Below are 57259 nucleotides of genomic sequence, written 5' to 3' on the forward strand. Positions count from 1 at the left end.
CCAGCAATATCATTCAGAAGATATCCGAGGGAAGCAGTGTGCTCGGCTTGATGGTTCTCGGCTGTTTGGTATCTAGTTGGGTTGATTTCAAGATTACGAAGGTATTGAATTTTCAGGGTATGAGTCCAATTGATATACAAAAGCTGTTGGATGGAATTATCCCAGGACTGCTGCCGCTAGGATTGACTCTGCTGCTGGTATTCTTCTTTCGTAAGAAATGGACATCAGGAAAATTGGTGTTTGTGATTTTCGCACTGGCTTTGGTTTTCACCTTAACAGGACTTTGCGGATAATGAATCGATTTATTCTGGCGGCGCACGGCCGATTGGGAGAAGCCTTTCTGGAATCCGCGGAAATGATTGCCGGAAAGCAGGACAGGGAGACGGTGTTTGCCGTCCCTTTCCTGCCGGATGATAGCTTAGACTGTTTAACCTGCCGTTTGCGTGCGATCATTGAAAAATATCCGCAAGATCAATTTTATATATTATGTGATTTAAAAGGGGGAAGTCCGTTTAATGCTTCCTTTCTGCTTTCCCGTAAGTTCAGCCGCGTCCATGTCATAGCAGGCTTGAATTTGGCAATGCTGCTGGAAGTGCTGCTTCAAAGAGAGACAATTCAAGGTATTGAGGATATCACCAAAATTGTTGAAAACAGTAAAACGCTGATGTATGTGATATAAAAAGGAGAGATGGATATGTCAATTGTTTACAGTCGTGTCGACGGAAGAATGATTCATGGTCAGGTAGCTTCTATTTTTGCTAAAGTGTATCAGGTCGATGAAATACTTGTTGTGAATGATAAGGCGGCGATGGATGATGATCAAATTATGCTTCTTGAATTAGCAGTGCCGTTTGGCTGTGATTTCCGGGTTCTTACCTGTAAAGAAGCAGCAGAATGCTTTTTAGATGAGGATTTTGACGGCAATCGTACGATGGTTGTATATCGTGATGTTCAGGATGCTCTGAAAACAATGGAGGAAGGTTATCCGATCTCTACCCTCCATATTGGAGGCATGTATAACGAAGCAGGTAAGAAAGAAATCGATGTTGCACTGTTTGTTGATGATGATGATCGAAAAGTATTTCGACAGTTGGAAGAGAAAGGTGTAGAATTGATTTATCAGGTATCCAACATGAATAAGGAAGTAAAACTTTCAAAAGTGCTGGACTATTAAAGGAGAACAGCTAATGAAGGCATGGGAAAATTATTTTAAAACGATGCAGGACGTTGTATCAACAGTTTTAGAAACACAAGGCGAAGCAATCATGAAGGCCGCTGAGATTTTGGCTGATACAACGGAAAAGGGCGGTATTATTTATGGCTTTGGGACCGGTCATTCGCATTTGGTGACCGATGATGCATTTTGGCGGGCGGCGACACCTGCCAATTACTGCGCTCTGTTGGAACAGAGTGCTACGGGCAGTTTTGAGATCACAAAAAGCTATTATGTTGAAAATACATATGGTATCGGTAAACTGATCGTGGATTATCACCGCATCACTTCCGATGATTGTATGATTATTATTTCAAACTCGGGAAATAATATTGCGCCGGTGGATGCTGCTATCCGGGCGAAAGAAAAAGGGATTCCGGTGATAGCGATCACGGCTGTAACATACAGCGATTTCCTGAAAACCAAACATAAGGACGGCGTAAAGCTGAAAGATGTCGCTGATGTTGTACTTGATAATTGTTCTTTGATTGGTGATGCAGCAGTGGATATCGAGGGCTTTCCGATGAAGGTTGGTTCAACAAGCACGATACCCAATGTGTTTTTGCAGAATGCTGTACTGACGCAGATGGTGGAGCTGCTGGTACAGCGAGGCTTTGAGCCGGATGTATATTACAATGGGCATATGGCATTTATGGATGAAAATTGTGCAGATCATAATGATAAAATCGTGGATAAGTATTTCCATCGCATCCGCAATTTATAGGTGCGGAGATGAGCTATAAGCAAAATTATATTGCGCACATTCATGAACTGCTCGATCAGATTCTGGATACTCAGGAAGCTGTGATCAATAGCTGTGCGGAAAGCATCTCAAAAGTGATTCAAGAGCAGCATGCGGTTTTTGTATTTGGTGCGTCACATGCAGGGATACTTGCCCAGGAAATGTTTTATCGAACCGGCGGACTTGCGGTATTGAACCCAATCTTGCCATCCGAAGTTATGCTGAATACTCGTCCGGTGACGCAGACCTCGGCGATGGAGCGAATTGAAGGATATGGTGAGGTGATTCTGAATCATACACAGATTCAAGCTGGAGATATTTTAATTATCCATTCTGTTTCCGGCCGTAATACCATCGCAATCGAAATGGCCTTGGCGGCAAAACAAAAAGGGATACAGGTAATAGCCATCACCAATCTGACTTACAGCAAGCAGGTAACTTCACGCCATCGAAGCGGCAAACGACTATACGAATGCGCAGATTATGTAATAGATAACTGTGGTGATTTTGAAGACTCATGCATGCTGCTGGAGGGAATGGATCAAAAGATTGCCCCGACTTCCACAGTTTGCGGAGCAGCGATTGTAAATATGCTGCTGATCGAAGTAGTGGAATATTTACTGAAACAGGGAATAGAACCGCCGATTTTTCATAGTGCTAATGTAGATGGCGGCGATGCGTTTAATCAAGCCCTGCTTGAAAAATACAAAGACCAAATTTACTACATGTAAAATTTTTACAAATACAGACTGTCGATATAGGAAATCTGACAGTCTTTTCTTATACGTGAGAAATCTATATAAGGAATACCTTCCTTTACGTGGCTTGATTACGTTTTCCTATATAATTTGTTTATTTTTAGGTGATGTTTTAAAAAAGATGATATTTTTCTGATTATATTATCAATATCTTAGTTATCCTCATATATGGATTGAGCAAAGTATTTTATTATTGTGCATTTAACTTTTTTGAAAAGGTGATTGACAAAATGATTTTGCCAGTTATGATGAAAAGTAAGTGAGGAGAAAAGGAGGGCAATATGTACCATACCATTTTTGAAGTAGGAAAAAAAGTAGTTGATGCCATTGAAACAACTCAGCAGGAACCGATTGAAAGAGCTGCAGAGCTGATTGGAGAAGCGTTTGTGAAGGGACATAAATTCTTTGTAACTGGCAGCGGTCATTCCCATACAGTTGCGGAGGAGTTTTATGGAAGAGCTGGAGGCTTGGCTTGTGTTACGCCGATTTTAACTCCGGAATTAACGTTGACAGATCATCCGACAAAGAGTTCACAGTTAGAACGTTTAGATGGTTACGCTACCATCTTAGTTAATTTATATGATATCAAAGCTGGTGATGTAGTTTTGATTGCCAGCAATTCAGGCCGTAATGCATATCCGGTAGAAATGGCTCTCGAAGCGAAGAAACGCGGGGCATCGGTTATCGCTATTACCAGTCGCAAGCATTCAGAAGCTTGTACATCCCGAGCGAAAAGCGGAAAAAAGCTGATGGAGGTAGCAGATGTTGTGATTGATAACTGTGGTATGCTGGGAGATTCCAGTCTGACGGTAGAGGGTATTGCCGCTCCATTACTGCCTACATCCAGCATTGCCAATGCATTTATTGCCCAGGCAATTACCGTATTAGCCGCAGTCTATATTCGTGATGCCGGTTTAGAACCGCCGGTTTTTATTTCTTTAAACGTAATGGGTGAAGATAATAAAAATGATGAATATTTCAAAAAATACGCCCGTATGTATTAATACAACAATATAGCATGTGTATCCTATCTGGACTTTCTGATGCTGATAAGTGAAATATAAGCATTGAATGTGGAGAGGATGGGACACATGCTTTTTTTGTCTTTTTTAGGATTTTTTCATAAGGTGTAAACAAATATGCATCACTTTTTTTTACATTGCTCCATATAAGGATTACGAATTGGCGTTATGAAGAGATTCAAGCAATACAATTATGTGACTGTTTGGTGTCTTGATCTGCCGACTCGACAATGCTTTCATCGTTTTGTAATCAATAAAAAGTTATATCCTTTTGTATAACTCTGTATTTTTTAAGATAACTGCTTAGTATGCAGCATCTTGCCGCAGCAATCCTTCTTTTCTTCATAAAATCATGTGCATTGCTGCTTTTATCTTGCATTTTTTACACAGGATGAATATAATAGTAAAAATTAGTTATTCAATGAAAGAAGGCGGCTTGATGAAACAAAAGAAGTATATCGTATGGGATTGGAACGGGACACTGTTTGATGATATTGATGTATGCATGAAATCCTTGAATGAGCTGTTGGAACGCTACCACCTGCCGCTTGTAGATAAGACATCCTATCGCAATGTGTTTCGCTTTCCGGTGAAAGACTATTACCGGGATGTTGGATTTGATTTTGACCGCACTTCCTTTGATATCTTGGCAAATCAATATATGAAGCGTTATATACCGCTATCAATGAATTGTTCACTTTTTCAGGATGTTCAGGAAACGCTGGCTCATTTTAAGCAGTTTGGTCTGAAGCAGTATATCATCTCTGCTTCCCGTATGGATCATTTGCAAAGTCAGTTAGCCCAATATGATATTCTTCCTTATTTTGAAGATATTCTGGGCTTGGATAATATCTGTGCATACAGCAAAGTGGATGTGGCTGTTAACTGGATCCAGAATCAGCATATTCATACAGATGAAGTACTGTTCATTGGAGACAGCGTTCATGACAGTGAGGTTGCCAAGGCGTGCGGCTGCGAATGTATATTGATCAGCCGCGGTCATCAAAGCAGAGAAAAGCTGGAAAAAACCGGCTGTATCGTCAAGGACTCTATCAGCCAGTTATGGAAAGAAGAATTTGGGTTGAAATTAATGAAACAGGATATCTTTGGCAAGGCCAAAGAATTCCCGGATATGAAAATTGAATGAAGTAGGATAATGGGCGGGACTTGGATAGCGATAAGCATCAAGACCTGCTTTTTTTGCGATATACATCGCTCGCATCATATGGAAGTTATTTGTAATAACTAATACTTTTGCGTTCTCAGAAAACAGTTTTTTACTGAATTGAAAGTTTTCAAAGGTGTTAGAGGAGTTGTCTTCTTTTATAATTAAGCTTGCTGGCACTCCGTGCCGGAGCAGATAATCTGCCATTGCTTTTGCTTCGGTGATAGCTTCTCTTGACCCTTGACCGCCGCTGACGATGATCGGAATACCGGGCTGCTCATGATGGGCTTTCAGTGCAGCATCAAGACGATATTTTAGGGTGCTGGATATTTCTCTGCCATTTAAGCCGGCTCCTAAAACTAGAATCACATCAGTTTTTTCATGAGAACGTGTATGTCCATAATAGAGAATCAAACCTTCCGTAACGGCAAATATAAGCAGGCATACGATTAGGATCACAGAAATTACAATTTGCCAGAAACGGTGAAGCTGTGCGTAGATAAATATTTGATAATGCTTTTGCAGAAAGCCAAACAACAGCAGCAAAATTCCTGCTGCGCCTAAATACATAGAAAAAGCGACATACTGATAAAATATTTTAAGCAGTAAATAATATAGGATCAGAGCAGCACCGAGTATGATGCTGATGATACAGATTACATTTTGCATAGGGGTCATATGTTTTCCCATAGGAAGTCCTTTCTCTGTACTCTATGTACTCAGCGGTTATTTATTCCAAAAGGAATCCAGCGCTGCTTTTAAATCCTGCTCCTGATGAATGATCGTATAATGATCCCAATGCGGGGGCAGAAGCTGGCGGTATTGAGCAGTGGTATAGCGATCATCAATCAATAAAATGAAGCCGCGGTCTGTTTCGGTACGAATTACTCGTCCCGCCGCCTGCAGAACTTTATTCATGCCGGGGAATACATAGGCATATTCATAGCCCATTTGATTCTGTTCCTCGAAATAATCACGAAATATATTCTGTTCCTCATTGATCTGCGGCAGCCCTACGCCGATGATGATAGTTCCAATCAGAGCATCTCCGCGAAGATCAATGCCTTCTCCGTACATTCCTCCAAGGACACAAAATCCAATCATTGTCTGATCGGCTTCTTCATCAAATGCCTGAAGAAAGGAAACCCGTTCTTCATCTGACATATCACTGTGCTGGACACGGACAGTAACCTCAGGATACGCATTTTGAAACGCTTGTGCAATCTGATGCAAGTATTGATAGCTTGGAGCATAAACAATATAATTTCCGCAGCGCAGAGCTGTGGCAGTATGAATCAGCTTTACAATCGGCTGAATGCTGCTTGCTCGCTGCCGGTAACGGGTTGAGATACCGTCGTGAATAAACACGCTTAGGTTTTCTTTTGGAAAGGGACTATACAGCATCAGCCGTTTGGTATCCTCATCTCCTCCAAGCAAGGACAGAAAATAGGGCAGCGGCGTCATCGTTGCTGAAAATAGACAAGCAGCCGTTCCTTTTTTCAGTGTACCCTTCACCAACAAGCTCGGATCAATACAGAACTGCGTTACCGTGATATCAGAAGATGTTCGATTGATCGTCATTACATAATGTTCATCGTACAGCTCGCTGATACGAAGATAAGCATTACTGTCAAAATACAGCTGACGAAGATCTTCTTCATAAGCACTTTTGGCATTTTCCGCGAGAACCGGCTCACATATTTTCTGAAATTGCTGAAGCAATTTGTTTAGTCCAAGAAACGGCTCCTTTACAATTAGAAAGCTTCGTGCTTCATCTGCTTCAATGAGCGTATCCATGCCCTTCATCACCTTCTGCAAAGCCTGCCGCAGCTTCTTTTGACTGGTTGGAAGCTGTTTCCGGACTTTTTTAAAACTCGATTTTGAAAGGGAAGCACTAAACATAGAACGAGCCCGATCAACCAGATTATGAGCTTCATCGATCAAAAACATGTGTTTACCGCCCGGTTCCATGAAATAACGCTTTAAAAAAACCTGCGGATCAAAAACATAATTGTAGTCACAAACAATGACATCACAATATAAGGAAAGGTCGAGTGATAATTCGAAGGGACAGACCTGATAGCTTCTTCCATACTCTTTTAAAATATCCTCACCGATCATATCATGCTGAATCAGCACTTGATACATGACTTCCTTTACGCGATCATAATATCCTTTTGCGTAAGGACAGATTTCGGGATCACAATTGCGTTCTTTTAAAAAACACATTTTGTCTTTTGCGGTTAAGGTTATACTGTGCAGATATACCTGTTTTTGTTTCATCAATGCAAGCGCCTGCCAAGCAACGCTGCGGGTGATCGACTTCGCTGTCAGATAGAAAACCCGTTCTACCTTGGCTTCACCGATTGCCTTGATCGAAGGAAAAAGGGTGGACATCGTCTTGCCGATGCCTGTCGGTGCCTGTACAAATAAAACATCCTTATCCAAAATCGTCTTATAAACGGCTACCGCTAGTCTGCGCTGTCCATCTCGATAAGATGGAAACGGAAAAACTAATTTCTGGATAGATTCATTTCTGCGTTCTTCATGTTCTTTTTGAAGCTCGCCCCATTTACTGTAATCGTGCAGTAATTTTTCATAGAAAGCAGTCAAATCCGCTCGGGTCAATTCCTTTTGAAACTGCTTGATGGTTTCTTCGTCAACCTGAAAATACGTCAGCTGAACAAGGATGCTGTTAAGCTCATTCTGTTCCAATAGATAAAAATAGGCATAGCACATTGCTTGAGCCCAATGAACATCTCGATAATCAATTTCAATTTCTGATAACGGCACATGAACGGTTTTGATTTCATCAATGATGATACGGCCGTTCTTTTTGATAATGCCGTCTGCCCTTCCTTCAATCTCAAAACAGATATCATGATAAATCTGCTGATGTTTAAAGTATACCTCGGCTTCATACGGATCCGGCGATGTGCGCTGCAAAAGGCGATGGATGCGAGAGCCTTCCTGCGCTCGTTCAACGCTTAAAAACCGATGATCAATATCACCGGACTGATAAACAAATTCAACCAGGCTGCGTACAGACATCCGCAAAGTAAACATAGCGGGCTCCTTTCATGCGATGCAAAAAGAATGCTTCTGCTCTTATTTTATCATGCTTTTTATAAGGTTTATACAATATTTCCTATCTGTCTATTTTTTAGAGCTTCTGAGGTGCTTTGTTTTGGTATATGCTGTAAATGGTGCTATACTGATGAAAAAGGTGGATGAAGTATGCGGGAACTAACAGTAAACGAGAATGATGCCGGTCAGCGGGTTGATAAATTTATAAAAAAGACCCTGAAGCAGCTGCCGCAAAATCTCATGTATAAATATATTCGAAGTAAAAAGATCAAGGTGAATCGAAAGCGCTGCACGATAGATCAAAAATTAAAAGCGGGAGATGTGCTGCAATGTTACATCCCAGAAGAATTTTTTGATCAGCCGATCGATTATCGGTTTTTAAAAGCATCGCGGGATTTGAAAGTTGTTTATGAGGATGAGCATGTATTGATTGTTGATAAACCGGCCGGATTGCTTGTACACAGTGATCAGCCTGATGACCACGATACCCTGATCGATCGGATTCAAGCCTATCTGTATGATCAGCAGATCTATCAGCCGGCGCAGGAGCATAGCTTTGCCCCGGCACTTGTAAATCGTATCGACCGTAATACCAGCGGTCTGGTGCTGGCGGCGAAGGATGCGGCTTCCTTGCGGGAACTGAATCAGCTGATGAAGGATCGCAACATTGACAAACGCTATTTGTGTATTGTTGAAGGGGTGCTTTCTAAGGAGCAGGACGCATTATGCATGTATCATCAGAAGCAGGACGATAACCATGCGGAAATATCGATGACGCCCAAGGACGGATATAAAGAGGTCCGGATGGACTATCGAATACTGGATACAGCAGATGCATACAGCTTGGTAGAGGTACAGCTTCATACCGGAAAAAGTCATCAGATTCGAGCCTGTTTTTCCGCCTTGAACCATCCGCTGATGGGTGATGTGAAATACGGCGCGAAACCGACTGCCTGGAAATATCAGGCGCTGTGTGCTTATTCACTTACCTTCCATCCCGATGAATCGCTGAAACAGCTTACAGGATTAGGTGAAAAAACCGTTTGTTTAAAAGCGAATCCGATATCTTCTTATTTTTATCAAAGGGTGAAAAAATAGACGTTATAAATCGTCTGGTAAAGTGTCACAAAATGCCGTATTTTACCATAGAATAAATTTGTTGACATCAAGGAATAAAGGTTTATACTAAGAGGTGGTTTTCCTGACCTAAGGTCATATATATAGATATATAGAAAGGAAAATATTACAGAAAGGAGGGATTGCTTTGGATACAATCATCCGTGATGTAATTGAATCAGATCGGCAGGCTCGTGAACGCATCGACAAGGCCAATCATGATAAGTTCAACATTCAGAAATCGATCAATGAAGAACGTGATTCAGTTACGAAGCGGTATATGGATGCTTCCAAGGATGAGGTGGAGCAGTACCGCAAGGAACTGGAACATCAGATCGTTCTGGAGAAGCAGGAACAGGAGCAAGCCTATCAAAAGGCATTGACGCAGCTGAGCGACCTCTATGACCGTAAAAAAGATCAATGGGTAGACGAGCTGGTTGCGCGTTGTCTGGATGTTTAAGAAAGAGGTGATCCTATGTCATTTGCTACCAATGCCGTTGTTTCAAAGGCCAAGAGCATGTACGGAGGCCGTCTTTCGAAAGAAGATTACGATGAATTGCTGCGGCGCAAGAGCGTTGCCGATATCACGTTTTATCTGAAGCATCAGACAGCTTACAGCGAAGTGCTCAGTGATGTTCATGAAGCGACTATTCATCGCGGACAGCTGGAGAACCTGCTGCACCGCCATGTGTTTGACAAGGGAATGCGTCTTGTGCATTTTGCCGGAAATGAAAATCGTAATTTCTACCGCTGTGATGTAATCACAAAAGAAATCGATTTCATTTTGGAACGGGTGCGAATGCTGAATTCAGAGCTGTATGAAGGATTTCTGTCCGATGTTCCGATGTATTTGAATCAATATACATCGTTTGAGCTTGCGGATCTGGAAAAGGTTCATACCTTTGGGGAGCTGCTGCAGCTGTTGAGAAAGACTCCTTACTACAATCTGCTGGCACCGTTTCAGCCGCAGAAGGGTGAGGCGATTGACTACACATCATGCGAGCATGTGCTGCAGTCGTATTACTTTGATCATCTGCGGGAGGTAATCAATCAGTCGTTTAAGAGCAAAACTCGTAAACAGCTGCTTACGATTGTCGATACGCAGATCGAATTGATGAATATCACGAAGATTTACCGTTACCGGAAGTTTTTTCAGGAGGATCTGGATGTGATCCGCGGTTCATTGATGAAGTGTTCCCGCATGTCCGAACAGTTCCTGGAACAGCTGATGGCAGCACCGACGATGGATGCGTTCAAGCGTCTGCTGGCGGATGGACCGTTCCATTTATATATGGACGACAGCGATTTCGCATTTATTGAGTATTATGCAGATACGATTCGTTACAATGCGTGCCGCCGATATATGCGTTTTTCCAATGAAGCGCCGCTTGTGTATTACACATTTATCGCTCTGCTTCAATTTGAAGTAGAAAACCTAATCAATATTATTGAAGGTATCCGTTATGGAGTGCCACCTGAAAATATTGAAAAAATGCTGATTTATTAGAAAGGAGGCTATCGGTATGGCAATCGAAAAGATGAGACTGGTGAATATCCTGTCTGATCAAGTTCACTTGAGTGATGTCTTGCTGCGGTTTATCGAATTGGATAACTTTCACCCGGTACCCGCATCGCGCATTGCCGATAAAGTCGGTGGACTGACAACTTTAAATGAAGAAAATCCATACACGGAGCTGCTCACTCAGTTTCAGGAAATAAGTCATGATATGGAACTGGAGCTTCCAGAAGTGAGAATGCGTGAGCAGGATTACAATCTGATGGAGACCCGAGAATATATCGGTCGCGTTTATGATCAGTATAAAAAGATCGCAACAGTAAAAGAGGACCTGATAAAGGTCATCCAGGAAAACAAGGATGCCTTGTTTCAATTGAATAACATCGAGACCTTGGATGTTAGTTTCGATGACTTGTTTTCCTGTAAGTTTATTAAGATTCGTTTCGGACGACTGCCGTTAGACAGCGTTGATAAGTTGAAGTATTATAACAACCGTCCATTTATCTTCAAGTCATTCTCTCAGGACAAAGCTTACAGCTGGTGTGTGTATATCACTACCAACAAATATGAGGGGGAAGTGGATAATATCTTCTCCTCGCTGTACTTTGAACGTATTCGTATCCCGGATTTCGTACATGGAACTCCTGATTCAGCTAAAGAGATGATACAGGAGGAGATCGATACGGATTATAAGCAGCTTTCCCATCTTGATGAAGAGATGCTGAAACTGAAAGAATCCTGCAAGGATCGTTTCGCTCAGATTAAGGGTGAATTGGAATTCCTGAATCGTACGTATGAGGCAAGACAGTTTGTATTGTGCCTCGGTGAACGCTTCAGTATTACCGGCTTTGTTGCTAAACGAGACGTCGCAGATGTCGTGAAGACATTTGAAGATTTGGAAGGAGTTGAAATCGAGGACCGCCCAGCCAGCAGTGATATGCGACTGACGCCGCCTACGAAACTACGAAATGGGTGGTTTGCCAGGCCATTCGTAATGTTTGTAGAAATGTACGGTACGCCTGGCTATCGCGATTTTGACCCGACACCGTTTGTGGCTTTTACCTATACGCTGCTGTTTGGCATCATGTTCGGTGATGTTGGGCAGGGGCTGGTATTGTCCCTAGTCGGTTATATTGCTTATAAATGGAAGCATATGCAGCTTGGTGAAGTCGGTGTGCGCATCGGCTTGTCCTCGGCATTCTTCGGGCTGGTTTATGGATCAGTGTTTGGAAATGAAGAGATCCTGACCCCGCTTTATACAAAAGTCTTCGGTCTGGCAGGGAAGCCGATCGAAGTGCTGGACGGTAATTTTACAATGCCGTTATTGATTTGTACGGTTGTGATCGGTGCTGTGTTGATCGTAACCTGTATCTGTATGAATATATTTTTGAATGCCAAGCGCCGTGATTATGGTGAAATGCTATTCTCACAGAATGGTATTTCCGGCTTGGTATTTTATACCGCGGTATTGGTTGGAGCAGCGCTGCAGATGGGCTTTGGGATAGCTGTCTTCAGTTTGCCTTATGTGCTGCTGTTAATCATCCTGCCGTTGTTTCTGATATTCATGAAAGAGCCGCTGATTCGGAAGTTGGATAAGCAGGATATGTTTCCGGACGGCTTCGGCGGTTTCTTCACGGAAAGCTTCTTTGAATTATTTGAAGTATGTTTGAGTTTCGTAGCGAATACGATGTCTTTCCTTCGTATCGGCGGATTTGTACTGTCTCATGCCGGCATGATGCTGGTTGTGTCAACGCTGTCCCATATGGTCGGCGGCGGTTCCTTAGCGGTTATGATCTTCGGTAATATCTTTGTCATGGCGATGGAAGGTATGATCGTCGGTATTCAGGTACTGCGTCTTGAATTCTACGAAATGTTCTCACGTTATTTTGAAGGAAACGGATACGCTTTCCAATCATTAAAAAACTCGGATTAATCCATGGAGGGTATAAAATATGTTAACAATGATTGAATTTCTTTTACCATTAATGATCGTTTTATTAATTTCACTGCCTTTGATTTCAGTATTCAGGGGTAAGTCAAGCAAACACAGTGCCAAGCTTCGCCTGGCAACCCACGTTAGTTTATTCTTTGCGTTAGTTGCGGGATGTATTTTATTTGAAGCAAACGGCATGCATGTATTTGCCGCATCTACGGTTGATTCTGTCAATCAGATGACAGGCTCGATCGCTCAGGGTTTAGGCTTCCTGGCCGCTGCACTTGTAACTGGTATGTCTGCACTAGGCGCCGGTATTGCCGTAGCTGCTGCTGCTCCTGCCGCAATCGGCGCATTCTCCGAAAACTCTAAGAACTTCGGTAAATCACTGATCTTCGTAGCGTTGGGTGAAGGTGTTGCCATTTATGGTCTGCTGATTTCCATTCTGATCATGAATAAATTATAGGATACCAACAGAAAGGTCGATTACTATGAAGTTTTTCTTGCTTAGTGATAACATTGATACCCTGATGGGCATGCGCTTAGTCGGGATTGAAGGAATGGTTATTCACGAGCGTCAGGAAGTGTTGGAACAGCTTGAGAAACGCATGCATGATCCGGAAATCGGCATCATTTTGATGACGACAAAATTGGTTCAGCTGTGTCCCGATGTTGTTTCTGAGATAAAATTAAAACGTAAACAGCCGCTGATCGTAGAAATTCCAGACCGTCACGGTTCTGCCAAAATTGGTGAAACCATTGATGGCTATGTGAGTGAAGCGATCGGTGTGAAGTTATGAGGTGAGACCGATGGAATACGAAAACAAGCTTGAGCTTGAGCAGTACTTCAAGGATGAAATCAACCGCTGTGCAAAAGCGGAGGAAGAAGCAATTCTGGAAGAAGTAAAGGAAATCCGTGCAAAAGCTCTGGAAGAAATTGAGAAGGAAGCTCAGCGTAATGCGCAGTTGGTTCTCGATCAGGAGAAAAGTGAAATCGCGAGTGATATGGCAATTGAAAAAAGCCGGGTCAGTGTTGATACGACCCGCCGCTTGATCGCTAAGCGGGAAGCGTATGCGCAAGCGGTATTCAAAGCGGTGAAGGCCAAATTGATTGCCTTTACCGAAGGAAATGAATATGCGGATTATTTACAGAAAAAAGCAGCTCAGCTGGCTTCGAAAATGCGTACAGAAGACGGTATTTTCTATGTGCGTGAAGTAGATTTGAAGTTAGGTGATGCACTGAAAAAGGGATATGGTCTGAAGTGTGCTGTGAAAGCATCCGATGATATTGAAATCGGAGGTTTTCGGTTTGCCCAGACTGCCAAGGGCATTGAGGTTGATGAGACATTCGACAGTGCTCTGAATGATCAGCGTGAATGGTTCTTCGATCATTCTGGTATGATTATTTCTTAAAAGGGCTTCTTGAAACAAGAAGCAGATGAAGAGGTGATAATGGTGAGTGAAAATGTAATCTACTCCATCAACGGACCTGTCGTTACGGTAAAAGATGCGGTAGACTTTTCCATGCTGGAAATGGTCTATGTCGGCAATAAACGTCTGATGGGTGAAGTCATCTCCATCAAAAAGAGTGCCACAACGATTCAGGTATATGAATCGACAACCGGATTAAAGCCGGGAGAACCGGTATATCCGACCGGATCTCCGATCAGTGTAACCCTTGGTCCGGGTATTTTGAGGAATATTTTTGATGGAATTGAACGGCCGTTGAAAGAGATAGCCAAAGAATCAGGCGCTTTCATTGTAACCGGTAGTGATGTGCCTCCTCTGGATGAGGATGTGTTATGGAAAACTTCGGTTTGTGTGAAGGTCGGCGATGAGCTGAAAGGCGGACAGATTTATGCCCGCGTGCCTGAAACAGATTTGATTGAACACCGGCTGATGGTACCACCAAAGCTGAGCGGTACGGTTGTTGCGGTAGAGCCGGATGGTGAATATAAGCTGCATGACTGCATAGTAAAGCTGCAGGATGCCAAGGGTGAGGTTCATGAACTGACGTTGTGTCAGAAATGGCCGATCAAGCAGGCTCGTCCGGTCAAGGAACGGCTGCCGATCAGTGTTCCGCTAATTACCGGTCAACGGGTTATCGATACATTGTTCCCAATCGCAAAGGGCGGCACAGCTGCAGTTCCGGGAGGATTTGGAACCGGCAAGACCATGACCCAGCATCAGCTGGCAAAATGGTGTGATGCTGATATCATCGTATATGTCGGCTGCGGTGAGCGCGGCAATGAAATGACCCAGGTACTGGAAGAATTCTCAGAGCTGATCGATCCAAAGAGCAACAAACCGCTGACGGAACGTACGGTTCTGATTGCCAATACTTCCAACATGCCGGTAGCGGCACGTGAAGCGAGTATTTATACCGGCATAACCCTGGCAGAGTATTATCGCGATATGGGCTACCATGTTGCAATTATGGCTGATTCTACTTCTCGTTGGGCAGAAGCGCTGCGCGAAATCAGTGGTCGTCTGGAAGAAATGCCTGCCGAAGAAGGTTTTCCGGCTTATTTACCTTCCCGTATATCGCAATTCTATGAGCGTGCAGGCTATATGGAAACACTGAGTGACGGGATTGGTTCGGTCACGATTATCGGTGCGGTATCGCCGCAGGGCGGTGATTTTTCAGAGCCGGTTACGCAGAATACAAAACGTTTTGTCCGCTGCTTCTGGGCGCTGGATAAGGCATTGGCTTATGCACGCCACTATTTTGCTATTAACTGGAATCAAAGCTATAGTGAATATGTAACCGATTTGGAAAAATGGTACAACAAAAACATTGACGTACGATTTTTGCGCGATCGTCAGCAGTTAACCGCTTTGCTTGCGGAAGAAACAAAGCTGATGGAAATTGTGAAACTGATCGGGTCTGACGTTCTGCCGGATGATCAGAAGCTGGTAATTGAAATTTCTAAAGTGATCCGTGTGGGTTATTTGCAGCAGAATGCATTTCATAAGGATGATACGTATGTGCCGCTGATCAAGCAGCTGAAGATGATGGATGTAATCCTACACCTGTATAAACGGGCTAAGGAAGTCGTTGTTTCCGGCAAGGCGTTGTCTTCGGTTTTGGAATTAGGGTTATTTGAAAAAGTCACAAAGATGAAATATGATGTTCCGAATGATCATTTGGAAATTCTGGATTCATATTTTTCCATGATCGATGAAGCCATCGATCAGGTACAGTAAGAGAGGAGGCATCTGTTTATGAGTGTACAGTATGTAGGTTTACATGAAATCAACGGATCGCTGATTTTCTTGGACGATGTTGACAATGTCGGTTTTGAAGAAACCGTAGAGATTCGTGTGGATGACGGTACTACACGTCTGGGCCGGGTGGTTCAGATTGAGGGTAAAAAAGCTGTTATTCAGGTATTTGAAGGTACCAACGGCATATCTTTGAAGAACACCCGTACAAAATTGACGGGTAAACCGATGGAGATGCCGCTGTCAAAGGAAATTTTGGGTAGAGTATTCAACGGAGCCGGGAAGCCGATTGACGGTTTGGGTGATATTTATACGGATAAGCGTTCCGATATCAACGGGCAGCCGTTAAATCCGGTATCCCGTGTGTATCCCCGTAACTATATCAATACTGGTATTTCCTCGATTGATGCTTTAATGACGCTGATTCGCGGTCAGAAGCTGCCAATTTTCTCAGGTTCTGGTATGCCGCATAATGAATTAGCGGTACAAATCGTAAAACAGGCTCGTTTATCCGGTGCTGAAGATTCTAAATTCGGTATTGTGTTTGCGGCCATGGGTGTAAAAAATGATATTGCGGATTATTTCCGTCGTTCTTTTGAGGAAGCAGGCGTTATGGAACGCGTTGTAATGTTTTTAAACCTTTCCAATGACCCAATCATTGAACGTACGCTGACACCTCGCTGTGCGTTAACCGCGGCGGAGTATTTGGCTTATGAGCACGACATGCATATTTTGGTTATTTTGACGGATATTACCTCTTATTGTGAGGCTCTGCGTGAGTTCTCCAGCAGTAAGGGTGAAATTCCGGGACGTAAAGGATATCCGGGGTATCTGTATTCTGATTTAGCTTCGCTGTACGAGAGAGCCGGCATCATTCATGGCGCAAAGGGAAGCGTTACCCAGATTCCAATTCTGACGATGCCAAATGATGATATTACACATCCGATTCCTGACCTTACCGGATATATCACTGAGGGTCAGATCGTATTGGATCGCAATCTGAATCAAATGGGCGTGTATCCGCCGGTCGGGGTACTGCCGTCGCTGTCACGTTTGATGAAGGACGGTATTGGTGAAGGTTATACCCGCAAGGATCATTCCGATGTCAGCAATCAGCTGTTTGCCTGCTATGCTAAGGTGCAGGATGCACGTTCCTTAGCAAGTGTCATCGGTGAAGATGAACTGAGCGACGTAGATAAAGAATATATGGAATTCGGTAAATTGTTTGAAGAGCACTTCTTGTCACAGGGATTCAATACCAACCGAACGATCGAGGAGACCCTGGATCTGGGTTGGGATCTGCTGTCCGTAATGCCGCGCAAGGAATTGGATCGTGTGGATGATGAGGTTCTTGATAAATTCTATGACCATGACCGTGCAGTGGAACGTTTCGAGCTAAAGGAAGCGACCATTATTCCAGAACTTGCTTCCAAGGGTAAATAGTTATGAGTACACAGGTTTTTCCGACCAAGGGTAATCTGATTGCGACAAAAAAATCCAAAGATCTGGCGGAAATGGGCTATGATTTGATGGATCGCAAGCGGAATATCCTGATTCGGGAAATGATGATGCTGCTGGACGATGTAAAATTGCTGCGTGATGAAATAACTACCACGTACGATACCGCCTATAAGGCCCTTCAGGAAGCGAATATGTCTTTGGGTGTTATTATCGATTTGGTGGACGCTGTACCGGTCGACACTGGCATTACCGTCACATACCGAAGTGTTATGGGAGTCGACATACCTAAAGTTCATTACGAAAAGCGTCCGATGCAGCTTACCTATGGACTGGAACGGGCTAATTCTAAGCTTGATTATGCTTATGTCTGTTTCTATAAGGTAAAGGAATTGACCGTAATTTTGGCGGAGATCGATAACAGTGTATATCGTCTTGCCAATGCGATCCGAAAAGCGCAGAAACGTGCGAATGCGTTAAAGAACATTGTGCTTCCGGATTTTCAGGATACGATCAAATTCATTTCTGAGGCATTGGAAGAAAAAGAGCGTGAAGAATTTTCCCGCCAGAAAGTAATCAAGGCAAATAAGGAAAAAGCCGCTGCAATTGGAGAATCATAAAGGTGAAGCTGAAACGATTGTTTCAGCTTTTTCTTTTTAAAAATGATGAATAGAAATGAATTTTAAAAGGATATTTTTTATATATTACGGAGAATCAAAGAAAGCAAAAAAAATACAAAAAAAGTGTTGCATTAATGGGGAGAGTTTGGTATTATAAGTAGGCACTGATAAAGTAAACATGCGCCCATAGCTCAACTGGATAGAGCGTTTGACTACGGATCAAAAGGTTGCGGGTTCGATTCCTACTGGGCGCGCCATTACTTATCAGTTATAGCTCACGGGATGTAGCACAGCTTGGTAGTGCACTTGATTTGGGATCAAGGGGTCACAGGTTCAAATCCTGCCATCCCGACCATTATTTTAATTGGCTGGGTAGCTTAGCTGGCTAGAGCATTCGGTTCATACCCGGAAGGTCGTGGGTTCGACTCCCACCCCCGCCACCATTTAAAATAGTAGCTGGACCCTTAGCTCAGTTGGTTAGAGCATCCGGCTCATAACCGGTGGGTCGTAGGTTCGAGTCCTACAGGGTCCACCATTTATAAAGCGTATCAGCGCCTTAGACAACCCATCTGGAGGAATACCCAAGTGGTTGAAGGGTCCGGTCTTGAAAACCGGTAGGTCGAGAAATCGGCGCCTGGGTTCGAATCCCAGTTCCTCCGCCATTTTGAAAGCTTTGAAAATTGAATATGTGTCATATACATCGCGGGGTAGAGCAGTCTGGTAGCTCGTCGGGCTCATAACCCGGAGGCCGTTGGTTCAAATCCTTCCCCCGCAACCAAATGGTTCCTTAGCTCAGTTGGTAGAGCAAAGGACTGAAAATCCTTGTGTCCGCAGTTCAATTCTGCGAGGAACCACCATTGATAAATAAGCGTTTTAGCCCATTAATAATGGTTGAAACGCTTTTTTATTGTTTTTTTAAATGTCCGAAAATATACCAAAATATACTAAAATAAGTGTCGTCAAAATGTCGTCAAAATGCCATTTTTGATATTAAGTGTCGTCAAAGTATAATAAATATGAAAAAGTGCTTTTTTATGATAATCTAATTGTCTGGGTAGCATTGATCCTGATAGGTGGTATATTCTTTCACTGGAATTTTACACAGGATATCCCAATGCTTTGAAACTATTCTGCAATGTATGAGTAATAGATCCTATTATCAAAATGAAAACCAGTTTTTAATAGTTTTACATGAATGATCTAAAATAAAGAATGAATTTTTGCGATTGCGGATTTATTAGTGATAAGAATATGCTTCTCTTACTATACATTACATTTTTTTACTGATGATTAAGGTGTAAATAAAAAATACACGTATATGGGAGTGAAAGGGGGAGCCAAAATGTCATGGTTTGCATGGCTTGCGGCAGCTGCAGGGGCAGCGGCAGTCTTTAAAATTCTCACCAGTGGCCGCGGCCGCTTTAATTTCGGAGGCCTGTCACTTCGCTGGGGGTGATTTTTAGGCATAACATTTTTGTTTCGGCATAGTCTTTATTGAGGTGTATACATATGAATAATAAGAAACTGATCTACGCGTTCGCATGTGGACTGTCAATTTTATTTGCGGGCATCTATTATGCGGTCTTTGTAAATCTGGGTCAGGATGAATCCAAGTCCACCGCCAGCGAAGTTACCTTATATATGAACCAGGTTGGCTTGTATAAGCAGCAGGACAGTATCGATAAGATGAAGGCTCAGCTGGAAACCTATGGACTGGTTGGTTATCAGCGCGATATGGGTGATGTGACCGCGGTCGTCTGCGGCGTTAGCACATCAAAGAAAGAAACTGTGAAGGCACAGGAATCACTTACTAAGAACAACGTAACATTTCTTTTGAAAAGTGTGAAAACCAAGGATGCGTCCGTTATTCAAAAAATTCATGATAAAGATTATGCCGGCGCATTGGAGATGATGAAGGAATCAAAGTAAAAGAATTGTGTGAACCGGAGCGGCCAAGGGAAAAGGCTTATCAAAATGGAATTGAAAGTCTGTCAAATCGTGATTTAATTGCTATTCTGCTTCGTTGCGGCACCAAGGGAATGTCAGTTTTACAGCTATCTGATGAATTGCTGAAGAATTGTCGCACGATCAGTGATCTTTTAGATCTGGGTCTGAATGATCTGCTGAAGCAGAAGGGCATAAAGAAAGCGAAAGCATTACAGCTGCTGGCGAGTTTTGAACTGTCACGGCGCATTGCTCTGGATCAGACACAAAAGCAAAAAGTGCGAATTGAGGAACCGCAGACGCTGGCGAGCTGGTTGAATATGCAGATTGGTTTTTGCAGTCAGGAACATTTCCTGGTGATCTTTCTGAACACGAAAAATGAAATTCTTTCTTATCGGACGCTTTTTATCGGTTCATTAAATGCCAGTATTGTCCATCCTCGCGAAATCTTTAAGGAAGCGATTCAAAGCGGCTGTGCTAAGATAATCTGCGCTCATAATCACCCTACGGGGGATACACAGCCCAGCGATCAGGATATTGCAGTGACTCGCTGTATTAAGGAAACCGGAGAAATTATCGGCATTCCACTGCTGGACCATATCATTGTCGGGCGAAATCATTATCTAAGCCTACGCGAAAGACAGCTGCTATAAGCTGTCTTTTATATTTGCCGGATTGATTGTAATTATTCGTTGAAACGTAAGCCGTTAACCCTTATAATAAGGAAGAATAGAAATTAGGTGAAGATATGCCAAGATTTACACGTATACAAAAAATTATCATCGCAGTGATAGCGGTGTTTATGGTGTTCGGCTTCATTACCAGAAGTATGCAGAACGGAAACATGATATCTAAATTTGGATATGATGCCTTTACGATGCTGCGATACAGCCTGATTGAAAATCCCGTGGAGACCGTTAAAAACTGGGGCAGTGATTTCTCCGACCTCTGGGAAGCAAAGCTGGAAAATGATGAGCTGAAGCATGAAATGTCTAAGCAGAAGCTGTATAATGTTGAGCTTCAGGAACAGAAGCGTCAGAATGCAGAATTGAAAAAGCTGCTGAAGATGAATCATTCAATTACCGATTATGGAAAAATCGGGGCAAGTGTTGTACGACGTGATGCGGATATGTGGAATAATCTGTTAACGATCAATGCTGGTTCTAAAGACGGAGTGAAGCAGAATATGGCGGTTGTTTCTTCCAAGGGAGTGATTGGTACAGTCAAGGATGTATTCAAGCATACCAGTACAGTAAAGCTGCTGACGACAGAATCACCCGGAGAGAATATGAGCGTAAAAGTATCGGTTGATGATAAAACCAGTGTCGAGGGAATTTTGGAATATTACGATGCAGAAAGTGAACGTTTCATTGTAACCGTATTAAGCAACAGTAAGGAAATCAAAAAGAATATGAATGTGATCACATCCGGTCTTGGCGGTAAATATCCGGGCGGATTGTATATCGGCAAAGTGACCAAGGTCGAGGAAATGGACAATAAGATTGGCAAAAAGCTGTATGTGAAGCCGGGTGCTGATTTTAAAAACTTTGAATATGTCAGTGTTATCGATTACAGTGAGGATGCATCATGAAGGCGCATGTATTCTATGTTTTTCTATGCTTCTTAATTGATGGTATTCTAGCTGTGCTTTTTCCGAATTCGTATCTGCTCGATCAAATGATGTTCATACCTTGTCTTGGGTTTTCTGCCATGGTGCTCACCATCCGAGAAATGGATTTGGTAAATGCCTGTCTGTTTGCCTGCTGCTTTGGAATTTTCTATGATTTCTTCTATGCGCAGACATTTGCTGTAAATGCTGTTATTTTTACGATTATTGCCTTGATTGTCCATACTTGGTCACGCCATATGACGGAGACGATCGTCGAACTTCTGGTTTTATGTATTTCGACAATTTTTGTCAAGGAGCTTATGGTATATATTGTGATGAGCCTGCAGTCAGTTACGGACATGTCCTTGACGACATGGTTTATCAATCGGGAATTTCTTACCCTGATATTCAATGTCGGTCTTGCCCTTATCGTTGTCTTCCTTCTTCGCATCAAAGACGACTATCTGGAAATCAGAGACCGCAGGATACGCAGGGAGGAGCATATCCAATGGACGAAGTTATCATCAAAGCGATGAATCAGCAGTATGTAGTAAAATGCCACATTCAGGATTTTTCACAATTTCAAATGCTATTAAAACAAAAGCTTCAATCTTGCGCTGCGCTGAAGCAGGGCCATTTTGATGCTTTTTTTGATGTCAGCCGCAAGCTGGATGATCATGAGCTGTATACAATCTTTCAAATCTGCAGGGAATCTCAAACAACGATTTTGGGATTTACAACCGTAAAGAAAGCTGCTGGTTTACAAATTTGCAGACAAAAGCTGCACAGCGGACAGAAATACTTTTTTGATGCACCGACACTTGTAATCGGAAATATTCCCCGCGATACATATGTCAGCTGCTACGATTCACTCTTCGTATTGGGGGAGGCTTCCGGTAATATCGATTTGTATGATCGTAGTGCATTGGTAGGCGCCTCAATATTCTCCCGCTGTTTTATCCGAATTTGCGATACCAGTTTCCAAAATGTGACAAATTATGCACCCTCTCAAGTTTACTATAATGAACAGACACTGATATGCAGAGAACTGAAGGAGGAGATCGTATGGGACAATCAATTGCTGTAACATCGGGAAAAGGGGGAGTCGGTAAAAGCAGCGTCTGTGTCAATCTGGGAATGGTGCTTGCTGAGATGGGGAAAAAAGTATGCTTGATCGATGTTGATCTGGGGCTGAAAAATTTAGATGTTATGCTGGGACTGGAAAATCGGGTGCTGTATGATCTGCGGGATGCCATGGAAGGAAGATGTCCATTAAATAAGGCAATCCTTCGTGATAAACGTCAACCGAATCTATTTCTGCTCCCTGCTTGTAAGTCAGTCAATTTGCAATATTTCCAGGGAAGTGATTTAAAGCTGGTCGTACAGGAATTAGAAAAAACCTTTGATTATGTACTACTGGATACTCCGGCGGGTATTGAATCCGGCTTTGTGCATTCTATCGCCTGCGTAAGCAAGGTGCTGCTGGTAACCAATTTGGATATTACCTCGGTTCAGGATGCGGATCGGGTGATCGGAATTTTGATGAAGGACGATATCACGGATATTCAACTCATTGTAAACCGCATGAATCCAAAATACATAGAAAAAGGCATCACGATACCCCTTGAGGATGCCTTGAACTGGTTATCGGTTGATCTGCTGGGATATGTATTCGATGATGAGAATGTCATTCGGGCTAATAACCGAGGCATTCCCTTGACCTTGGATCGCCATTCCCAGGTATATGAATGCTTTAAAGCATTAGCGCTGCGTTTAACCGGTCAGCCGTGTGCACTGCCCAAATATAAAGAAAAGAAACTGCTGCAGAAACTGTTCGGGTGAGCGGCAGTTTTCTTTCGGTGGTATTTTTCTTGGATTGATGATAAAATGGTTACCAGGGAGGCAGGATAATGTTGAAACGAAGTCTACATAAATTAAATGAAAAATTATCATTGCCGCTTTTGCTGAAAGTGATTTGTGTGCTGCTGATTCTTTGGCTGCTGAAAATGACCAATACGGTCTGGTCGAGCTGGCTTCAGACACTGATATCGATCTTTCAGCCATTTTTAATCGGATTTATATTAGCTTATATCATTTCACCGCTGGTGGATTTTCTGCAGCGGAAAGGAATTCCAAAAAATATTGCGATTCTGGTCTTTTGGATTGTGTTGATTGTTGCCATCGTAGCGCTGTTTATCGTACTGATGCCAATCCTTTATGAAAAGATCGTGGACTTCATCAATTCTTTGGTTAAGGGTGTGTACTGGATCAATTTAAAGGTAAGTGAACTCACCAATGGACAGGAAATTGCCTTATTAGAAAATGTTATTGATACCTTGGTGAAGTCGCTGCAGTCCTATGATACATGGCTGCCTAATGTGGTATCGACAATTCCAGGATTTATGAATACGTTTTTGAATATTTTAACAACGACTTTATTTTCGATTATTATTTCAATTTATATGCTGTTTGATTTTACTAAGATCAAGACGAGAATCAAAAAACTGTTTGATCATTTCAGTCCGGAGTCGTCGGTGTATTTAACCGCGGTGAACGGCGAAGTATCGGTATATATTCGATCACTGCTCGTCATCATGCTGATCAAGTTTGCGGAGTATGGTTTATTTTATTATCTGGTCGGACATCAGGACTGGATGATCATTGCTGCGCTTACCTCTATAGGTGTATTCATCCCCTACTTAGGCGGTACGATCGCTAATGCAATCGGTATTTTAACGGCACTTTCTCTAAGCCCGTTTCGCATTGCTTGCCTGCTGATTGGAATCGTTGTGTTGTCCAATGTGGATGCTTATGTCATTTCTCCAATGGTTCATAAAAAACGCAGTGCACTGGGACCGCTGGTAACACTGTTTGCAATTTTTGCGGGAGGGGTTGTTGCCGGGGCAATCGGAATTATGATTTCCGTACCGCTGGCTATCGCGATTCGTACCTGGTATCTGATTTACATGGAGAAAAAAGGCAGTAAGGAAACTTTGTCAAAAGAAAGTATCGACTCTGTATGATCGATGCTTTTTTTATGTCTAATCCCTTTTTCAAACGCATATAGTTTGGTAGGAGGGATACATATGAGAAATATCAGAAGTGTACGCAGACGTATCCGCAGCCGGCAGTATGATCATTTATACCCTAAAGAACATAATCGGCTGTTTACCGTTATTTATCGGACGGTCATTGTGGTGATGTGTGTCACAGTACTTGGTCTTGGCCTTTTGATCAATAATAAACTAGGGCTTGTGGAGCTTCCAAAACAGCTTTCCAGCATTCATCTTGGGATGATCAGTGAGTGGCTGCCGTTTGAAGACTGGTTTAAGCTGAAGGATGATAAGACAGTAGCTGCAGCACCGGCTTATCATTTGCTAAAGGATGATCTGTATGCGAATGGAAGCAATCAGGCGACCTCGATCTTGAATGGGGTTGTCATGCATGTACAGCATACGACGACGGATAAATACAGTGTTACCATCCGCCATGATAATGGAGTCATCGCTACCTACAGCAATCTTGACAGCAGCGATCTGAAACAGGATGAACGCGTGCTGAAAGACGCGGTGATCGGTTCCTATCAGAATTCCCTGTCTATTGTCTTTATGAAGGATGAAAAGAAAATTGATCTGAGCACGGCTTTAAAGGCTTCATGAAAATACACTTTTCCTGGCTTTGGATACCCTTTAGCGCATTATATTTGTTTTATCATATGCAGAAAGTAATGCTGTGTATTTTTGCTATACTTGCTGTTCATGAATGTGCACATCTGCTGACAGCCCGCATTTTTCACTATGAAATTGGCCCGGTTATCATCTATCCGTTTGGATTAGGTGCCCGCATTTATCATATCGGGCATGGAAATGTATGGAAAGAGCTGCTGATCATTGCGGCCGGGCCGGCAACCCATCTGTTCTTTCCTTTCGTGTTTGAGTGGTTGGAGCTCTCAGGGCTCATTTCGCAGTCATATCACAGTTATCTGATCCAGATCAATTCATCAATTCTTTTGTTTAACACTCTGCTGGTATGGCCCTTAGATGGCGGCCGTATACTACAGAGCATCTTTCACTTGTGTCTGCCATACGATGTTGCTCAGCTGCTGACCTTTGGCTGCTCGCTTTTTAATCTGCTGCTGATCTGTACCGGTCATTTGGTGCTCAATGCTTCTTCCATCCTCGTCGTGATTTTTTTGTTTCTGCAAATACTCATCGCTTGGCGGCAGCTTGCGATCGATCAGTTTCAGTTTTATATGTACCGATATCAGCATCCTTTCAATGGGCATTTGAAAGCACATGAGCATAACGATCTGTATCGGCAGCGAGAAAATCTTCTGCGCATGGGAAAGGGTTGGATAAGTGAACGTGATTGGCTGAAGCGTCATCTTACCCAACCTAAAGATATGGATGCGGAACACTCTTCATTTATGATCTGAGGAGTGTTTTTTGTATTCTAGAATATACGGGTTGGTTGTGATATAATGCTAAGCAGGAGGGCGTATATGAAGAAGAAACTATTATTGGCTGCTTTACTTTGTTTCAGCACGCTCACAGCCTGCAGTCCCGGCAAACCTAAATTATGTGCAACTGTCTATCCGGTGCAGTATTTAATTAAGAGCATCGGCGGTGAATATGTGGAAAGCTGTAATATTACAGAAAATAAGGTGATACAGCGAGCTTCTATCAAAACAAATTTCAGTAAACTTTTGAAGGATGCTGATGCGCTGTTTTATATCGGTGGGTTGGAACCGTATATGGATATTTATCAAGAAGATATCAGTTCCTCCAATACCGATTTGATTGATTTATCCGCTCGTTCGGCTATCTATAAATTCCAGCGTTACTTTACGACCTATGCGTCTGATCAGACAGCGGTTGTAGAAGGCTCTTACTATGATGGCGATATCTTTAAATCAATCGATCAATATGCGAATGATCCGATGATCTGGATGGATCCGATTGCGATGACTTCGATGGGCTCTTCGATTCGTGACTATTTGGTAAAAGAATATCCTGAATATAAAAAAGTATTCAATGAAAATTTTGAATCCCTGCAGATATCGCTGGCCCGGCTGGACAGTGAATATCAGGACTTAAAAGCAGTGCATAGTGATATCAAGATCGTAACGATGACCCCAAGCTTCGGTTACTGGCAAAAATCCTATGGCATTAATGTGTATCCGGTCATTTTATCACGGTACGGCGCGCTGCCTTCTAATGCGCAGCTGGCGATTATTAAGCAGCGGATCATTGATGACGGAGTTCGCTACATTGTTTATGAAGACAATATGACCAATGATATGAAGAAGCTGTATAATACTTTAAAAAATGAATTGGGACTTATTACCATTGATTTATCAAATATTTCATCACTGTCAGCGGAAGATAAAAAAGCAAATAAAAACTATCTCAGTATCATGTATGAAAATTTGAAAGTATTGGAAGCTCTGGAATAAAAAAGCGCAGTGATCAGCGCTTTTCTTTTTTGCAGAGGACTTTTCTAGGTAACTTTTCTGGAATGTGGTAAAATATAAATACTGTTATCAGGATCATGATCGGAGGTAATTAACATATGAAAAAAATGTTATTGATAGATGGTAATTCCATGCTGTTTCGGGCTTATTACGCAACATTGTACGGAAGCCGTATGAGCACCTCAAACGGGGTGCCGACCAATGCCGTATTCGGCTTTGTCCATATGATTCAAAAAGCCTTAACACTGGTTGAACCGGATGTGGTGTTAGTAGCATGGGATAGTGGGAAGCCCACCTTCCGCCATATCGAGTACCAAGCATACAAAGGTACCCGTAAGGAGCTGGATCAGGAGCTGATCGTTCAGTTTCCGATTGCGAGAGAATATTTGGATGCGGCCAATCTGCATCGCTATGAACAGGATGGGGTCGAAGCGGATGATATCATCGGTACAATGGCCAGAAGTTATCCTGATTATCAGATTCATATTCTTTCCAGCGATCGTGATTTGCTGCAGCTGATCGATCCTACCACCGATGTATATCTGATGAAAAAGGGAATTACCGAAATTGAAGTGATGGATGAAGCTAAGCTGAAAGAAACAATGAATATTGAGCCTTTGCAGATCATTGATCTAAAAGGATTAATGGGTGATAGCGCGGATAATATTCCCGGGGTAAAGGGCATCGGCGAGAAAACAGCATTAAAGCTTTTAGATCAGTATCATAGTGTCGAGGGTGTGTATGAACACTTGGATGATATCAAGGGCAAGCTGAAAGAGAAGCTGGAGACCGGAAGGGAAGCCGCCTTTTTATCAAAGCATTTGGCAACGATCATCACCGATGTGGAAATACCGTTCACAACTGATGATTTGACCTATGAAGTCGATGATGAAAAGCTTCAGTCCTTTTTCAGAAAATATGAAATGAGCAGTTTTCTGAAACAGCTGGATCGTCCTCAAGCAAAAAAAACAACTGTGGAAATGCAAATAGTCGAGCATCTGGATACGGCTTTTCTAAAGGATGATGTCATGATCTGGGCCGATATGGACAATGAAAGCTACTATGAAGCTTCGGTGTATGGATTTGGGCTGTATGATGGGATTCACATGCAGTACCTATCCTTAGCGGATGCTCGTGACGATACTAATTTTTTGGGACTGCTGAAAGGCAATTACCGTAAGATCGGGTATGATGTAAAAAATATATATCATGCCTTGAGCCGACTGGATATACCTTTTACGAAATTTTCATTTGACTTGATGATTGCGGCTTTTTTGTGCGATGGAACGTTAAGCGACTTCAGTAAGCTGGCACAAAAATACGGATTTTCTTACATAAACAATGATGAAATCTACGGAAAAAAAGGAAAGCCGAAATTGGCTGATGAAACGCAGCGTATTGCTTATGTGCAGGCGCAGCTGTCTGATTTTTATGCCTTGGTGAAACCATTGCAGGACGAATTGGAAGCAAAAGAAATGACGTCACTGTTTCAGGAAATTGAAATGCCGTTGACGTATATCCTCTACGAAATGGAAAAAAATGGGGTTCATACCAGCCTGACGATGTTGGAAGAGATTGCGAAAACGACTGAAGCTAGAATCAATGAGCTGTTGGATCAGATCTATGTGATCGCCGGTCATGAATTTAACGTGAATTCACCAAAGCAGCTGGCGGTAGTTCTGTTTGATGAGATGGGTTTGAAGGGCGGCGGAAAAAAGCGCAGCACGGCCATTGATGTGCTGGAAAAATTGATTCATGTACATCCGATCATACCATTGTTGATCGAACAGCGTAAGTATCAAAAAATCTATTCTACCTATGCGACTGGACTGGGAAGACATGTCCTGAAGGACGGAAAGATTCATACCATTTTTAATCAATGTCAGACGCAAACCGGACGGTTGTCATCGAGTGAGCCGAATTTACAGAATATCAGTGTTCGTGATGAGGAAGCAAAGGAAATCCGTAAGGCCTTTGTAGCCAGTGAGGGCTGTGTGCTGTTATCTGCTGACTATTCCCAGATCGAACTGCGTATGCTGGCTCACATGGCAAAGGAAGAAGAAATGATCCAAGCGTTCCAAAACAATATTGATATTCATACAAAGACCGCAATGCAGATCTTTGGGGTAACGCAGGAGGAAGTAACGTCCAATATGCGAAGAAGTGCAAAGACCGTTAATTTCGGAATCGTGTATGGACAGTCTGATTTTGGATTAAGTGAACAGCTTGGGATCAGCCGCAGGGAAGCAAAGCTGTTTATTGATAAATATTTTGAGTCCTATCCGCGGATCAAGACGTTTATGGATGAAACGATTGCGTTCTGTGAGGCGAACGGCTATGTGACAACCTTATTTAACCGCCGCCGTTATATTAAGGAAATCAGTGATAAAAATTATATGATGCGGGAATTCGGTAAACGGGCTGCGATGAATGCCCCGATTCAGGGAAGTGCTGCGGATTTGATTAAAAAAGCGATGATTGATGTATATACGAGAATGCAGGAAGAAAAAATGGAATCAAAAATGATCCTGCAGATTCACGATGAATTGATTTTTGATGTGAAACTGGAGGAGCAGGAAAAGATGATCCAGCTGGTTGAGGACTGCATGCAGCATGCGATGGAGCTTTCAGTACCGTTGATCGCTGAAGCCAAAATCGGATCGTCGTGGTTTGAAGCAAAGTAGGTGAGGAAGTATGCCGGAACTACCGGAAGTGGAAACAGTTGTCAGAACTTTGGAAAAAAAGCTTGGACATTGTACGATTGAATCAGTTGAAGTACGCTGGCCTAAGATTATCGATACACCGGATATCAAAACCTTTTGTGATCGTTTAAAGGGGCAGACGATCCAAAGCTATGGCCGTATCGGGAAATATTTGATGTTTGATCTGGGTGATCAGATGTTGATTGCGCATATGCGCATGGAAGGTAAATTTTACGTACAGAAGGCTGAAGAGCCGTATGATCATAAGCATGTTCATTTACTCATCAGAATGCGTGACGGGTTTGAACTGCGCTATCACGATACTCGAAAATTCGGCCGTTTTGCGTTATATGATAAACGGGAAGATCCCTATGCATATCCAGCCCTGAAGCATGTTGGATTGGATGCGTTTGATGAACGGCTGACCCCGACCTATCTGTATCAGCAGATGCATAAGCGGCGGATCACTTTAAAACAGGCGCTTCTCGATCAGCAGATCATGGCGGGAGTTGGCAATATCTATGCGGATGAAATCTGTTTTGCCCTACGCATGCATCCAGCCACCAAAATATGGCATCTGCGTAAAAAAGATTACGAAACGATGCTTACGGAAACGCGAAGAATATTAAGCGGTGCAGCCAGAGCCGGCGGTACGACGATTCGGTCATATACATCTTCTTTGGGGGTGGATGGACGGTTTCAGCTGGAATTGAATGTACATGCACGGGAGGGGGAACCGTGTCCGATCTGTCAGGGAATGGTTAAAAAGATTACTCTGGCGACTCGCGGTACTTATTATTGCCCTGCCTGTCAGAGGAAGCGATAATGAAAAGAATTGGATTAACAGGAATCATGGGAGCGGGGAAATCGACGGTCATTGCCTGTTTAAAGGATATGGGAATTACTGTTCTTGACTGTGATACAATCAATCATGCTTTGATGGAAAAAGGAGAGCCTGGATATGCTTGCTTGATGGAAGCGTTTGGCCCATCAATCTTGAATGAACAGGGGGCGATCGATCGCCGTCTGCTTTCTGATCAGGTCTTTCATGATGATCAGAAACGGCAGCAGCTGGAATCTATCATGCATCCGCTGATTCAGCAGCGGATGGAAGACGAATTGAAAAATCATAAGCAGGAAACGATGGTCGTTGTAGAAGTGCCGCTGCTGTTTGAAATTCATTGGGAGCACCATTTCGATGAGGTATGGGTCGTCAGCGGTGATGAGGAAGTACTGCTTCAGCGGTTGGAAAAGCTGCGTAAAATCGATGCTGAGGAAACTAGAAGAAGATGGAAACATCAGCTTTCACAGGCAGAAAAATGCCGGCGAGCTGATGTGGTAATTGATAACAGCGGTACACGAGAAGAGCTTCAAAAACAAATGAAAACTTTGATACAGGGAAAGGGATAGCGTATGTTGAAGGTTGAAGATAAACTGACGATCGAGGGTATCATTACACTAAACGGGCGGCAGCTCGCTGCTTTGAATATGCTCTATCAGCCGTTGATGCAGGGTGATGCATATATCCTGTATCAGACGCTATATGCGCTAAGCACGGTGCCGACGAAAATCAACAATCATTTATTACTGAAGAATCTGACGGGGCTCAGTATGGAACGTATGGAGAAATGCCGTCATATTCTTGAACAATATCTCTTGTTGAAAACATATTACAGCGGGGCAAAAAACCGCTATATCTATGAGCTTTTCGCGCCGCTGAACGGGGATCAGTTTTTGCGTCACGAGGTTTTCGGCCGTGTCTATATGAAGCAGATGGGGAAGCAGGTTTATGAGTTTGCGAAACGCTCCTTTGCCCTGCCTCATGAAAATAAAGATGAGTATCAGGATATCAGTCTGCCGTTTGAGAATATCATCCAGAAGGGCTGGGAAGAAAAAGAGGAAGCAAGCTTCTTAGCGCTGAAGCCGGATCACAGCCCGTTAGATTCCAATACTATTCCAGTTCACTTCAATTATGAAGCTTTTTTGTCCAGCTGCTCGCAAGTGTTGTTTCCGGAAGCACAGCGCAGTGCTGAAAATCTTCGTTTGATCGGTGAACTGGCAACCATTCATGGAATTGATGAACAAACAATGCGGATGTTCGTGGGAAAAAGCATCAATCTGAAAACTAAGCAGCTGAATGTGGACAAATTGAAAAAGCTGGTGCGTCATGCGCATGTCGACAATCCGGACGCACCGAGTGAAAATCCTTATCTGATGGCTCCGGTACGTTTTCTGCAGTTAAAGCAGGGGGGGATTGAGGTTACCTCCAGCGACCGCTTTTTGATCGAAAATCTGATCCGGGAATACCGCATGCAGCCGGAGGTTGTGAATGTCTTGATTGAATATGTTTTGGAAAAGACTGGTCAGAAGCTGTCAAAAGCTTATGTGGAACGAGTTGCCGGCACTTGGATCCGGCTTCGTATCGATACCTGGGAAAAAGCCAAGGAACAGATTGCTCTGGAACAGGAACCGCAAAAGACCAAGCGTCAATATGGGAAAAAAGAAAAGCAGCTGCCGGATTGGTATGAGCAAAGCAATAACGAAGATGATACTTCCGTAGTCGATGAAGCAGAACTGCAGGAACTGATGCGCAGTTTAGGAGGGGAATAAGATGGAGAAAATGCAATTTACCTTTACCTTGAGTGAAGAACAGCAAAAACTGAAGGAATATCATTTTCAGCATCTTGTGAAAGATCCGCAAATTCAGAAATGGCTGAAACAGTATCAGCAGCCGGAGCGTTTCATTTATGAACACACTGGAAAATTTATGGATTTTATGCGTCGTAAAGAATTTTGTAATCAATGCAAGGGCTTGAAATTCTGTGTTCAGCCGCAACCCGGATATTGCTTAAGTCTATATATGGATGATATCCTCATGGAGCGATTGGAGCCCTGTGCTTATCAGCTGGCGCAGGTGAATGACTTTGCTCACAAAAAACAGTATCGCATATGTGACTGTTCCGATGCGATGCTGCGGGTGGATCTTAGCAAGCTGGATGTTTCAAAGGAAAGCAATGAATATAAGAGCATGCTCATGGAAATTATAATGGAAATTCGGAAGGAAAAGCTGAATAAAGGCATTTATTTTTATGGTCGTCCCGGAGTGGGGAAATCATTTCTTGCCGCAGGCATTACCAATTACTTTGCCAAGCAGGGAAAAACTTGTGCATTTATTCACATACCGACGCTGATCGGTGATCTGAAGCTTTTGTTCCAGGATAAAAGCGCCTTGGATCATAAGCTGAATCTGATTAAAAATGTCGATGTGGCAGTGTTTGATGACATTGGCGGGGAAACCGTCAGTGCTTGGAGCCGTGATGAAATACTCCTTTCGTTACTGAATGAACGTATGGAGCAGCGCCGATATACATTGTTTACCAGCAACTATTCTCAAAGTGAACTGCAGGAGCATTTTGCAATCAGTGCACAGGGCTTTAAGGAACCGGTAAGTGCAGATCGGATCATGGAAAGAATTAAAGCGCTTTCTTGTGAAAAATTTATTAAAGGTACGAGCAGAAGGGTATAAAAAGCTAGTAAATCTTGTCAGAAAATGTTATTATGTTAGTCGTGAATGGAGGTATTCCATATGATAAAACGCATAGGTGTATTAACCTCCGGTGGTGACGCCCCGGGTATGAATGCTGCAATTCGCGCTGTTACTCGTGTAGCTATCAACAGCGGTATCGAAGTTTTTGGTATTTATGACGGATATCGTGGCATGGTAGAAGGTAGGATCGAACCTTTAACCAGGCAGAGTGTCGGTGATATCATCGACCGTGGTGGTACCCTGCTTGGATCGGCCAGACTGCCTGAATTCAAAGATAGTACCGTTCGTGAAAAAGCGATCGAGCAGCTGCATAAGCGAGGAATCGAAGCCGTCGTTGTAATCGGTGGCGATGGTTCTTATCGCGGGGCGCTCGCACTGACGGAAATGGGAATCAATTGTATCGGTCTGCCCGGTACGATTGACAACGATATTTCCAGTACAGATTTTACGATCGGTTTTGATACAGCGCTTCATACGGTAGTTGATGCGGTCGATAAGCTGCGCGATACATCCAGTTCACATCATCGCTGCTCAGTGGTGGAAGTGATGGGAAACCGCTGCGGCGATCTCGCGCTTTGGGCAGGACTTGCCTGCGGTGCGGAAATAGTCGTTACTGCACAGACCGGTTTTGAAGAAACGGAAGTGCTGGAGCGGCTGCGGGATTTTGATCTGGTTCGCAAGAAACGTCATGCGATCGTGATCATCTCGGAAAAGATTACTGATGTTCATATGTTTGCCAAAAAGATTTCACAGACAACCGGCTTTTCCGGACGTGCGACAGTATTGGGTCATGTACAAAGAGGCGGCTCGCCTACGCCGACTGATCGTGTCATGGCTTCCCGCATGGGAGAAAAAGCGGTCGATTTACTGATGCAGGGAATCGGCGGTCAGTGTGTCAGTATACGTGATAATGCGATTGTTGGAGTTCCGATTGAAGAAGCGCTGAATATTCCGCGTGCTTCAAGAAGACAGCTTCAAAATCTGTTTGACCGTCTGGTTTAGGATTGTTGGAAAGGAAATGAATGAAAAATATGGAAAGAAGAACGAAAATCATATGTACGATCGGACCGGCTTCTGAAAGCCCGGAAATGTTGGAGAAACTGGTATCGGCCGGAATGAATATCACCCGTCTGAATTTCTCTCACGGAGATTATGAAGAGCATGGAAAACGAATTGAAACCATTCGTCAAATCGCCAAGAAAACCGGTCAGAGTATTGCAATTTTATTGGATACCAAAGGACCGGAGGTACGTTTGGGTGATTTCAAGAACGGTGCTGAAGAATATAAAACCGGCGATATCGTAACGCTGGTAAAAGAAAAGATAGAAGGAACTCATGAACGTTTTCATGTACAGTGTCCGGAAATCTTTGAAGATGTTGATGTTGATGGAACTATTTTAATTGATGACGGTAAGGTACGGCTGACAATTTTGGAAAAGAAGCCGGGTGAGTTGGTATGCCGGATTGAAAATCCTGGTGTTTTGAAAAGCCGAAAAGGCTGTAACCTTCCGGGCGTAAAACTGAGTATGCCGTTTATCTCTGAGAAGGATGAAGCCGACATTCGTTTTGGTGCGAAAATGGGCGTAGATTACATCGCGGCATCTTTTACTCGCAGAAAAGAAGATGTATTGGCCATTCGTAAGATTTTAAAAGAGGAAGGCCGAGAAGATATTCAGATTATTCCGAAGATCGAAAACCAGGAAGGCTTTGATAATTTGGAAGAAATCATCGAAGCTGCGGACGGGGTCATGGTTGCCCGCGGAGATTTGGGAGTCGATGTATCTTTGGAACTGGTTCCTTTGTATCAAAAGAGTATTATCCGGGTAGCCAATGCAATGGGCAAGCCGGTCATTACCGCAACACATATGCTGGAAAGCATGATGGGCAATCCGCGTCCTACTCGTGCTGAAGCAAGTGACGTAGCGAATGCGGTCTTGGATGGAACGGACGGCATCATGCTGAGTGGTGAATCGGCAGTCGGCGCTTATCCAATCGAAGCGGTACGCACGATGGATAAGATCGCAAAGGCAGTCGAGGAAACCATTCCTTATCGTGAACGCTTGAAGAATGCGATCAAAACCAGCCAGCATACCAAGAATGATGCGATTGGTATTGCGGTGGCAGATTCTGTACTGACCTTGGATGTAAAAGCGATCATTGCGTTTACTCAGAGTGGTACAACTGCGCGTCGTATTTCAAAATTCCGTCCGAAAGCAGAAGTAATCGCAGTTACTTTTGATGAAACGGTACAGCGTTCATTGGCAGCTAACTGGGGTGTCCACACAGTCATCAGCGAAGTAGCCAACAATCCGAGCAATGAAGTAGAGCTGGCTCGTAAGATTGCGAAAGAATGCGGCTATCAGGTAGGAGATATGATCATCGTAACCGCTGGATATCCGGTTGGCTGCGGTGCTACCAACGCGATGAAAATAATCGAAGTAAAATAACGAGCATGGGGATGATGAAAATCATCCTTTTTTATGTTTAGAAAGACATTCTGTGATAGAATAAAACAAGGACAAGGGGGAAACCTTAATGAAGAAATATATCGGAATCGATTTGGGCGGTACAAATGTAAGGGTGGCACGTGTGGATGAAAGCGGACATATCGAAGCGATGGTCAAATCACCGACGGAAATTATTAACGGCTATGATTTCGTGATGGGAAATATTCTTGCTATGATCAATCAAGTCGACGAAAAAAAAGAATGTTTGGGAATTGGCATGGGGGTGCCCGGTCCGGTTGATACGGTCGCACAGGTCATGACAATGTCCAGCAATTTGCCGGGATTTGCTCATCAGCCGATTGCTGAGCAGATTGAAGCAGCAACCGGTTTGCCGACATTCCTCAACAATGACGGAAACGTAGCAGGTCTTGGGGAAGCCATATTGGGTGCGGGACGGGGTTGTGATACAGTTTATTATGTAACCCTTTCTACCGGAATTGGCGGTGCGTTGGTCATCAATCAGCGGGTACATGCCGGGAAACACGGTTATGCCGGAGAGATCGGTAACCTGATGATCGATCGGGGCCGTGAAAAAATCAATCACTTGAATGCGAATGCGGTTGAATGTGAAGCCAGTGGAATGGCGTTGACCCGTAAGGGCAAAGAACTGTTCGGAGCTGATATTGAGCATGCGGGACACGTCTTTGACCTGGCTCGTAAGCATAATTCCGCAGCGCTCCGGCTGGTGGATGAAATGGCATATGATCTGGCTTATATGTTTTCCTTGATCGCACATATCTGTGATCCCGATGTATTTGTATTAGGCGGCGGCGTCATGCAGGGAAAGGACCTGTTCTTACAGCCAATGGAAGCTTATTTTCGAACGATGATCCATGACGGTATGCAGCCGATCCGTTTTGAAGAAGCACAGCTGGAAGAACCTGGCATCATCGGAGCAGCAATGCTTCCGATGTCATTAATCGAACCATCAAATGAATAGAAAGTGAGGAAATGAGATGGAAATCAATGAGAAAATTTTAGAAAAATACGCCAAGGTAGCGGTAACAATGGGCGTTAACGTACAGAAGGGTCAGACCTTGATTCTAAACACATCGATCGATGCGGTACCCTTGACCAGAGCGGTGGTAAAGGCCGCTTATGAAGCAGGGGCAAAGCAGGTTCAGGTGAATTACGGGGATGATATTGTCAGCCAATATCACTATACCTATCAGGATCTGGAAACTTTAAAAACAGTACCGCAATGGCTGATTGACAGTAAACTCGATTATATGAAGGACGGCACTGCTTGTATGCTGCGCATCTGCAGTGATGTTCCCGGTATTTTAAAAGATGTGGATGGAGAAAAGCTGGGAAAGGCAATGCAGGCGAGAGCAGCAGCGATGAAGGAGCTGAATGCTTATACAATGGCAAATAAAATTCAATGGTCGATCGTAGCCGCACCCAATGCGGAGTGGGCAAAGCAAGTATTTCCAAAGGACGATGAAGAAACTGCGGTTTCAAAATTATGGGATGCCATTTTACATGCAATGCGTATAGATGAGGAGAATGATCCGATTGCCGCATGGGATGAGCATAACCGTACCTTGGCTGAGCGGGAGCAGAAGCTGAATGATATGAAGCTGAAAAAACTGCACTTTACCAATGGCAGGGGTACTGATTTAACGATCGAGATTCCGGATGACGGCATCTGGGCGGGGGGTAATGAAAAAACGACTTCCGGTATCGTATTCAATCCCAATATGCCAACTGAAGAAATTTTTACGATGCCTTATAAGTACGGGGTTAACGGAACTGTGTACGCCAGTAAGCCACTGGACTATAACGGCAAGCTGATCGACGATTTCTGGTTTACATTTAAAGACGGCAAAGTGGTTGACTACGGGGCAAAGCAGGAACCGGAAGCATTGAAATCTCTGGTTGAGTTTGATGAAGGCAGCTGTTACCTTGGTGAAGTCGCGTTAGTACCATATGAATCACCAATCTCATTAAGTAATATCTTATTTTTGAATACACTGTTTGATGAAAATGCTTCCTGTCATTTGGCGTTGGGTAAAGCATATCCGATGAATATTGTCGGCGGCACGGAAATGAGTGATGAAGAACTGGCAGCGCACGGCGTGAATTTATCTGATACCCATGTTGATTTCATGTTTGGAACAGCGGATATGAAGATTACGGGAATTGATCAGAACGGCAAAGAAATACCTATCTTCCACAGCGGAAACTTTGTTTTTTAAGAAGGTCTTTTGATATAAGCGATATCCGTTATAAAAGCAGTTTTAATAATATAAAGAAGGAGCTATAATCAGCTCCTTTTGATTTGATGTTCTTTTACTTTTTTATAAAAGGTCGAATACTTCAAACCGGATAAGGTAATAGCATCTTTACTGCAGAGCTCACCTTTCCGCCATGCTTCTACGATCAATGGAAAATCATCCGGCAGTGCGATCTGCGGTCGTCCAAACTGAACCCCTCGCAGCTTTGCGGCTCGAATTCCTTCCATCTGCCGCTGACGGATATTGGTACGCTCATTCTCAGCAACAAAGGACAATAGCTGTAACACAATATCTCCGATTAAGGTGCCAATCAGATCTTTTTTTTGATCGGTATCTAAAAGCGGCATATCCAGTATTTTGATATCGACCTTTTTCTCTTTGGTGATAGTTTTCCATTCCTGAAGAATTTCATTATAGTTACGTCCCAGTCGATCAATACTCTTAATTACCAGCAGATCCCCCTCCCTGAGTTTCTTTCTTACCAATCGCTGATAGGCAGGACGGTTAAAGTCCTTTCCGCTCAGCTTGTCCATGTAGATGAATTTTTTTTCGATTCCGAACTCCTGCATCTCTAAAATCTGCCGTGCTTCATTTTGATCTTTGGTGGAAACACGGACATACCCATATGTTTTCCTCATAACACACCTCTTTTACCAAAATAACATATAAGAAAATTATACTAAACAATCGCTTATATCTGTAATCTTTTTGCTTGGGAATTTATGGAAGATGAGAGCATTCAAAGCAGTTGACAAAGCGTGAGCTTTGGTGTATAAATAGCGTAGTAAAACATCGAAAAGGATACGGCAGTCAAATCCTTGATGCAGAGAGAAAGTCGGCTGGTGAAAGGCTTTTGAAAAGCTTGGCTGTCACTACCTTGGAGTTGTCCCCGAAAGGGTGTACCGTAAATCGGCGTTAACGATGCAGAGGGCATATGAGATTTCATATGAACAAAGGTGGTACCGCGTAAGACCGACGTCCTTTGGGATTCGGTCTTTTTTATATGCAAAAGAAAGGATAATGAGTATGATTGACATTAAGCAAGATGAGTATTTAAGCAAACTGAATCACTCCTGTGCACATATGATGGCACAGGCCGTCAAACGCCTGTATCCACAGGCTCAATTTTGGGTAGGACCGGTCATTTCCGATGGATTTTATTACGATATTGATCTTGGGGATGAAGTAATCCGTGATGAGGATCTGGCAAAGATCGAAAAGGAAATGAAGAAAATTGCCAAGGACGGCAAACGGATCATCCGTGAAGAAATTTCCAAGGCGGATGCTATGGAGATGTTTAAGGATGACAAATATAAGATTGAATTGATCAATGATCTGGAGGATGGAAGCATCACGATTTACCGTCAGGGAGAATTCGCTGATTTGTGTCGCGGACCGCATGTGGAAAGTGTAAAGGAGCTGAAGAACTTCAAGCTGCTGAAGCATTCCGGCGCATACTGGAAGGGCGATGCCAACAATAAAATGCTGCAGCGTATTTATGGAATCTGTTTTGCGACAAAAGAAGATCTGGAAGCACATTTGCAGATGTTGGAAGAGGCGAAGAAGCGCGATCATAAGAAACTGGGACGTGAACTGGGTATTTTTATGATGAGCGAATACGCGCCCGGTATGCCGTTTATGCTTCCCAACGGCATGATCATTCGCAATTTGCTGGAACAGATGTGGTACGAAGAACATACAAAAGCTGGCTATCAGTTTATTAAATCACCGATCATGATGAGCCGTGAATTGTGGGAATACAGCGGTCATTGGGATAACTATAAGGAAAATATGTATGTATCTGAGGTGGATGACCGTCAATTCGCAATCAAGCCGATGAATTGTCCGGGCTCTATGCTTGCTTATAAGAACGGACTGCATTCCTACAAGGATATGCCGCTTCGTATCGGTGAATTAGGCCAAGTACACCGCCATGAAGCCAGCGGAGCGCTGAATGGATTATTCCGAGTCCGTACCTTTACTCAGGATGATGCTCATATCTATATGCGTCCGGATCAGATCGAAAGTGAAGTGAAAAATGTCATCGACATGATTGATCATTTCTATTCCATTTTCGGTTTAACATACCGTATTGAGCTGAGTACGCGTCCTGAAGAGAAGTATATCGGTGATATTGAAACTTGGAACAAGAGTGAAGCGGCTTTGGCGCAAGCATGTGAGCATGCCGGTAAAACCTATAAAGTAAATCCGGGAGACGGAGCCTTCTATGGTCCTAAGCTGGATTTCCATATTCGTGATTCACTGGGAAGAGAGTGGCAGTGCGGTACGATTCAGTTGGATATGAATTTGCCGGAACGCTTTGATCTGACGTATGTGGAACAGGATGGAAGCAAAGTACGTCCGATCATGCTGCATCGAGTTGTATTTGGATCTGTTGAACGTTTCATCGGTATTTTGATTGAGCACTTTGCCGGAAAATTCCCATTATGGCTGGCACCTCAGCAGATTGTCGTTGTTCCTGTGCATCATGAACGGCACGCAGACTATGCTCAAAAGGTTCAGGAACAGCTGACAGCGGCAGGGTTTCGAAGCAAAGTGGATGCCCGCAATGAAAAATTGGGTTATCGAATCCGGGAAGCACAGCTTCATAAAATTCCGGTTCAGTTGGTTGTCGGCGATGGAGAAAAGGATGAAAATACAGCTACTTTGAGAAGATTGGGAAGTAATGATTCAGAAACATTAAATATTTGTGATATAATAGCAGTGTTGCAAAAGGAAGTTGAGGAGAAACGATGAAAAAAAGTAAAGCTTTTGCTGCCATTGCTGCTGCGGCGTTGCTGCTGACAGGATGTGCGACAACGGGAAATTCAGATACGCCAAGCGATAAAGTTGATGTGTTGGTGCCAAAGGGGGCAACGGCATTATCCTTACTGAATGTGTATCAAGATAAACATGTAAAAGTAAATATTGTAGAAGGTACGGATATTCTGACGTCAGAAATGGCAAAAGAGGATTCGAAATTTGATATTATCATCGCGCCGATTAATCTGGGAGCGAAAATGATTGAAAAAGGCAATGATGCCTATATGCTTCACTCTGTCCTTACATGGGGTAATCTATATGTAGTAGGCAGTGACGGCGCACTTTCTCAGGATGGAGAAATGGCCGCATTCGGTGAAAATGCCGTTCCTCAGAAGGTTTTTGAAAATGCTTTGGATGTAAATTCCATTACACCGAAAATCACGTATTTCAATGCGGTTGGCGATGCTCAGGCAGAAATGCTGAGCGGTAAAGCGAATGTCGCACTGTTGGCTGAGCCTGCCGCTACCGCAACGATTGCCAAGGGCAAAGAATCCGGCAAGGATTTTAAAGTGCTGGCTGATTTACAGAAAGAATATGCAGCCAAGAATAAAACCGAGCACAACGGTTATCCGCAGGCAGCGATCTTTGTGAAAAAAGGCCGGGTTAAGAGTGCCGAATATGTGATTAAAAAAGTAGAAAAGTTCACATCAAAAACCGTAAAGAAAAATCCTGATGAAATTGCGAAGCAGGTGAAAAAAGTCGGAGCGAAAAAGCTGGGTGTTCCTAATGAAAAAATGGCACAGAACACTTGGAGTAAGCTGAATATACATGTTGTCAAGGCGAAGGATGCAAAAAATGATGTAAAAGCATTCCTGAAACTGTTTAATATTAAATTCTCAGATGAGATGTTAAGTAAATAAGCTGTCTTCGGACAGCTTTATTTGTATCTTAATTTCTATTGAAACAGAAGAATGTTATAATAAAGCACAGGAGATGGTGTCATGAAGCGAAGCAGCCGTTACGGTTCAATAATCCTTTTGCTGATCGTATGGTATGTAATTGCGATTCAGCTGAATAATGAATTTCGTTTACCGAATCCCGCTGATGTGGGGATGCGGATGATGCAGCAGTTGACATCACCGGAGTTTTTCAATGCGGTATCGATTACGCTGATTCGTTCGCTAGTTGGACTTGCTGTCGCCTTTGTGCTGGCGATGCTGTTAGCATTGCTTTCCAGCTATCATCCGCTCGCACGGGAAATGCTTTCACCGATTATATTGGTGACCAAGAGCATTCCGAATATTTCATATATCATCCTAGTATTGATTTGGTTTGGTCGGGAGATCAGCGCGATTATCATAACCTTTTTGATTCTCTTTCCCGCTTTTTATTCTGCCTTTTTAGAAGGACTGCTGTCCATGGATGATAAGCTGAAACGGGTTATGCGTCTTTATAAAGAAAAAACGTTACGAGAAATACGAATGGTAAGACTGCCGATGCTTCGTCCTTTTATTCGGGGATCGCTGTTGAGCGGGATTGGACTAGCCTTTAAGGTAGGGGTGATGGCAGAAATTCTCGGTCAGGTTTCTTATGGAATTGGTCGGGAGCTTCAGTATTGCCGCACTGATTTGGATATGGTAGGCATTTTTGCTTGGACTGGATGGATTATCTTTATCTTGATTATTTTGGATTGGGTAATCGGTAAATTTTTTGATGCAACAGAGGTATAAGTATCGCACACTAGCGATACTTTTTTATTAAGGGTATAAGAATCGTTTCGATCATGTTCATGCATTGTTTTTTTCCAAGAATTGAATGTACGTTTGATCATGTCCTACTCCCGCTTTATTCATTTATTTATCACTCATTAATATAGGATTTTTATATCAAAAAACGATGAACTACAGGAGATTATAAAATTATCTGTTTTTAGTATTGACTTTCATTAAATGATTGTCTATATTATAAGCATAAGATTATTAGTATAAACATATGATTATTGAGAGGAGTTCGTTATGACAGACAGAGAACGGCAGATACTTGCCTGGATCGAAGAGAATCCAATGATTTCTCAGCAGGAACTCGCTTCCCTGGCCGGTATCACAAGGTCGTCGGTCGCTGTGCATATTTCACGGCTTATGAAGCAGGGATTGATACAGGGCAAAGGTTATATTATTCAAAAAGATCCGTATATGGTCGTTGTTGGCGGGGCAAACATGGATATCTCAGGTCGGCCGTATAAGAAATTGATTTATCAGGATTCCAATCCTGGCTGTACCCATTTATCGCACGGTGGAGTTGGACGCAATATCGCTCATAACCTGGCGCTGCTCGGTGAGGATGTCAAACTGCTGACAGCATTTGGTGAAGACGATTACGCTTCTATGATTTCTGAGGGCTGCCGCAATGCGGGAATTGATATCTCCTATGCGGTAACGATTCCTCAGGCAAAAACCTCAACGTATCTCTTTATCGCTGATGAGCAAGGGGATATGGTGCTTGCGGTATCCGATATGGATATTTATCAGCACATTACACCGGAATTAATCGCTGGAAAACAGCGGTTGATTGACGGAGCCAGCGTTTTGATAGCCGATACGAATATTTCTCGTGAATCATTACATTATTTGGCGGAAAACTGTCCGTGCCCGCTGTTTATTGATCCGGTATCAACGACAAAGGCGAGAAAACTGGAGGGGATGCTTTCTCATATTCATACCCTGAAACCAAATCGGATCGAAGCCGAGCTACTCAGCGGCATTCCCATTAAATGTGAGGCGGATCTGAAAAAAGCAGCAGATAAGCTTTTGGAGGAGGGAATTCAGCAAGTATTCATCTCATTGGGTGCAGATGGTGTCTACTGTGCTGATCGTAAGGAGCATATCCATTTGAAAGCGCCGAAACAGGAAATTGTGAATACGACCGGCGCCGGCGACAGCTTCATGGCAGCCTTGGCATGGGGATGGAAACAGGGCTACTCGCTGTTGGATCAAGCACGTGCCGGTATGAGCGCTGCATCAATCTGCATTCAGGATGAAGCGACGATCTCATCAAAATTAAATCAGGAATCAATCTTAGAAACCATGAAGGTTCATAAATAAAGGAGCGAATAACATGAAGAATTTAGAACAGTATTTAGAAGTATCGGCAGAAGTAAAACAGGCATTGGCTGAAGGGAAACCAGTCGTAGCGCTGGAATCCACAATTATTTCACACGGCATGCCTTATCCTCAAAATGTCGAAACCGCATTGAATGTGGAAAAAGTCGTACGTGAAAACGGTGCGGTGCCGGCGACGATTGCGATCATCCAGGGTAAACTGAAAGTCGGCATTTCAAAGGATGAAATTGATTACATCGGTAAAAAGGGTTTGCAGGTGATCAAGGCCAGCCGCCGTGATTTGCCGGTGCTGTGTGCTCGTAAGGAAGACGGAGCGACTACAGTAGCGGCTACAATGATTCTTGCCCACATGGCCGGCATTTCTGTCTTTGCAACCGGTGGTGTTGGCGGGGTTCACCGCGGGGCTGAAACAACAATGGATATCTCCGCTGATTTGGAGGAGTTATCAGAAACTCCGGTCATGGTAGTATGTGCCGGCGCCAAATCGATTCTGGACTTAGGTTTAACGATGGAATACCTGGAAACAAAGGGTGTTGCCGTATTCGGATATCAAACTGATGAGCTGCCTGCTTTCTATACGCGTAAGAGCGGCTTTAAAGTTGATTATCGTATGGATACCCCGGAAGAACTGGCTCGAGTATTCCACGTCAAGGAACAGTTAGGGATGCGCGGCGGTATGCTGGTAACCAATCCGATTCCAGAAGAATATGCAATGGATCATGATTACATTAGCAAATCGATTGAAGAAGCAGTAGAAGAAGCGAATCGTCTTGGTATCAAAGGAAAAGAAACAACGCCGTTCTTGCTGGATAAGATTCAGAAGATTACCGGCGGAACTTCGCTGGAAGCGAATATCCAGCTGGTATATAACAATGCCCGATTAGCTTCCGCAATCGCAGCGGATTTATCAAAATGTTAAAAAAATCCTGTCGTTAACCGACAGAATTTTTTTTTGTGATTTCTTGGTCCAGATAGACACGGGAACCGGTAGCGCCCTTTTGCCCCTGATACTTTCCCCGATAGGGATGCAAAGCCGCTTCATCCATTTGCGCAAACACCAGCTGCCCGACTCTGCGTCCGGCATGAAGCTTGATGGCACAGCGGTTGGCATTGAACAGCTCCAATGTAATCTCGCCTTCAAATCCAGGATCGACCCAACCGGCATTTTGAATGAACAGCCCCATGCGTCCCAAAGAGCTGCGGCCTTCCACAAAAGCAGTCAGATTATCCGGAAGCTTTATGTATTCTCGGGTCGTAGCCAATACAAATTGACCGGGCAGCAGGATATATGTATCAGACTTCATTCTTTTATAGGTAATTTCTTGTTCCAGATCAATCACCCCATCAGTAGAATCCTCAACAATACTAAAGGTATTTCCCAGGCGTATATCGACGCTAGCAGGCTGAATTTGTTCTTCATCGATCGGTGTAATCACAAGCCTTTGGTTTTGCATCATACAATGAATCGTCTTATCAGATAAAATCATAACTGTACCTCACTGAATAATTATATTATATCATATAAAAAGCCGGTCCTGATGACCGGCAATTTTATCAATGGTCGGGATGACAGGATTTGAACCTGCGACCCCTTACTCCCGAAGCAAGTGCACTACCAAGCTGTGCTACATCCCGATGACCACTACTAATTTTAGCAGTTTATTTGAAAATTTCAATCTCTTTTTATCTTTTTTATGATACAGTTCAGTATATGTGCCCAAAATGGAAGTATGCTCGGTGTTTTTTGAATGTTTTATCGGCTTGCCGAAATTGTTAAGCCTTATAAAAAAGCCGGTTTATTAATCACCGGCTTTGGCTTCGCTGACCGCATCATCAGGTTCTTCATCATCAGGATATAGTTGCTTTTTTAATTCATCGAGATAATCCGGAGAATGAAGCTTAGGTTCTTTTGGAAGCAGTATCCCATTAAAGAATAAACGAATCAGCTGATACACCTCCCAGCTCACTTTTTCATCCATCAATAAACGATGATGTCCTTCATGAAGGATGATCAGACGCTTTTGATCATGGGGGATCTTGTCGTATGCCTGGGTCGAACTGCGCAGCGGAATTACCTCATCCTCATCACCATGCAGTATCAGTACCGGGCAATGCACTTCACTGATACAGTGCTTTAATTCCTTGACCGTATTAGAAAATGCCGCATAAAATGATTTCGGCAGCTCAATATCATTCTTTTCTTTTTTATCATTGAGCAGCAGGGCCGAAGCGCCCTTTGTAATCATGGATGTGATATTTTCAACGTGCAGATAGTTAAAGGCAGGAGCGATCAGCACCAGCCGTTCTACCGGACATACCGAGGCCAAATATGATGCGATGACTCCGCCCATTGAAAATCCTACCATATAAATTCTGCGATTCTGCATGATATAATAGTCAACCTTGGCCTTTGCCCGATTTACCCATTTCATCCAATCACAGTCTTTTTCATCAAATATATCAAATAGATCGAACTGGATGATATCCAGTCCATCCTCCTTGCCCCACAGCGCTAGATTGTCTAATTCATGCATTCTGCGTCGGCCATAACCATGTACGGTAATAATGACCGGAGCCTCTTCATGCTTCTGCGGATTCAGCCATTTTTTGAATATTTCTAACACTCGCATCACCTCTTTTTTCATTATACCATGCCAACTGTGCACAAAGGAAAAAATGATTAGAAGTTTTATCGTTCATACCGTATAATGAAGGTATGGAAAAACATCGCTATGAACACGCTTATTATTCATCAAAAGCAACCCTGCTGATCCGCCATATTCATTGTTTATATACAATGGAAGAAAAGAATGGAAAACCCATTCTTTTTCGGGATGCTTTTTTGGCGGTGCACCATGATTTTATCATGGCGATGGGTTCAGGCGATGGTCTTGTATACTGTGATAAGGATACAAAGATCATTGATGCTTACGATGCTTGTGTAGTTCCTGGATTCATCGATGCCGGTTTTCATTTTCTCTCATTAAAAGCCGCAGCACATGATACGGATCATGAACTACTGATGCAGGCACGCAGGATCCTCGCTGCCATGACCGCCGGCGGTACGACGACGATCGGTCTGCTGCCCTATGAAGATAAGGAACTGCAGAAACGGATGAGCAGAGTATATGAGTCGCTGCGAAAACTGCATGAGGTTACACTGATGGATGCTCCTGCGCAAATGGATACCTTGCTTTGTCATAATTCTCATGGATTAAGTCCTAAAAACCAGCCATTTTGTATCAGTGCTGGAACCCATGGTATCATAAATGATCTGTTTCTGGCTGCCAAGCTGTATTATCATCGAACTCGGCAAAATCCTTATGAAATAGTAAAAGCAATCACTGCATACCCGGCAGCAGCGCTGCGAATCGAAAATGAGCGGGGTACCCTAAAGCCGGACTTGCAGGCAGATTTTGTAATGCTTCAATGTCCTGATCTGGAAACTGCTTTCTCAGCGTTGGCTCCCTCCTTGATAGCGCGAGTTTACCGCGAAGGCAACTGTATCTGGGAAGGAAGACTTCATCAATGACAAAGCTCGACTTTTCTTGCATGTGGTAATTGTTATGATTATCTATATGTGAGGAGTGAGAATATGGAAATCGTAAAAAAAGATACCAATAAAAAAAGCAGTATCGTACTCATCCCCGATCATTGTCCTAATCCGGCGATGATCAATGAATTCCAAACTGCTTTTTTTACGTTTCGTGTAAATCGTCTGGAGCTGGTCGAGAAAGAACTTTGCGGCTATGAAATCAGTCCTGAAGCGCAGTATTTGGTTGCGGATATAGCCATTCGAAATAATACCAATGAAATCTTAAGCATGTTTAAAGGTGATTTTCTCATTGCCTTTGACAAAGAGGCGCCGTTTGAAGCAGAAGATTATTTCGGAGTTGATCATCAGCTGCCCAATGAATATGCGTTAAAGCCAAACGAAAAAATTAGCGGAAAATTAGTCTATATCATTGCCAGAGGTGCTTCGAAGATCAGCATTCGCTACACCGAGTATTTCGAAGATGATACGCAAGGTAAGACCTATCGCCTGAAATACCGTTTAAAAGAATAAAAAAAGGTATGCCTGATACCTTTTATGAGCTGACAAGTTCTGTCAGCTTTTTTCATTTTCTTCCAGAAGAGACGTACAGTGCGGGCAGCGAGTAGCGTCGATCGCGATTTCACTTTTACAGAAGGGACAGATTTTACTTTGCGGGATTGCAGCTTCTGCGGCTTTTTTGATACGGGTGTGATTAATCAGAGTATTCATTGTTTTCACCAGCAAAAAGATCACAAAAGCCATAATCAGAAAGTTGATGACGGCGGTTAAAAAGGTTCCATAATTCAGGGTGGCAACGCCGGCAGCTTTCGCCGCATTCAGGGTTTCATAATGTTTGCCGTCAAAAGCCAAAAACCAGTTGTTGAAATCAATGCCTCCGGTAATCAAAGAAATAATCGGCATAATCACATCATCCACCAGTGAGGCGATAATTTTCTGGAAGGCGCCGCCGATGATGACCGCAACTGCCAAGTCAAGGACATTGCCTCGTAATATAAACGCTTTAAATTCTTCAAGAAATTTTTTCATATACTTTCTCCTTTATTTAGTTCTAAGGTAATTTCGGTTACATATTCAGCACTGTTACTGACAGTATACATATCAGAAATGGAAAATTCATAGGCGGGCCCTTTTACGGTATATCCATGATCCTCAATATATTGAAGCAAAAGCTGATAAGGCTTGGAAAAATCCTCATAATTGCCTTTAAAATAAATACATACGTAATCACCGGCAGGAATGGTTCGATAAAAGGGATCTTTCATAGGCTTATCAATAAGCGTAAAGATTGAGGCGTTTATATCCGGAAGTCCGTTTTTAATATTTTGCAGCGTGGTAGTGCTGCCCAACTGATAGTTAAAATCAATATTTTGCTTGCGCAGATACATCATCAGCTTTTTGATTGAAATGTTGAACTGCAGTAAATCACCCGGCTGCTCCATCGGTATTTCAATCACATGACGGAGCGGAAAGTGATGAATGAACGGAACGTCGAACACAAATTCCTCCTGTGCGTAATCTCGAAATACCGCCAGCTTGTTGGTAATTTTATCTTTGGTGCGTTTGAGGGAACGGATTTTCTCATCGATACGTTTTTGCTGCTGTTCAAATAGCTCAATGCTGGAAGAAACCGTTCGTTTTTTTAGATAATCCTGAATCTGCTTGAGCGGTACGCCCAAATCCTTCAGTAAAAGAATTACATCAAGAATTGCAAATTCATCCATGGAATAATAGCGGTAATTGTTGCTTGGGTCTACTTTGTACGGTTTTAATAGACCAATTGTATCATAATAGATCAGGGTCTGCTTTGATATGTGATGAATTTTGGCAGTATCGCCGATTGAAAATACGGTTTTCATAAGTCACCTCTAATTTTTTTGCTTGACATTATAGTTACTATATCCTTTATTATAGGACAGGATAGATGTAATAGCAAGAAAGGAAGGGATAAAATGAATATGGACTATGCTGTGAAATGGACTTACGGCAAGTTTTTCAAATTCGTATTTCCATCTATTTTAACCATGATCTGTATCTCCTTTTATTCGGTAGTTGATAGCTTTTTCGTTGCCAAATTTGTTTCAACGAATGCGATGGCTTCGGTTAATATCGTATTGCCGTATACCAATCTGGTATGGGGATTAGCGGTCATGCTGGCAGCGGGATCAAGCGCTATCGTCGGCATTCGCTTGGGCGAGAAGAAAACTGAGGAAGCAAATCGGCTGTTCAGCTTTATGGCCTTCTTCATGCTTTGTGTGAGCGTGATCCTGGCGGTGATTTGTTTAATTTTTATGGATGACATCGTACGGCTGCTGGGTGCCAGTGAGCTTTTGTTTGATGATGCGAGGCTGTATATCTTTGTATTGATTATCACATCACCGATTCTGATGTTTAAATTATTCTTTGAATATTATGTCCGTTTGGACGGCAAGCCGAAGGTTGCGCTGGTTATGTCCTTTCTGGGACTGGCGCTGAATGTAGCGCTGGATTATATCATGGTAGAATCATTGGGATGGGGGGTCATGGGAGCCAGTATCGCAACGGCAACCTCTATTTTTGTTTCAATGCTGATCGGTATCTATTATTTCACGAAGGGTTCTTCCCATTTAAAATTCATGAAGTTTAAGAAAGATTTTGTATTTATTTGGCATTCAATCGTTAACGGCAGCAGTGAAATGCTGACGGAGATGTCCAGTGGTATCGTGACGATTCTCTTTAACTACTCAATTATGAGATACGCCGCAGAAGACGGGGTAGCGGCGATGGGCGTCATCATGAATATTTATTATTTCTTTATCAGTATCTATATGGGCATAACTTCCGGGTCACAACCGGTTATCTCTTATAACTATGGTGCGAAAAACATTACCAAGATGAAGGAAATCATGCGATACAGTATTATATCCATTGGTGTTAGCAGTATTCTGGTATTTCTGTGCGCTCAGGTTTTCGGCCATGGCATCATCAGCTGGTATGTCGGAAACAGTCCTCACGTGATTGCGCTGGCAGATCACGGCTTGAAAATTTTTGCTTTCTGTTTTCTGTTTATCGGCGTGAATTTATTTGTTTCCAATCTGTATACGGCAATTTCTCATGGTAAGGTAGCGGCCTTGATATCCATTTCCCGTACCATTTTGTTTGTGCTGGCCGCCTTAGCTATTTTGCCGAGGTTTATCGGCATTGACGGTATCTGGTCAGCAATTCCGCTTTCCGAGCTTGTAACCTTGTTTATGTCCGGTTATTTCATGATCCAGTTTCTGCGTATCCATGTGAAAGAAGAAGCGTAAAGAAACATTGTTTTCATGAAAACTTTATGAAAAGTCTTGACTTCATGAGTTTGTTACGATATGATTAATCACGTACAAAGACAAAGAAAAGAAGAGTAGGCAGGAAAACTTTTACAGAGAGTTCTTCATCGGTGAAAGAAGGATAAAGAGAATTACTGTTGAAAATGGTCTTGGAGTCGTATGGCTGAAAATGCAGTAGGTCATATCGGGAGCGCCCGTTACAGCGATAGAGTATAACTTGGAAACAGGCGTACTTGAAGAGTTCTGCACGAGTGATCGGCAGATAAACTAAGGTGGTAACACGAAGCAAAGCTTTCGTCCTTATGGATGAAAGCTTTTTTTATGAGAAAGGGAGTTGATGACAGTGAAAAGTCTGGTAGAATGGACGACAACACGAATGTGTCATGGATGGGAGGATATATATGATTAATTTGGAACATGTCAGTAAGACCTTTGATACTGCCTCCGGAAATGTCCATGCCGTCAAGGATGTATCGCTGCATATTGAACCGGGTGAAATATTCGGTATTATCGGATTCAGCGGTGCCGGTAAATCAACGCTGGTTCGCTGTATCAACTTGTTGGAGCGGCCGACATCCGGCCGTGTGATCGTAGACGGTCAGGACTTGCTGGAGCTGAATGAAAAGGAGCTACGCGCGGTCCGTAAAAAGATCGGTATGATCTTTCAGCATTTCAATCTGATGCAGTCGCGTACAGTTGCGCAGAATATTGCATTTCCGTTAAAGGGAAGCGGTCTTTCCAAAGCGGAGATTGCTCAAAAGATCGATTCACTGCTAGAGCTGGTTGATTTGAAGGATAAGGCAAACGCGTATCCCTCACAGCTAAGCGGCGGTCAAAAACAGCGGGTAGCAATCGCCAGGGCGATGGCAAATGATCCTAAAGTTCTGCTCTGTGATGAAGCGACAAGTGCGCTTGATCCGCAAACGACCCAATCGATCCTGAAGCTTTTGAAGGAAGTAAATGAGCGCATGGGGATCACGATTGTTTTGATCACACATGAAATGGCAGTTATCAAGGATGTCTGTCATAAGGTTGCGGTCATGGAAAACGGTTGTGTTGTGGAAACCGGAGAAATTGTGGAGGTTTTCACTCATACCAAGCATCAGGTTACGAAGAATTTCATCGAGACAACATCCAGTGTCAGCCGCATTCATGAGCTGATGGCACAGGATTCACCGATCTGCCGATTGAAAGCAGGGGAAGTGCTGGTGCAGTTGAAATACGATGCGAACAATGCGTCTGAGGCGTTAATATCGAAGATCTCCCGTGACTATCAGGTCGATACCAATATTATCTTCGGCAATATTGAAGTCATTCGACATACGCCGATCGGGGATCTGATCGTAATCTTCAGCGGAAGCAAAGAGGGGATTGATCAGGCAGTTGAATGTCTGAAAACAAATCATGTAAGTGTGGAGGTGCTTAAGCAATGATGACGTGGATCGAACAGAATTTACCGCATATTTACATTATTCTACCGGAGCTTCCGGAAAGCATTCTTCAAACCCTGCAGATGATCTTCATTCCCGGTGTGATTTCCTTTGTCTTCGGAATCTTTTTCGGGGTGATCCTCATCGTCACCCGCAAGGGCGGCATCCTGCAGAATAAATTGGTATTTTCCATTCTGGACAAGGTGATCAATCTGCTGCGCGCAGTTCCCTTTGTAATTTTGATGTCATTGCTTGATCCGGTATCAAGAGCCGTCATGGGAACTACCATTGGTGTAGATGGAGCTTACATCGCTTTGATCATTGGAACTGTACCATTCTTTGCCCGACAGATCGAAAGTGTATTAGCTGAGGTAAATTTCGGCTTAATCGAAGCAAGTCAGTCAATGGGAGCAAGCCCGAGGGAAATCATCTTTCGCGTTTATCTTCACGAGAGCATTCCCGGGATCACACGAGCTACGACGATTACGATTATCTCGCTTATCGGATTGACTGCCATCGCCGGTGCGATCGGTGCAGGCGGTCTTGGTGATATGGCTATCCGCTACGGATATAACCGTCATCAGATTGACGTCACATATGTAACGGTATTCCTGATTCTGATCATTATCAGTATTATCCAGGGTATCGGAGATTACATTATCAAGAAAACAACCCATTAAATAGGAAAGAGGAGAAAGTTATGAAAAAATTATTAACAACGATTACAGCTTTGGCATTATGCGCAGGACTCGCCGGATGCGGCTCCAATGATAAAAAAGACAACAACACAATTACGGTAGGTGCAACAACCGCGCCGCACGCTGTTATTTTGAAACATGTAAAAGCAGATTTAAAAGAGGCGGGATACACACTAAAAGTAAAAGAATTCTCTGATTATACAAAAATCAATGATGCGTTGAACGATGGCGATCTGGATGCAAATTTCTTCCAGCACAAGCCTTATTTGGACGGTTATAACAAAGACAGCGGAAACGATTTGATATCGGTTGGTGCTATTCATTTCGAGCCGTTAGGAATTTACGCGAATGATCCGGCTGGCAAGACAAGCCTTACCGTAGACGATGTAAAAGACGGTGATAAAATTGCAGTACCAAACGATGCGACCAACGAAGCACGTGCCCTGCTGCTGCTTGAAAAATGCGGCATTATCGAGCTTAAAAAGGGTGTAGGGGTGAATGCAACGAAATTGGATATCAAGACGTACAATAAAAAAATTGAGATTGTGGAATTGGATGCCGCAAAAGTACCGAGTGCGCTTCCTGATGTGGCATATGGTATTGTAAATGGTAACTATGCACTGGAAAACAACATTGCTGACAAAGTAATCACATCGGAAGATAAAAATGATACGGCAGCGAAAACGTATGCAAATATTATTGCAGTTCGTAAAGAGGACAAAAACAATAAAGCAGTAAAAGCACTTGTGAAAATATTGAAAAGCGATAAGACAAAGGCATATATAGAAAAGGAATTTAAGGGTGCTGTAGTACCTGCAAAATAAATATCAAAAGGAAGCATAATTGTGAAAGATTATGCTTCTTTTTTTGTATTTTTGGTGTTTTAGTGGTTTTATTTTCCATAAACCAGTATAATATTACTAACCTAAGGAGTGAAATCATGAACAAGTTCAAAGCTTATGTTCGTAAAAATATCGTGTTTGTGAGTATTTTATCGGTATTCCTGGTCATTATTTTAGGTATCGGGATTTTTTATATTACCCAAAATCAGGGAACGACGAAGCCGGCGAAGGATCCAACTGCGTCCGATAAGACTCCGGTAAAGAAAGAAACCAATATCTCCTCATTCAGCGGACATTTTAATGGAGAAGACAGTATTAACTTGATTTGGTCTGTTGATGAACAGAAAGCAAAAGTGCAGCGTTTGGAGCTGTACTACAATAAGAATATTCTGGCTGATGTCAGCAGTCTTTTGAGTTATGAGCTGCCGCTCAGTACGTATCAGTTAACAACCGGTACAAATAAATTTGTCTTGAAGGCATATCTCAGCGACGGTAAGGTTATTACAAAAGAAGCAGATGTAGCGGTGGATTATGTGTTGAGTCCTTCCAATACACTCACACCATCAGGGGACGGCTTTTTATTAAATTTTTCCTATAAGTTTGGCACTGCGAATCCGGTGGGTATTCCCTCTATATCCTATACGTATGGATCAAAGGGAAATGCAGCGGCCGCTAAGGTCGTATACCGTACAACGACAACGAATACTTTAGATTCGATTTTTACGCAGGCAAAAACAGAATATTTCTTAGATACCAGCAAATTGGCCGATGGTGATTATTCTCTCAACATTCGATATTTCTTTAAAAATGTAGATGAGAGTTATGATTTTACCATTGATTTCACGGTTAAGAAAAATAGTGGAGAACCAAATGGATCAGCAAATCCGCAGCCAAGTGAAACTCCAAGTGATGAAAATTCTAACACTGATGAGAATCAATAAATAATTGATAGGAGATTTTTCATGGAACCATATGCAATGTTGAAAAAAATAGTCGAAGCTGGAAATGTTGTTTTCTTCGGAGGAGCGGGAGTCAGCACAGAAAGCGGTATCCCTGATTTTCGCGGTGGTGATGGGATCTATCAGCAGCGTCAGTACGGCATGTCTGCAGAAGAGCTTGTTTCTTCCGATACCTTTTGGAAAAATCCAGGATTATTTTATCGGTTCTATTTTGACAAAATGGTTTATCCGGAAGCAAAACCGAATGCGGCGCACCGAGCTTTGGCGAAAATGGAGCAGCTCGATTTATGCAAAGCGGTGATTACACAAAATATTGACGGTCTTCATCAGCTGGCTGGAAGCAGACGGGTACTGGAGCTGCACGGCTCTATCCATCAAAATACCTGTACCCAATGTCATCATCAATTCACATTATCGGATGTACTGAAACAGCAGCCGAATCAGCCGGTTTGTCCGCTGTGCGGCGGTTTGATCAAACCGGATGTTGTATTATATGGAGAGGCTTTGGATCAATCTGTCATGGAAGCGGCAGTACAGGCAATTATATCGGCAAATACCTTAATAATCGGCGGTACCTCGCTGGTAGTTTATCCGGCAGCTGGTCTGATACGATATTTTCGCGGTAAGAATTTAGTACTGATCAATAAGGCGGTGACCGATTATGACGATCAGGCTGATCTTGTTATTCATGAACCGATCGGGGAAGTGCTGGGCAGTATTATGCAATAAAAAATGCGGGATTTAAATCACCGCATTTTTTTGTATACGCTTCACCGCATCATTTATATAAAATCCAACATACTTTGGGAAATGCGCATCGCTGGCCGTAAGCAGCCGAACATGATAAGCGAGCAGGATGGTAAGGAATTCATCAGATAATCCTAAATCTTCATGATGATAGCGATAATAGCATCCCACGTTATTTTCAGTATACATATTATGTTCGCTGAGCAGCTTTGCAATTCTATGGTAAGTAGGATTCAAATCATAATCAGGAAGAATATGAAACATTTTGATGGTATCAGGATGGGCCAATCCTTGAAAGAGATCGCTTTTGATTAATTGTTCCATTTGGTGATAGTACTCCTGATAAATTTGATCGGCTGATCTCTGATCCCAAAGCAAACGTTTTGAAAAGCCGGCGTTATCATAGGCGATGTGATTTACAAAATGAATGCTGCCGACTGCAAAATCATAGGGAAACTCATGCAGCATGGTTTCAATAAATCTCTCTTTTTCATGAAAATAACAAACTTCCAATCCAAATCGGATAGTAATGGGGAAGATCTCTTGTCTCATTTTGGTAATGAATTTTTGATAATCGCGTATCGATATTTTCTTTTCTTTGCGGTACCAATTATCCTGCGCGGTATCAATACCCAAAATTTGCTCATATAACGGTGCCCATTCCAAAAAGCGATGCGTGTGTTCTAAGATCATAATGGAGTCTAATCCTTGTTTCTGGGCAGTATCTACAAACTTCATCAATCCTGCTTTTGTATAAGGCTGTGATTCATAATGTATATGTGCATCTATCATACAGTTTCCTCCGATGAAAGAAAGTCTCATCAAAAATGAGACTTCATTTATGCTATTTCGTTTTGTGCTTCTTCACTTTCCATATCTTCATCTAAAGCAAGTAAATTTGAACTTTCCTCCAGTTCGAGCTCTTCTACCTTTTTAAGTTTCTTCTGAATCATGCGATTTCGATGCTGAGCTGTTTCCAGGGTCTTTCCGGCTTCTTCTATTTTCTTGTGGGCTTTTTCCAATAAAGTACCAAACTGGTTGTATTGTGACTTAGCAGCGCCAAGAATTTTCCAAACCTCATTGGCTTTCTGGTTAATTGCCATCGTTTTGTATCCCATTGACAAGGAGTTCAAGAGGGCATTGATCGTTGAGGGTCCGGCGATCATGACATGATAGTCCCGTTGGATTTTTTCCGGCAAACCGCTGCGAGATGAGATGATTTCCGCATAAAGTCCTTCCGTTGCCAAATACATAATGGCAAACGGGGTAGTATTAGGTACATGAATATACCCAGAGACTGCCTTAGCTTCATCCTTTACCCGGTTTTCCAACGCTTTGCGGGCCGCCTCCAGTGCCGTGGAATCACCATGATCGGCCGCATCACAAAGCCGAACGTAATCTTCCATCGGGAATTTTGAGTCGACCGGCAGCCAGGAATAGGGCGTTTCCTTGTCTCCAGTTGGAATTTTAATTGCGAATTCAACCCGTTCCTGCGAATTCTTTTTGGTCGCTACATTCTTTTCATACATATTGGGAATGGTCTGATCAAGTAAAGCTTCCAGCTGAACCTCAGCCCAGGTGCCGCGTGCCTTTACATTCGTAAGCACTCGATTCAAGGAGGTAACGTTATCGGTAACTCCGGCTGACAGCTCCTTCATTTCACCGAGCGACTTATAGACATTCTCAAGCTGAGTGGACACCGTTTTAAAGGAGCTGTCCAGACGGGTTGTCAGCGTTGATGTCAGTTTTTCATCAACTGTTTCGCGCATTTGATCCAGCTTTTTCTCGTTGCTGTCCTGCAGCCGGTGTAAGGTCGTAGAGACTGTCTGCATCATCTTATTTTGCTGTTCCAAATTGTTTGTGGTTAATTTCTGCACATTCATATTCATTTCTTTCAGCAGGCTGGAGGTTTCATAGCGAAGGTCTTTTTGACCATCTACAATATCGCGTTTTAAACGATCCAGCT

The 57259-nt window shown here is 43.0% G+C and carries 58 protein-coding genes, 8 tRNA genes and 2 other annotated features (2 of these 68 only partly in view); of the genes, 56 read left to right on the plus strand and 10 right to left on the minus strand.

The genetic code is table 11. From position 1 onward, the window contains the following. The 7 genes from GSF08_RS05065 to GSF08_RS05095 form a co-directional block, all read left to right on the plus strand. Window positions 1–293, plus strand: partial view of a PTS system mannose/fructose/sorbose family transporter subunit IID gene (locus GSF08_RS05065; protein WP_160624767.1) — the 3' portion only. Its footprint begins 589 nt before the window's first position; the window shows 293 of its 882 coding nt (coding positions 590–882); its start codon lies beyond the left edge, outside the window; it ends in the stop codon at window positions 291–293. After that, complete coding sequence (locus tag GSF08_RS05070) at window positions 293–679, plus strand: PTS sugar transporter subunit IIA (protein ID WP_160624768.1); 387 nt, start codon at window positions 293–295, stop codon at window positions 677–679. The genes GSF08_RS05065 and GSF08_RS05070 overlap by 1 nt, the downstream gene beginning before the upstream one ends. A 15-nt stretch (window positions 680–694) precedes the next feature. Further along, on the plus strand, window positions 695–1174 hold the full coding sequence (locus GSF08_RS05075) for a PTS sugar transporter subunit IIB (RefSeq protein WP_160624769.1): 480 nt from the start codon (window positions 695–697) through the stop codon (window positions 1172–1174). Window positions 1175–1187: 13 nt separating this feature from the next. After that, window positions 1188–1937, plus strand: a complete 750-nt coding sequence (locus tag GSF08_RS05080) for a sugar isomerase domain-containing protein (RefSeq protein ID WP_160624770.1) — start codon at window positions 1188–1190, stop codon at window positions 1935–1937. Window positions 1938–1945: 8 nt separating this feature from the next. Next, complete coding sequence (locus GSF08_RS05085) at window positions 1946–2686, plus strand: sugar isomerase domain-containing protein (protein WP_160624771.1); 741 nt, start codon at window positions 1946–1948, stop codon at window positions 2684–2686. Between the two features lie 308 nt (window positions 2687–2994). Next, window positions 2995–3717, plus strand: a complete 723-nt coding sequence (locus tag GSF08_RS05090) for an SIS domain-containing protein (RefSeq protein WP_160624772.1) — start codon at window positions 2995–2997, stop codon at window positions 3715–3717. A gap of 457 nt (window positions 3718–4174) precedes the next feature. Continuing rightward, complete coding sequence (locus tag GSF08_RS05095; protein ID WP_160624773.1) at window positions 4175–4882, plus strand: HAD family hydrolase; 708 nt, start codon at window positions 4175–4177, stop codon at window positions 4880–4882. Here GSF08_RS05095 and GSF08_RS05100 read toward each other — a convergent pair. Both GSF08_RS05100 and GSF08_RS05105 read right to left on the minus strand, forming a co-directional pair. Next, entirely contained in the window at window positions 4823–5590 is a 768-nt protein-coding gene (locus GSF08_RS05100) for a YdcF family protein (protein WP_160624774.1), read from the minus strand. The two genes, GSF08_RS05095 and GSF08_RS05100, sit on opposite strands and share 60 nt — an antisense overlap. Window positions 5591–5626: 36 nt before the next feature. Then, entirely contained in the window at window positions 5627–7966 is a 2340-nt protein-coding gene (locus tag GSF08_RS05105; protein ID WP_160624775.1) for an ATP-dependent DNA helicase, read from the minus strand. Between the two features lie 171 nt (window positions 7967–8137). Between GSF08_RS05105 and GSF08_RS05110 the strand changes: the two genes are divergently transcribed. From GSF08_RS05110 to GSF08_RS05285, 36 genes are all read left to right on the plus strand, one after another. Then, window positions 8138–9085: an RluA family pseudouridine synthase gene (locus GSF08_RS05110; RefSeq protein WP_160624776.1), complete on the plus strand. Its 948-nt coding sequence runs from the start codon at window positions 8138–8140 to the stop codon at window positions 9083–9085. 166 nt (window positions 9086–9251) lie between these two features. Then, window positions 9252–9563, plus strand: a complete 312-nt coding sequence (locus GSF08_RS05115; protein ID WP_160624777.1) for a hypothetical protein — start codon at window positions 9252–9254, stop codon at window positions 9561–9563. Window positions 9564–9578: 15 nt separating this feature from the next. Continuing rightward, complete coding sequence (locus tag GSF08_RS05120; RefSeq protein WP_160624778.1) at window positions 9579–10610, plus strand: V0D/AC39 family V-type ATPase subunit; 1032 nt, start codon at window positions 9579–9581, stop codon at window positions 10608–10610. Between the two features lie 16 nt (window positions 10611–10626). Continuing rightward, complete coding sequence (locus GSF08_RS05125; RefSeq protein WP_160624779.1) at window positions 10627–12552, plus strand: V-type ATP synthase subunit I; 1926 nt, start codon at window positions 10627–10629, stop codon at window positions 12550–12552. A 19-nt stretch (window positions 12553–12571) separates the two neighbouring features. Next, window positions 12572–13018: an ATP synthase subunit C gene (locus GSF08_RS05130; protein ID WP_160624780.1), complete on the plus strand. Its 447-nt coding sequence runs from the start codon at window positions 12572–12574 to the stop codon at window positions 13016–13018. Between the two features lie 25 nt (window positions 13019–13043). Next, window positions 13044–13352: a V-type ATP synthase subunit F gene (locus tag GSF08_RS05135; RefSeq protein WP_160624781.1), complete on the plus strand. Its 309-nt coding sequence runs from the start codon at window positions 13044–13046 to the stop codon at window positions 13350–13352. 10 nt (window positions 13353–13362) lie between these two features. After that, window positions 13363–13965 (plus strand): V-type ATP synthase subunit E, encoded by a 603-nt coding sequence (locus tag GSF08_RS05140; RefSeq protein ID WP_160624782.1) that lies wholly within the window; start codon window positions 13363–13365, stop codon window positions 13963–13965. A 42-nt stretch (window positions 13966–14007) separates the two neighbouring features. Next, window positions 14008–15759, plus strand: coding sequence for a V-type ATP synthase subunit A (locus GSF08_RS05145; protein WP_160625368.1), 1752 nt, complete (start codon window positions 14008–14010; stop codon window positions 15757–15759). Between the two features lie 18 nt (window positions 15760–15777). After that, a complete protein-coding gene (locus GSF08_RS05150) occupies window positions 15778–17220 on the plus strand; it encodes a V-type ATP synthase subunit B (RefSeq protein WP_160624783.1) in 1443 nt (480 codons plus the stop codon). Between the two features lie 2 nt (window positions 17221–17222). Then, window positions 17223–17855, plus strand: a complete 633-nt coding sequence (locus GSF08_RS05155; protein WP_160624784.1) for a V-type ATP synthase subunit D — start codon at window positions 17223–17225, stop codon at window positions 17853–17855. Window positions 17856–18035: 180 nt separating this feature from the next. Further along, a tRNA-Arg gene (locus GSF08_RS05160) sits at window positions 18036–18112 on the plus strand. A gap of 21 nt (window positions 18113–18133) precedes the next feature. Then, window positions 18134–18210 (plus strand) — tRNA-Pro (locus GSF08_RS05165). 11 nt (window positions 18211–18221) lie between these two features. Continuing rightward, window positions 18222–18298: transfer RNA gene (locus tag GSF08_RS05170), tRNA-Met, on the plus strand. Between the two features lie 15 nt (window positions 18299–18313). Further along, window positions 18314–18390 (plus strand) — tRNA-Ile (locus tag GSF08_RS05175). A 36-nt stretch (window positions 18391–18426) separates the two neighbouring features. Continuing rightward, window positions 18427–18517 (plus strand) — tRNA-Ser (locus GSF08_RS05180). Window positions 18518–18556: 39 nt separating this feature from the next. After that, window positions 18557–18633 (plus strand) — tRNA-Met (locus GSF08_RS05185). A gap of 3 nt (window positions 18634–18636) precedes the next feature. Further along, window positions 18637–18712: transfer RNA gene (locus tag GSF08_RS05190), tRNA-Phe, on the plus strand. Window positions 18713–19364: 652 nt separating this feature from the next. Beyond that, window positions 19365–19784, plus strand: a complete 420-nt coding sequence (locus GSF08_RS05195; protein ID WP_160624785.1) for an SPOR domain-containing protein — start codon at window positions 19365–19367, stop codon at window positions 19782–19784. A gap of 5 nt (window positions 19785–19789) precedes the next feature. Next, window positions 19790–20452: a RadC family protein gene (gene radC, locus GSF08_RS05200; RefSeq protein WP_249805925.1), complete on the plus strand. Its 663-nt coding sequence runs from the start codon at window positions 19790–19792 to the stop codon at window positions 20450–20452. Window positions 20453–20547: 95 nt separating this feature from the next. Then, on the plus strand, window positions 20548–21390 hold the full coding sequence (mreC, locus tag GSF08_RS05205) for a rod shape-determining protein MreC (protein WP_160624786.1): 843 nt from the start codon (window positions 20548–20550) through the stop codon (window positions 21388–21390). Continuing rightward, window positions 21387–21944, plus strand: coding sequence for a rod shape-determining protein MreD (locus GSF08_RS05210; protein WP_160624787.1), 558 nt, complete (start codon window positions 21387–21389; stop codon window positions 21942–21944). The genes mreC and GSF08_RS05210 overlap by 4 nt, the downstream gene beginning before the upstream one ends. Further along, a complete protein-coding gene (locus GSF08_RS05215; protein ID WP_160624788.1) occupies window positions 21917–22495 on the plus strand; it encodes a hypothetical protein in 579 nt (192 codons plus the stop codon). Before GSF08_RS05210 ends, GSF08_RS05215 begins: the two co-directional genes overlap by 28 nt. Then, entirely contained in the window at window positions 22474–23250 is a 777-nt protein-coding gene (gene minD / locus GSF08_RS05220) for a septum site-determining protein MinD (RefSeq protein WP_160624789.1), read from the plus strand. Before GSF08_RS05215 ends, minD begins: the two co-directional genes overlap by 22 nt. Before the next feature lie 68 nt (window positions 23251–23318). After that, window positions 23319–24431 carry an AI-2E family transporter gene (locus tag GSF08_RS05225; protein WP_160624790.1) on the plus strand — a complete coding sequence of 371 codons (1113 nt, stop codon included), beginning with the start codon at window positions 23319–23321 and terminating at the stop codon, window positions 24429–24431. Window positions 24432–24494: 63 nt separating this feature from the next. After that, on the plus strand, window positions 24495–25067 hold the full coding sequence (locus tag GSF08_RS05230; RefSeq protein ID WP_160624791.1) for a M23 family metallopeptidase: 573 nt from the start codon (window positions 24495–24497) through the stop codon (window positions 25065–25067). 56 nt (window positions 25068–25123) lie between these two features. Then, entirely contained in the window at window positions 25124–25843 is a 720-nt protein-coding gene (locus tag GSF08_RS05235) for a zinc metalloprotease (protein WP_160624792.1), read from the plus strand. Window positions 25844–25909: 66 nt separating this feature from the next. Beyond that, window positions 25910–26863, plus strand: coding sequence for a metal ABC transporter solute-binding protein, Zn/Mn family (locus tag GSF08_RS05240; RefSeq protein WP_160624793.1), 954 nt, complete (start codon window positions 25910–25912; stop codon window positions 26861–26863). Between the two features lie 116 nt (window positions 26864–26979). Next, complete coding sequence (polA, locus tag GSF08_RS05245; RefSeq protein ID WP_160624794.1) at window positions 26980–29565, plus strand: DNA polymerase I; 2586 nt, start codon at window positions 26980–26982, stop codon at window positions 29563–29565. A gap of 10 nt (window positions 29566–29575) precedes the next feature. Continuing rightward, window positions 29576–30409 (plus strand): bifunctional DNA-formamidopyrimidine glycosylase/DNA-(apurinic or apyrimidinic site) lyase, encoded by an 834-nt coding sequence (gene mutM, locus GSF08_RS05250; RefSeq protein ID WP_160624795.1) that lies wholly within the window; start codon window positions 29576–29578, stop codon window positions 30407–30409. Then, complete coding sequence (coaE, locus tag GSF08_RS05255; protein WP_160624796.1) at window positions 30409–30993, plus strand: dephospho-CoA kinase; 585 nt, start codon at window positions 30409–30411, stop codon at window positions 30991–30993. Before mutM ends, coaE begins: the two co-directional genes overlap by 1 nt. 3 nt (window positions 30994–30996) lie before the next feature. Beyond that, on the plus strand, window positions 30997–32193 hold the full coding sequence (locus GSF08_RS05260; protein ID WP_160624797.1) for a DnaD domain protein: 1197 nt from the start codon (window positions 30997–30999) through the stop codon (window positions 32191–32193). Between the two features lies 1 nt (window position 32194). Next, complete coding sequence (locus GSF08_RS05265; RefSeq protein WP_160624798.1) at window positions 32195–33109, plus strand: ATP-binding protein; 915 nt, start codon at window positions 32195–32197, stop codon at window positions 33107–33109. Window positions 33110–33169: 60 nt separating this feature from the next. After that, window positions 33170–34132, plus strand: a complete 963-nt coding sequence (gene pfkA, locus GSF08_RS05270) for a 6-phosphofructokinase (protein WP_160624799.1) — start codon at window positions 33170–33172, stop codon at window positions 34130–34132. A 29-nt stretch (window positions 34133–34161) separates the two neighbouring features. Beyond that, window positions 34162–35577, plus strand: a complete 1416-nt coding sequence (gene pyk / locus GSF08_RS05275; RefSeq protein ID WP_430641231.1) for a pyruvate kinase — start codon at window positions 34162–34164, stop codon at window positions 35575–35577. An 88-nt stretch (window positions 35578–35665) separates the two neighbouring features. Continuing rightward, window positions 35666–36577, plus strand: a complete 912-nt coding sequence (locus tag GSF08_RS05280) for an ROK family protein (RefSeq protein ID WP_160624801.1) — start codon at window positions 35666–35668, stop codon at window positions 36575–36577. A gap of 16 nt (window positions 36578–36593) precedes the next feature. Next, a complete protein-coding gene (locus GSF08_RS05285; protein ID WP_160624802.1) occupies window positions 36594–37835 on the plus strand; it encodes an aminopeptidase in 1242 nt (413 codons plus the stop codon). A gap of 68 nt (window positions 37836–37903) precedes the next feature. On the opposite strand, the gene GSF08_RS05290 is transcribed toward GSF08_RS05285, so the two are convergent. After that, window positions 37904–38512 (minus strand): recombinase family protein, encoded by a 609-nt coding sequence (locus GSF08_RS05290; protein WP_160624803.1) that lies wholly within the window; start codon window positions 38510–38512, stop codon window positions 37904–37906. A 145-nt stretch (window positions 38513–38657) separates the two neighbouring features. Continuing rightward, window positions 38658–38860: a binding site (T-box leader), on the plus strand. A gap of 40 nt (window positions 38861–38900) precedes the next feature. On the opposite strand from GSF08_RS05290, the gene thrS reads away from it, so the two are divergent. From thrS to GSF08_RS05315, 5 genes are all read left to right on the plus strand, one after another. Beyond that, window positions 38901–40631, plus strand: coding sequence for a threonine--tRNA ligase (thrS, locus tag GSF08_RS05295; RefSeq protein ID WP_249805926.1), 1731 nt, complete (start codon window positions 38901–38903; stop codon window positions 40629–40631). Next, a complete protein-coding gene (locus tag GSF08_RS05300) occupies window positions 40628–41557 on the plus strand; it encodes a hypothetical protein (protein ID WP_160624805.1) in 930 nt (309 codons plus the stop codon). The genes thrS and GSF08_RS05300 overlap by 4 nt, the downstream gene beginning before the upstream one ends. A gap of 81 nt (window positions 41558–41638) precedes the next feature. After that, complete coding sequence (locus tag GSF08_RS05305; RefSeq protein WP_160624806.1) at window positions 41639–42367, plus strand: ABC transporter permease; 729 nt, start codon at window positions 41639–41641, stop codon at window positions 42365–42367. A 285-nt stretch (window positions 42368–42652) separates the two neighbouring features. After that, complete coding sequence (locus GSF08_RS05310; protein ID WP_160624807.1) at window positions 42653–43738, plus strand: PfkB family carbohydrate kinase; 1086 nt, start codon at window positions 42653–42655, stop codon at window positions 43736–43738. Window positions 43739–43751: 13 nt separating this feature from the next. Continuing rightward, on the plus strand, window positions 43752–44675 hold the full coding sequence (locus GSF08_RS05315; protein WP_160624808.1) for a pseudouridine-5'-phosphate glycosidase: 924 nt from the start codon (window positions 43752–43754) through the stop codon (window positions 44673–44675). Window positions 44676–44688: 13 nt separating this feature from the next. On the opposite strand, the gene dcd is transcribed toward GSF08_RS05315, so the two are convergent. The 3 genes from dcd to GSF08_RS05330 form a co-directional block, all read right to left on the minus strand. Further along, a complete protein-coding gene (gene dcd / locus GSF08_RS05320; RefSeq protein ID WP_160624809.1) occupies window positions 44689–45243 on the minus strand; it encodes a dCTP deaminase in 555 nt (184 codons plus the stop codon). A gap of 71 nt (window positions 45244–45314) precedes the next feature. Next, window positions 45315–45391: transfer RNA gene (locus GSF08_RS05325), tRNA-Pro, on the minus strand. Between the two features lie 164 nt (window positions 45392–45555). Then, entirely contained in the window at window positions 45556–46380 is an 825-nt protein-coding gene (locus GSF08_RS05330) for an alpha/beta hydrolase (protein ID WP_347337984.1), read from the minus strand. A 92-nt stretch (window positions 46381–46472) separates the two neighbouring features. Here GSF08_RS05330 and GSF08_RS05335 point away from each other — a divergent pair, with 92 nt between their 5' ends. Both GSF08_RS05335 and GSF08_RS05340 read left to right on the plus strand, forming a co-directional pair. Beyond that, entirely contained in the window at window positions 46473–47288 is an 816-nt protein-coding gene (locus GSF08_RS05335; RefSeq protein ID WP_160624811.1) for an amidohydrolase family protein, read from the plus strand. 63 nt (window positions 47289–47351) lie between these two features. Next, complete coding sequence (locus tag GSF08_RS05340; protein ID WP_160624812.1) at window positions 47352–47822, plus strand: DUF4352 domain-containing protein; 471 nt, start codon at window positions 47352–47354, stop codon at window positions 47820–47822. Between the two features lie 42 nt (window positions 47823–47864). On the opposite strand, the gene mscL is transcribed toward GSF08_RS05340, so the two are convergent. Continuing rightward, window positions 47865–48338 (minus strand): large conductance mechanosensitive channel protein MscL, encoded by a 474-nt coding sequence (mscL, locus tag GSF08_RS05345; RefSeq protein WP_160624813.1) that lies wholly within the window; start codon window positions 48336–48338, stop codon window positions 47865–47867. Next, window positions 48335–49168, minus strand: coding sequence for a MerR family transcriptional regulator (locus tag GSF08_RS05350; RefSeq protein WP_160624814.1), 834 nt, complete (start codon window positions 49166–49168; stop codon window positions 48335–48337). Before GSF08_RS05350 ends, mscL begins: the two co-directional genes overlap by 4 nt. A 93-nt stretch (window positions 49169–49261) precedes the next feature. Here GSF08_RS05350 and GSF08_RS05355 point away from each other — a divergent pair, with 93 nt between their 5' ends. From GSF08_RS05355 to GSF08_RS05380, 6 genes are all read left to right on the plus strand, one after another. Then, window positions 49262–50596 carry an MATE family efflux transporter gene (locus GSF08_RS05355; RefSeq protein WP_160624815.1) on the plus strand — a complete coding sequence of 445 codons (1335 nt, stop codon included), beginning with the start codon at window positions 49262–49264 and terminating at the stop codon, window positions 50594–50596. Between the two features lie 74 nt (window positions 50597–50670). After that, window positions 50671–50922 (plus strand) — a binding site (T-box leader). 96 nt (window positions 50923–51018) lie between these two features. Continuing rightward, the gene (locus GSF08_RS05360; protein ID WP_160624816.1) at window positions 51019–52050 is read left to right on the plus strand and encodes a methionine ABC transporter ATP-binding protein; all 1032 of its coding nucleotides are present in this window, start codon (window positions 51019–51021) and stop codon (window positions 52048–52050) included. Beyond that, complete coding sequence (locus tag GSF08_RS05365) at window positions 52047–52727, plus strand: methionine ABC transporter permease (protein WP_160624817.1); 681 nt, start codon at window positions 52047–52049, stop codon at window positions 52725–52727. Before GSF08_RS05360 ends, GSF08_RS05365 begins: the two co-directional genes overlap by 4 nt. Before the next feature lie 20 nt (window positions 52728–52747). After that, on the plus strand, window positions 52748–53569 hold the full coding sequence (locus GSF08_RS05370; RefSeq protein ID WP_160624818.1) for a MetQ/NlpA family ABC transporter substrate-binding protein: 822 nt from the start codon (window positions 52748–52750) through the stop codon (window positions 53567–53569). Window positions 53570–53685: 116 nt separating this feature from the next. Continuing rightward, window positions 53686–54528, plus strand: coding sequence for a hypothetical protein (locus tag GSF08_RS05375; protein ID WP_160624819.1), 843 nt, complete (start codon window positions 53686–53688; stop codon window positions 54526–54528). 21 nt (window positions 54529–54549) lie between these two features. After that, on the plus strand, window positions 54550–55275 hold the full coding sequence (locus tag GSF08_RS05380; RefSeq protein ID WP_160624820.1) for an NAD-dependent protein deacylase: 726 nt from the start codon (window positions 54550–54552) through the stop codon (window positions 55273–55275). A 12-nt stretch (window positions 55276–55287) separates the two neighbouring features. Here GSF08_RS05380 and GSF08_RS05385 read toward each other — a convergent pair whose 3' ends face one another. Both GSF08_RS05385 and GSF08_RS05390 read right to left on the minus strand, forming a co-directional pair. Then, window positions 55288–56085, minus strand: a complete 798-nt coding sequence (locus tag GSF08_RS05385) for a PHP domain-containing protein (protein ID WP_160624821.1) — start codon at window positions 56083–56085, stop codon at window positions 55288–55290. Window positions 56086–56132: 47 nt separating this feature from the next. Continuing rightward, window positions 56133–57259 carry the 3' portion of a DNA recombination protein RmuC gene (locus GSF08_RS05390; protein WP_160624822.1) on the minus strand. The gene runs 166 nt beyond the window's last position, so 1127 of the gene's 1293 nt are visible here — the last part of the coding sequence; the start codon falls outside the window, past its right edge; its stop codon occupies window positions 56133–56135.

This window comes from Copranaerobaculum intestinale (assembly GCF_009831105.1).
Classification (GTDB): Bacteria; Bacillota_I; Bacilli_A; order Erysipelotrichales; family Erysipelotrichaceae; genus Copranaerobaculum; species Copranaerobaculum intestinale.

What these genes read in the sequence shown, in the direction of transcription:
- GSF08_RS05070 (WP_160624768.1), top strand. Translation starts at nt 293, where the DNA reads ATGAATCGATTTATTCTGGCGGCGCACGGCCGATTGGGAGAAGCCTTT.
- GSF08_RS05075 (WP_160624769.1), top strand. Translation starts at nt 695, where the DNA reads ATGTCAATTGTTTACAGTCGTGTCGACGGAAGAATGATTCATGGTCAG.
- GSF08_RS05080 (WP_160624770.1), top strand. Translation starts at nt 1,188, where the DNA reads ATGAAGGCATGGGAAAATTATTTTAAAACGATGCAGGACGTTGTATCA.
- GSF08_RS05085 (WP_160624771.1), top strand. Translation starts at nt 1,946, where the DNA reads ATGAGCTATAAGCAAAATTATATTGCGCACATTCATGAACTGCTCGAT.
- GSF08_RS05090 (WP_160624772.1), top strand. Translation starts at nt 2,995, where the DNA reads ATGTACCATACCATTTTTGAAGTAGGAAAAAAAGTAGTTGATGCCATT.
- GSF08_RS05095 (WP_160624773.1), top strand. Translation starts at nt 4,175, where the DNA reads ATGAAACAAAAGAAGTATATCGTATGGGATTGGAACGGGACACTGTTT.
- GSF08_RS05100 (WP_160624774.1), bottom strand. Translation starts at nt 5,590, where the DNA reads ATGGGAAAACATATGACCCCTATGCAAAATGTAATCTGTATCATCAGC.
- GSF08_RS05105 (WP_160624775.1), bottom strand. Translation starts at nt 7,966, where the DNA reads ATGTTTACTTTGCGGATGTCTGTACGCAGCCTGGTTGAATTTGTTTAT.
- GSF08_RS05110 (WP_160624776.1), top strand. Translation starts at nt 8,138, where the DNA reads ATGCGGGAACTAACAGTAAACGAGAATGATGCCGGTCAGCGGGTTGAT.
- GSF08_RS05120 (WP_160624778.1), top strand. Translation starts at nt 9,579, where the DNA reads ATGTCATTTGCTACCAATGCCGTTGTTTCAAAGGCCAAGAGCATGTAC.
- GSF08_RS05125 (WP_160624779.1), top strand. Translation starts at nt 10,627, where the DNA reads ATGGCAATCGAAAAGATGAGACTGGTGAATATCCTGTCTGATCAAGTT.
- GSF08_RS05130 (WP_160624780.1), top strand. Translation starts at nt 12,572, where the DNA reads ATGTTAACAATGATTGAATTTCTTTTACCATTAATGATCGTTTTATTA.
- GSF08_RS05135 (WP_160624781.1), top strand. Translation starts at nt 13,044, where the DNA reads ATGAAGTTTTTCTTGCTTAGTGATAACATTGATACCCTGATGGGCATG.
- GSF08_RS05140 (WP_160624782.1), top strand. Translation starts at nt 13,363, where the DNA reads ATGGAATACGAAAACAAGCTTGAGCTTGAGCAGTACTTCAAGGATGAA.
- GSF08_RS05150 (WP_160624783.1), top strand. Translation starts at nt 15,778, where the DNA reads ATGAGTGTACAGTATGTAGGTTTACATGAAATCAACGGATCGCTGATT.
- GSF08_RS05155 (WP_160624784.1), top strand. Translation starts at nt 17,223, where the DNA reads ATGAGTACACAGGTTTTTCCGACCAAGGGTAATCTGATTGCGACAAAA.
- GSF08_RS05195 (WP_160624785.1), top strand. Translation starts at nt 19,365, where the DNA reads ATGAATAATAAGAAACTGATCTACGCGTTCGCATGTGGACTGTCAATT.
- mreC (WP_160624786.1), top strand. Translation starts at nt 20,548, where the DNA reads ATGCCAAGATTTACACGTATACAAAAAATTATCATCGCAGTGATAGCG.
- GSF08_RS05210 (WP_160624787.1), top strand. Translation starts at nt 21,387, where the DNA reads ATGAAGGCGCATGTATTCTATGTTTTTCTATGCTTCTTAATTGATGGT.
- GSF08_RS05215 (WP_160624788.1), top strand. Translation starts at nt 21,917, where the DNA reads ATGGACGAAGTTATCATCAAAGCGATGAATCAGCAGTATGTAGTAAAA.
- minD (WP_160624789.1), top strand. Translation starts at nt 22,474, where the DNA reads ATGGGACAATCAATTGCTGTAACATCGGGAAAAGGGGGAGTCGGTAAA.
- GSF08_RS05225 (WP_160624790.1), top strand. Translation starts at nt 23,319, where the DNA reads ATGTTGAAACGAAGTCTACATAAATTAAATGAAAAATTATCATTGCCG.
- GSF08_RS05230 (WP_160624791.1), top strand. Translation starts at nt 24,495, where the DNA reads ATGAGAAATATCAGAAGTGTACGCAGACGTATCCGCAGCCGGCAGTAT.
- GSF08_RS05235 (WP_160624792.1), top strand. Translation starts at nt 25,124, where the DNA reads ATGCAGAAAGTAATGCTGTGTATTTTTGCTATACTTGCTGTTCATGAA.
- GSF08_RS05240 (WP_160624793.1), top strand. Translation starts at nt 25,910, where the DNA reads ATGAAGAAGAAACTATTATTGGCTGCTTTACTTTGTTTCAGCACGCTC.
- polA (WP_160624794.1), top strand. Translation starts at nt 26,980, where the DNA reads ATGAAAAAAATGTTATTGATAGATGGTAATTCCATGCTGTTTCGGGCT.
- mutM (WP_160624795.1), top strand. Translation starts at nt 29,576, where the DNA reads ATGCCGGAACTACCGGAAGTGGAAACAGTTGTCAGAACTTTGGAAAAA.
- coaE (WP_160624796.1), top strand. Translation starts at nt 30,409, where the DNA reads ATGAAAAGAATTGGATTAACAGGAATCATGGGAGCGGGGAAATCGACG.
- GSF08_RS05260 (WP_160624797.1), top strand. Translation starts at nt 30,997, where the DNA reads ATGTTGAAGGTTGAAGATAAACTGACGATCGAGGGTATCATTACACTA.
- GSF08_RS05265 (WP_160624798.1), top strand. Translation starts at nt 32,195, where the DNA reads ATGGAGAAAATGCAATTTACCTTTACCTTGAGTGAAGAACAGCAAAAA.
- pfkA (WP_160624799.1), top strand. Translation starts at nt 33,170, where the DNA reads ATGATAAAACGCATAGGTGTATTAACCTCCGGTGGTGACGCCCCGGGT.
- pyk (WP_430641231.1), top strand. Translation starts at nt 34,162, where the DNA reads ATGGAAAGAAGAACGAAAATCATATGTACGATCGGACCGGCTTCTGAA.
- GSF08_RS05280 (WP_160624801.1), top strand. Translation starts at nt 35,666, where the DNA reads ATGAAGAAATATATCGGAATCGATTTGGGCGGTACAAATGTAAGGGTG.
- GSF08_RS05285 (WP_160624802.1), top strand. Translation starts at nt 36,594, where the DNA reads ATGGAAATCAATGAGAAAATTTTAGAAAAATACGCCAAGGTAGCGGTA.
- GSF08_RS05290 (WP_160624803.1), bottom strand. Translation starts at nt 38,512, where the DNA reads ATGAGGAAAACATATGGGTATGTCCGTGTTTCCACCAAAGATCAAAAT.
- thrS (WP_249805926.1), top strand. Translation starts at nt 38,901, where the DNA reads ATGATTGACATTAAGCAAGATGAGTATTTAAGCAAACTGAATCACTCC.
- GSF08_RS05300 (WP_160624805.1), top strand. Translation starts at nt 40,628, where the DNA reads ATGAAAAAAAGTAAAGCTTTTGCTGCCATTGCTGCTGCGGCGTTGCTG.
- GSF08_RS05305 (WP_160624806.1), top strand. Translation starts at nt 41,639, where the DNA reads ATGAAGCGAAGCAGCCGTTACGGTTCAATAATCCTTTTGCTGATCGTA.
- GSF08_RS05310 (WP_160624807.1), top strand. Translation starts at nt 42,653, where the DNA reads ATGACAGACAGAGAACGGCAGATACTTGCCTGGATCGAAGAGAATCCA.
- GSF08_RS05315 (WP_160624808.1), top strand. Translation starts at nt 43,752, where the DNA reads ATGAAGAATTTAGAACAGTATTTAGAAGTATCGGCAGAAGTAAAACAG.
- dcd (WP_160624809.1), bottom strand. Translation starts at nt 45,243, where the DNA reads ATGATTTTATCTGATAAGACGATTCATTGTATGATGCAAAACCAAAGG.
- GSF08_RS05335 (WP_160624811.1), top strand. Translation starts at nt 46,473, where the DNA reads ATGGAAAAACATCGCTATGAACACGCTTATTATTCATCAAAAGCAACC.
- GSF08_RS05340 (WP_160624812.1), top strand. Translation starts at nt 47,352, where the DNA reads ATGGAAATCGTAAAAAAAGATACCAATAAAAAAAGCAGTATCGTACTC.
- mscL (WP_160624813.1), bottom strand. Translation starts at nt 48,338, where the DNA reads ATGAAAAAATTTCTTGAAGAATTTAAAGCGTTTATATTACGAGGCAAT.
- GSF08_RS05350 (WP_160624814.1), bottom strand. Translation starts at nt 49,168, where the DNA reads ATGAAAACCGTATTTTCAATCGGCGATACTGCCAAAATTCATCACATA.
- GSF08_RS05355 (WP_160624815.1), top strand. Translation starts at nt 49,262, where the DNA reads ATGAATATGGACTATGCTGTGAAATGGACTTACGGCAAGTTTTTCAAA.
- GSF08_RS05360 (WP_160624816.1), top strand. Translation starts at nt 51,019, where the DNA reads ATGATTAATTTGGAACATGTCAGTAAGACCTTTGATACTGCCTCCGGA.
- GSF08_RS05365 (WP_160624817.1), top strand. Translation starts at nt 52,047, where the DNA reads ATGATGACGTGGATCGAACAGAATTTACCGCATATTTACATTATTCTA.
- GSF08_RS05370 (WP_160624818.1), top strand. Translation starts at nt 52,748, where the DNA reads ATGAAAAAATTATTAACAACGATTACAGCTTTGGCATTATGCGCAGGA.
- GSF08_RS05375 (WP_160624819.1), top strand. Translation starts at nt 53,686, where the DNA reads ATGAACAAGTTCAAAGCTTATGTTCGTAAAAATATCGTGTTTGTGAGT.
- GSF08_RS05380 (WP_160624820.1), top strand. Translation starts at nt 54,550, where the DNA reads ATGGAACCATATGCAATGTTGAAAAAAATAGTCGAAGCTGGAAATGTT.
- GSF08_RS05385 (WP_160624821.1), bottom strand. Translation starts at nt 56,085, where the DNA reads ATGATAGATGCACATATACATTATGAATCACAGCCTTATACAAAAGCA.